This is a genomic window from Flavobacterium kochi, assembly GCF_048286715.1.
Classification (GTDB): Bacteria; Bacteroidota; Bacteroidia; order Flavobacteriales; family Flavobacteriaceae; genus Flavobacterium.
Map to the genome: position 1 here is coordinate 1 of NZ_JBLVPW010000021.1, position 57,671 is coordinate 57,671.

Consider the following 57,671-nt stretch of genomic DNA (forward strand, 5'->3'; position numbering starts at 1 on the left):
CTATCTTTTTTAAAACCCATGGAGATTTAACTCCTAACAAAACTCCCAATCCGTCTAATTCCATGCCCTAAAATTAGGTCATTTTTTGACTTTCCACTAATTTAGGCGAAGAACCAAAAAATTATAACTTTCCTATTTATCGGATCATTTTCAATTGCATTAAGTCAAAATCAAAAACTCCCTGCATTGAAGATAAATCATATAAGCATTGATGCGGATCAATTTTTAGGATACGATCAATTTGGCTATTATTACACCCTTAAGGACAATGTTTTTTCTAAAATAAAAGACAACAAAACTTTAGAGTATAAAAACATTTCTTTGGGCAAAATCACGAAAGTAGATTTACTAAATCCTTTAAAAATTGTTTTGTTTTACGAAAATTTCAATACCGTTATCTTACTGGACAATCAGCTGAACGAAACTCAAAAAATAAATTTTTCAGAAAACACCATTCCAATAGTTGCAAATGCTATCGGAATAGCTGCTCAAAACCAATTGTGGATTTACAATAGTTTGAATCAGCAAATTGGACTGTACGACTATTTAAAAAATAACTTCAAAAACATTTCAACTTCATTTCCGGAAAGCATTATCTATTATCAGTCTGATTTTAATACTTTTTACTGGATCGATGAAAAAAACACTTGGTACTCCTGCACTATTTTTGGAAAAATAACAAAGAAGAGAAAAATCTCCGATTTTGATTCGATAGCAATTATCAACGCGAATCAATTTATCATTTCTAAGAACAATGTCCTGATTCTTGAAGATGCCGAAAAGGGTCAAAAATTTGAAATTGAAATTTTAGAAAAAACGTTTAAAAAATTCTGTTACAAAGGCCAAATTTTATCTATTTTTACATCAGAAGGAATTACAAATTATAAAATCATAATACCGTAATGCACATAGCAGTAGCAGGAAACATTGGATCAGGAAAAACAACTTTGACGCAACTATTGGCAAAACACTTTAAATGGGAACCTCATTTTGAAGATGTAGTGGACAATCCTTATTTAGATGATTTCTATCATCAAATGGAGCGTTGGTCATTTAATTTACAAATTTATTTCTTGAACAGTCGTTTTCGTCAAGTGATGCAAATTCGTGAAAGCGGTAAGAAAATTATTCAAGACAGAACAATTTATGAGGATGCCCATATTTTTGCTCCCAATCTTTATTCGATGGGTTTAATGACGAATCGTGATTTTCAGAATTATTCTACCCTTTTTGAATTAATGGAATCATTGGTAAAACCACCTGATTTATTGATTTATTTAAGAAGTTCTATCCCAAATTTAGTAGGACAAATTCATAAGCGTGGACGGGAATATGAAAACTCTATTTCAATCGACTATTTAAGCCGTTTGAATGAACGCTACGAAGCTTGGGTTCATACGTATAGTAAAGGAAAATTATTAATTATTGATGTTGATAATATTAACTTTGTTGACAATCCAGAAGATTTAGGAAACATTTTTAATCGCATAGATGCCGAGTTGCATGGATTGTTTTAAAGTAGAATAAAAAAAGGCCTCGCAAATTTATGGAACTCCATTATTGCGATCTTCAGTATCAAATGGGGCAATGGAATACTTCGGAAGATCTTGGTATCTGCATTAAATGAGGCAATGGCATATTTAAGAAAATCAATACCTATAGTACCATAAATAAAATGCCCTGCAATTATTGCAGGGCATTTACTATTTCAACAACAAAATCTTTTATTTCAAAGCATCAATTTTTGCCTGAACTTCTTCATCAGTTCCTTCAAAATTGTGGATAGCTACGGTACCGTTTATGGTTGTTTTAATCGTAGCTTTTACTTTTCCGTCCACACTTGTTTTTTGAATTGAAATTTCTTTCGAAACTACCTGGGTCGATTGTGCTGCAGCATTTCTATATTTACACGTTTTATTTGTACATCCTTTAGCGATACATTCGGCTGCAGACATTGAAGTACACCTTTCGGAAGCAGCACAACAAGAAGCTATATCCGAAATGGTATGACTTCCATTACCTAAAATTGGTGCAATTACAAGACCAATCAGACAGGTTAATTTGATCAAAATATTCATCGACGGCCCTGAAGTATCTTTAAAAGGATCTCCAACAGTATCTCCGGTCACAGCGGCTTTATGCGCATCAGAACCTTTGTATGTCATTTCACCATTAATCATAACTCCCGCTTCAAAAGATTTCTTGGCATTATCCCAGGCACCACCCGCATTGTTTTGAAAAACTGCCCAAAGCACACCCGATACGGTAACTCCTGCCATATAACCGCCCAACATTTCAGCGATTAACTGGTTATTGTCGCCATAAACTAATTTACCTAGTAAAACAATTGCTATTGGAAAACCAATAGTCAAAATTCCTGGCAACATCATTTCGCGTAACGCTGCTTTGGTTGAAATATCAACACATTTAGCATATTCCGGTTTTCCGGTTCCTTCCATAATTCCTGGAATTTCTCTAAACTGACGACGCACCTCGTATACCATATCCATCGCCGCTTTTCCAACAGAATTCATTGCTAAGGCAGAAAAAACAACAGGTATCATTCCTCCGACAAACAGCATCGCTAAAACAGGCGCTTTAAAAATATTAATGCCGTCTATTCCTGTAAAAGTTACATAGGCAGCAAATAAAGCTAATGAAGTCAATGCAGCCGAAGCAATTGCAAAACCTTTTCCTGTTGCAGCTGTAGTATTTCCTACAGAATCCAAAATATCTGTTCTTGTACGAACTTCTTTTGGCAATTCACTCATTTCAGCAATCCCCCCTGCGTTATCCGATATTGGTCCAAAAGCATCGATTGCCAACTGCATAGCCGTTGTTGCCATCATAGCTGAAGCCGCTAATGCCACACCGTAAAATCCTGCAAAAGCATAAGAAGTCCAAATAGCAGCGGCAAATAATAAAACGGTTGGAAATGTAGAAATCATTCCGGTCGCCAAACCAGCAATTACATTTGTTCCGGCTCCAGTACTTGATTTTTGTACAATAGCCATTACTGGTTTTGTTCCTAATCCGGTGTAATACTCCGTTACTGATGAAATCACGGCACCAACTATTAATCCTACAATCGTTGCATAGAAAACCCTCATCGATGAAATATCCTGTATTCCTTCTCCAAAAAATTCCATTTTCATGGTTGTAGGCAACATATACTGAACTAAAAAGAAACAAGCAATTGCCGTTAAAGCTATTGAAACCCAGTTTCCAATGTTTAATGCTTTTTGCACTTGTTTTTCTTTGGCATTCTGATCTGTAATTTTAACCAGTGTCGTTCCGATGATAGAAAATAATATTCCAAAACCAGCAATAGCCATTGGCAATAAAATAGGTCCAATTCCACCGAAAGCATCTTCAATTTTCCCGCCCATGTCTTTTATAACATAATTCCCTAGCACCATAGCAGCCAAAACTGTCGCTACATAAGAACCAAATAAATCGGCACCCATTCCGGCAACATCACCCACATTATCTCCGACATTATCGGCAATTGTAGCAGGATTACGGGGATCATCTTCTGGAATTCCAGCCTCTACTTTACCAACTAAATCAGCACCCACATCGGCAGCTTTTGTGTAAATTCCACCGCCAACACGAGCAAACAAAGCGATAGACTCCGCTCCAAGAGAAAATCCTGCCAACGTCTCTAAAACTTTGGTCATGTCTTCAGAAGAAGTCCATACGCCATTCATAAAGAAATGGAAAAAGAAAATAAAGAAAGAAGTTAAGCCCAAAACGGCTAAACCGGCAACACCTAATCCCATTACTGTTCCGCCACCGAAAGAAACCTTTAAGGCTTGAGGCAAACTGCTACGGGCGGCTTGCGTTGTCCTAACATTGGTTTTTGTTGCAATTTTCATCCCCATGTTTCCAGCCAGGGCTGAGAAAAATGCTCCGAAAACAAAAGCAACTACTATTAATATATGTGTTGTCGGAACGACAAATGAAACTCCGGCTAAAACGATGCTTGCTCCAACAACGAAGAAAGCCAACAACCTATATTCTGCTTTAAGGAAAGCTAGTGCACCTTCGTAAATATAATCTGAAATCTCTTTCATCTTACCATCCCCGGCGTCTTGCTTTAATACCCAAGCTCTTTTAACCCACATGAACAGTAGTCCTACAATTGCCATAACTATTGGCAAGTAAATCATTATTGTATTCATAAATTCTCTTTGGTTTTTGGTTACTATTAGTAATGTTACGAAACGAATTTAAACAAAAAAGCAATACTCCTAACGGAATATTGCTTTTTTTGTAAAAATTATAGGCGAAAATTATTTAATACTAAATAATCCTTCTGGTTTATTCTCAATTTGATTAAAACGCTCCGTACATTCTTTGATAATGGCAAACGCTTCATTTACATCTCCCCAACCTTCTACATCAACTTGCTTGTTTTCAAGATCTTTGTAAACCTGGAAAAAATGTTCAATTTCTTTTAGCAAGTGTGGATTAATGTCAGATAAGTTTTCTAATGAGTTCCAAATTGGATCTGAAACTGGTACACAGATTACTTTTTCATCCGGTCCTTTATCATCTGCCATATGGAAAACACCGATCGGCTTTACTTCCATCACGCATCCAGGAAAAGTAGGTTCGTTTACTAAAACCAAAACATCTAATGGATCTCCGTCCAACGCTAATGTTTCAGGGATAAATCCGTAATCTGCCGGATACATCATTGACGAGAATAACATTCTGTCAAAACGCATTCTTTTTATTTCGAAATCATATTCGTATTTATTTCTACTTCCTCTTGGTATTTCGATTAAGACATCGAAAGTTGTTAATTTGTCTGCAGTCATTTTAGTTTTTCTTTTCTATATTTATGGGTGCAAAAATAAGTAAAGAATCCCTTTCAACAATAAAAAATTCAGGTTATCTGTTGATTAAATTTTAACCAGCAGCACTTTAGTAAACCACTGTCCTATTTCTTTTATTCAAATAATGATGCCACAAAAGATAGGTGGCAACGGAACGATACGGACTCCATTTTACAGTATGAACTTCCATTGCTTCTTTATCATGAATATCCAGTAATTCTTTTATGGTATTTACTACTGCAATATCGCCCAATGGCAGTAAATCTTGTGCTTGAAGACAAAACATTAAATAGATATCGATGGTCCAGTTCCCTATTCCTTTGATCTTGATGAGTTCTTCCCGAACTTGCTGAGCAGTTTTGGCTGGTAAACTTTCCAAATCAATATCCTTATTCAGTATTGCAGCTGACAATGCTTTGATATAGGAAGTTTTTTGACGGCTTACACCTAAATTCCTAAATTCTTCATCCGATAAACTAAGGAGCGCATTAGGCTCAACATTCTTTTCTTTGGCTTTTAACTTTAAAAAAGTTGCTTTGGCCGAATCGATCGATACTTGTTGCTCTAAAATTAATAACACCAAAGTCTCAAATCCTTGCGGTCTCTTAGGAATAACAGGCATTCCATATTGTTCAATGATTGCTTTGAAAATGGCATCTTTTTCTAAAAGATATTCAATGGCTTGTTGCATAATCAGTTTTTTTAGCAGCTGGTAACGACATCCTTTTTACAGGCGATTTTTCTTCGCCTTAAAAATAGCGTACAGTTCGAAATAGCCTATATCCTTACTATTATCAAAATAAAAATCAAACCCATTCTGTTAAAAAAAGAATCCAAAAGATCCTTTTATGGAAAAATTTTTGCTGTCCGGTGTATCTAAATAACTGCCTCTCCAAGCAAAATCAATACGGAACACTTTGAAAATATTCCCAATACCCGCATGGTATTCCCAATATACATTCTCCGGCGCATTATACGTTAAACCAGAAGCATTAATCGCTCTGTTAGCGTCTGAGATCGTTCCATATACTCCTTTTACCCCAATGATTTCTCTCCAATTGAGTTTTCTCATAAATGGGATTCTGGAAAACAGTCTCCCCTGAAAATTATGATTCCATTGTAATGTAGTATACTGATCCGATATAAACTCATAATAATTGAGGTTGCTAAAGGTGTTTTCGTTAGAGAAAAAGGTCTGATTCCCTGGGATCACGCTCATCAGTCCCAAAGGAATTGTGCCAAAGGTTTTCCCTACTTCGAGAATAATATTCGAACGCCCTAAAGGCCCTATTATTATAGGTTGTTTGTAATACAATTGAATCTTTTCGTATTTAAAATCGCTGTTCAGCAAGCCTTTAAATCCGTGGCTGTAGTTGACAAAAATTTCAGTAAAAGGACTGTCTACAAGATCTCTTTCTACGGCAAAACCAATGGTCTTTCTTTTAGGGGTGTAATCTACCCGAAGATTGAATTCCGATTGTTTCACATCGCTTTTAGTAATGGTCTGAGCCGCGTCAGTATAATAATCCAAACTAAATGTGGGCGAGGCAGAGGCTAATGTACGATACGAAAATCCCGTTTGAAAGGTTAGGTTTTTAACCGGTTCTATTTCTAAACCAAGGGTGCTTAAATTGATGTTCGTCAGTTTGCCATTATTCCCTGAAGAAAAAATCGTTGACGAAGCATTACTTCTACCCAAAACATCCGTTGACGCGGTTAGACTCGAACCTATCTGTTCCACATCACGTCTATTTCCTCCAGATAAAATCAGTCGGTTTTTCTTATCTACCATCCATTTCCCGGAAAACCCGTACTTAAATTTATCATCCTTAAATCCATACGCAGTATAGGCTTGTAATCGCCAGGTATCCGCAGTGCCAAAGTATGTTCTTGCGCCACTGCGCAACCGCACACCCTCTACCTCATTGTATCCGAATGTTGAAAAAATTGGGCCATAATCAATATGACCAAATTGGACATAACCACTGGCAAGTACCATCACCGAACTGGTTATTTGTTTGAATTTTTTAACGGTCTTCAAGGTGTCAAGCATTTTATAAACGCCTAACTCATCTCTGCTCAAATTTTCGAAACGGTTTTCATGCCAAAATTCATCTGATTTATCGTAAACCGATTTATCAACATAATTGACCTCCTCTTTATAAAACGACGCAGGTTTCTCTTTATTGAATTCATGGTTTCTGTAGAAAGAGGTTCTCTTGCCATAAAGTCCTTTTGATTTCTCTTTTTTGTTTAAAGCAAAATCCGACATCATATAGTCCCGAGTCAAAAGAAAAACAGAATCATTGATTACCTCGAATTCCTGTTCTAAATAAATATCTTTTATCCAGTTGATGTTAGCACTTTTTGTAACGGCCATGTTGATTTTTTTGATAGCAAATGTGGAATCATTTACCCAAAAATCACCCTTGAAAGTCAGTTCGTTTTTACGGCGGGGATAAAACACTATATTGTAACACCATTTTTTATCAATAACTGCGCTGTCCCTCAACACATAATTATAAACGTCAATTCCGGTAGTGGACAACGGACTGGTAAAACTTTTATCAAAAAAAGTAAGGTGATTTTCATAGACATTATAATCAGAATACAAATCTTTCACAAAAGACAAAATTTGTTGATTCCCTTCAAAACCGGAGGTCTTATTGGCTTTCATTTTCTCTTTTACCTTCTTTAGTTTATTATCTCCATACACATCATATAAAGATTCATTTATAAAAATAGGCAAATACGTTTTTCCAGTAATCTTTGAAGTATCGACCTGATTAAAAATAAATTCCATCCCCTTAAACAGTTTACTTTTCATAAAAGCACTGTCAATGGTATTCATATCAAACTCTACCTTCTCATACTTTTCCATTTGGTATTGAGCAAATAAATTCAAGCCATTTTTACGCTTGTGTTCCCAAATTTTTCTAAGAATATCAAGCGCCGGATTTTTCTTTTTAGAAGTTTTACCGGCAAAAATCACTACTTCCTTAAGACTTTCAGCTTCGTTTAATTGAATTTTAAAATTGTAATTCACCGCTTTATTTAAAGTAATTTCCTTCTCAGAAAATCCTACCGCCGATAGTACTAAAGTGGTATAGGTTTTGGCAGATTCAATATAAAAACGTCCATCCTCATTCGAAACTACTCCTTCATTCGAATCTTTAAAAACAACATTAGCAAAAGGAATTGGCTGGCCGGTTTTGTCTACCACAATTCCGCTGACTTTTGTTTGTGCAAAAAGGGCATTGACGGCAGCAACCAAAAAAAATAAGATAAATAAGAAACGCTTTTTCATAATCATTCAAAAAAAAACTTCATCAAATAAGTAATTGATGAAGTTTCAAATATAGGTATTTAGAAATCTAGATTGTCTGAAATTAAGTCTATTGACTGTTAAAGTTTATCTAAAAATAAAATTCTTAAAAAAATCTATTTTTTATACAATACTTTTTTTACTGCTTTTACAACATCGCCTGCATTTGGCAACCACTCTTTAAGCAATACCGGAGAGTAAGGAGCAGGAGTATCAGCCGTAGTGATACGTTGAATAGGCGCATCAAGAAAATCGAAAGCACGTTCCTGAACTAAATAAGTAATCTCAGAAGAAACACTTGCAAAAGGCCAAGCTTCCTCAAGAATCACCAACCTGTTTGTTTTTCTTACTGAAGTCAAAATTGTTTCGAAATCCAAAGGACGAACCGTTCTTAAATCGATAATCTCACATGAAACTCCTTCTTTGGCCAGCTCATCAGCAGCGATATAAGCTTCTTTGATGATTTTTCCAAAAGACACGATAGTTACATCCGTTCCTTCACGTTTGATATCAGCAACACCAATTGGAATAGTATATTCACCATCTGGAACTTCCCCTTTATCACCATACATTTGCTCCGATTCCATGAAAATAACAGGATCATTGTCACGAATAGCTGATTTCAACAATCCTTTAGCATCGTAAACATTGGATGGAACTACTACTTTAAGACCTGGAGTGTTGGCAAACCAGTTCTCAAGTGCTTGTGAGTGTGTCGCTCCTAATTGTCCTGCCGAAGCGGTTGGTCCACGAAAAACGATAGGCACATTGAATTGTCCTCCAGTCATTTGACGCATTTTGGCAGCGTTATTTATTATTTGGTCAATTCCTACCAAACAGAAATTGAAAGTCATGTATTCAACAATCGGTCTACATCCATTCATTGCGGAACCTACTGCAATACCTGTAAAACCAAGTTCAGCAATAGGAGTATCAATTACTCTTTTTTCACCAAATTCAGCAAGCATTCCTTTAGATGCTTTGTATGCACCGTTATATTCTGCAACTTCTTCACCCATTAAGTATATGGACTCATCGCGACGCATTTCTTCGCTCATCGCTTCGCAAATGGCCTCTCTAAATTGTATAGTTCTCATAGTTGTATGTTGTATGTGTAATTTTCGAAAGGCAAAAATAAATATTTTAAACCACTTAAAAGCATAAATCACTTTAAAATAATCGGGAGCTATTTCCCACGCTATGCTATATCTTGCAGTGATTAAAAGAATCACAGCAAGTATACCACTGCCATCAAAGGCTTCGCAATCGATATAATAACAAGAATTGGCGCATTTCAAACCACTTCCCCCCTAAATAAGCACATTAAAAGGCAAGTCGAAAGCAACAATTTGGTTTCTTTTTGTTGGATTTTTTTCATTAATTCATTCAAATGCATAAACAATCAATTGCTTATCAAAAAAAATATCCGTTTTTATTACGAAATAACGAAAACGTAATAGTATTAAAAAACATTATGCATGCATAGTAAATTATTCAAATTATTATTCTAATTTTGTGCAACAAATTTCGAATAATAAAATCAATACTTATGAAAATATTAGTTTGCATCAGTCACGTTCCTGATACTACTTCAAAGATTAACTTCGTCAATGGTGATTCTGAATTTGACACTAACGGTGTACAATATGTAATCAATCCAAATGATGAATTTGGTTTAACACGTGCGATTTGGTTTCAAGAACAGCAAGGCGCAACAGTTACTGTTGTCAATGTTGGAGGACCAGAAACGGAACCTACTTTAAGAAAAGCATTAGCAATAGGAGCAAATGAAGCCATTCGCGTTAACGCAACCCCTACAGATGGTTTTTTTGTTGCCAAACAACTTGCCGAGGTAATTAAAAACGGTGCATTCGATATTATCATCGCCGGAAAAGAATCGCTTGATTATAATGGCGGAATGGTTCCCGGAATGATTGCCGGCATTTTAGGTTACAACTTTGTCAACTCTTGTACAGGCATTACTGTTGACGGAACTAATGTAAAAGCAGTTCGTGAGATTGATGGCGGAAAAGAAACAGTGAGCACTACTTTACCCTTAATCATTGGCGGACAAAAAGGATTGGTTGAAGAAAAAGATTTGCGTATTCCTAACATGAGAGGAATTATGACTGCAAGATCTAAAGTTTTAACCGTACTTGAACCCGTTGAAGCTCCGGTAAATACTAAAGCGGTGAAATTTGAAAAACCAGCGCCAAAATCAGCAGTGAAATTAATTTCTCCAGATAATTTAGATGAATTAATCAATTTATTACACAACGAAGCGAAAGTAATATAATTATAAATTTTTAAATCGGGAATTACCGTTTACTATTACATTTATAATTCAATATTTAAAACAACAGAAAATATGTCAATATTAATATACGCAGAATACGCAGAAGGAAAATTCAAGAAAGTAGCTTTTGAATTAGCTTCTTATGCAAAAAAAGTGGCCGAATCATTAGGAACAACTGTTACAGCAGTAACCATAAATGCCGGAGATGTATCGGAACTATCAAAATACGGAGTAAACAAAGTATTAAAGGTAAACAACGATAAATTATCAGGTTTTACTGCAAAAGCGTATGCCGACGCAATCAAGCAAGGAGCCCAAAAAGAAAGTGCCAAATTGATTTTACTTTCTTCAACCACGGACAGCATTTACCTTTCATCACTTGTAGCAGTAGCTCTGGAAGCTGGATATGTGTCAAATGTGGTTGGATTACCCGTAAGCACAGCTCCTTTTCAGGTAAAAAGAAATGCTTTCTCCAACAAAGCTTTCAATATTACTGAAATTGCTACTGATGTAAAAGTGCTTGGCCTTGCTAAAAACTCTTATGGTGTTTTTGAAAATCCTTCCTCTTTAACCGAAGAAGATTTCAATCCAACAATTGGAGATAATGATTTTGGTGTAAAAGTAGAATCAGTAGAAAAAGGATCCGGAAAAGTTTCTATTGCCGATGCTGATATTGTAGTATCTGGTGGACGTGGCTTAAAAGGACCAGAAAACTGGGGAATGATTGAAGAATTGGCCTCAGTACTTGGAGCCGCAACAGCCTGTTCAAAACCAGTTTCAGATTTAGGCTGGAGACCCCATGGAGAACACGTAGGACAAACAGGAAAGCCAGTTGCTACCAACTTGTATATTGCAATAGGAATTTCAGGAGCAATTCAACACATCGCGGGAATCAACTCTTCTAAGGTAAAAGTAGTTATCAATAGCGACCCGGAAGCGCCATTCTTCAAAGTTGCCGATTACGGAATTGTAGGAGATGCTTTTGAAATTGTACCAAAATTAATTGAAAAATTGAAAGTTTTTAAAGCACACCAGTCTTAATTCAATAAATCTCTTCAAATTGCTGCCAAAAAAAATAAGATATTTGTATCTTTGCTTTTGGCAGCATTTTTTTTTGAATAAAAAAGCGCACCTAATTTTTTTATTAAAAAAATAAGTACATCGTACTTTCCCATTTTAACAACTATGAGCTTAGTTAAATTATCCATAAAGGGAATTTCATACAGTCAAACCCAAAACGGAGCGTATGCTCTGATTTTGAATGAAGTTGACGGAGAACGAAAATTACCTATCGTCATAGGTGCTTTTGAAGCCCAGTCTATTGCAATCGCTTTAGAAAAAGAAATCAAACCACCGCGTCCTTTGACACATGATTTATTCAAAAATTTTGCTGAGCGTTTTGACATCGTTGTTAAACAAGTCATTATTCACAAACTGGTAGATGGTGTTTTTTATTCCAGCATCATTTGCGAAAGAGATAAAATTGAAGAAATAATAGACGCCAGAACATCCGACGCTATTGCTTTGGCATTACGATTCAATGCCCCAATCTATACTTATAAAAATATCCTCGATAAAGCGGGAATCTATTTGAAAGCAAATCCATTGGAAGCCAATAAAGATTCACAAGAAATGGATGATGTCCTTTCTAATCCCGATACTTTTGGCCGTGAAGAAGAAACGAATCAATCCGGACATATTTATTCCAAACACAGTTTACAGGAGTTGAATGAGTTACTGGATCAGGCTGTAGCACATGAAGACTACGAAAAAGCAGCGAAGATTAGAGACGAAATTTCAAAAAGAGAAGCATAAATCGGTTTTAGGCTTTAGGTTTTAGGTACTGTTCAGCACCATTAAAATCCCAATAAATGAAGTGCCCTAACCTAAAACAAGATTTTTAACTGTCCCAAACCCATTACCCCACACCTAATATCTTACGAATGAAGCAATATTTAGATTTAGTACAACACGTGATGGAAAACGGTTGTCAAAAAGGAGATCGAACAGGAACAGGAACTAAAAGTGTGTTCGGTTATCAAATGCGTTTTGATTTAAGTGAAGGTTTCCCAATGGTTACCACTAAAAAATTACATCTAAAATCTATTATTTATGAATTGCTTTGGTTCCTGAAAGGCGACACAAATATCAAGTACCTTCAAGAAAACGGAGTGAAAATTTGGGATGCCTGGGCAGACGCCAATGGCGATTTGGGTCCAGTTTACGGCCATCAATGGCGCAATTGGAACAGTGAAGAAATAGATCAAATTGCCGAACTTATCACGGAATTAAAAACCAACCCGAACAGCCGCAGAATGCTTGTTTCAGCTTGGAATCCTTCCGTACTTCCAGACACAAAAAAATCTTTTGCCGAAAATGTAGCCAACAATAAAGCGGCTTTGCCTCCCTGTCACGCCTTTTTTCAATTTTATGTTTCCGATGGCAAATTATCCTGTCAGTTATACCAACGAAGCGCCGATATTTTCTTGGGCGTTCCATTTAACATTGCTTCCTACGCACTGCTGACCCTGATGATTGCGCAAGTCTGCGAATTAGAAGCAGGCGAATTTATTCACACTTTTGGTGATGCACATATTTACAACAACCACTTTGAACAACTGGAACTACAATTGTCGCGTAAGCCAAAGCCATTACCAAAAATGATATTGAATCCGGAGATTAAAAATATTTTCGATTTTAATTTTGAAGATTTCACACTTGAAGGTTATGAACCACATCCCCCCATAAAAGGAAGCGTTGCAGTTTAAAACAACAACTGTTTGAATCCAATCCTGATAAAACAAAATAAAAATCCGCTTCACAGCGGATTTTCATATTTGATTAGATCGATAAAACACTATTCTCAGCACCGGCGAAATCATTCCATACAAATGAATCAGCTTCTGGCTCATTAACGAACTCTCCATCTATTACATATTTAAACTGATAAGACGCGTCTTTGTTTAAGTCGTAAGTTGCTTTGAAAGTTCCATTTTTTAATTTACTTAAAGCGCCTTCCGCTAAATTCCAATTATTAAAATCACCAACCACTGATGCTGATGTAGCTTGCTTCGCTTCTACTGAAAATGTAACTTTACAAACTGGTTTTGTTTTTACAAATTGTTTCTTAATTGACATAACTATTTCATTTTTAGAATTATGAGACAAAGAAAATAAATTCAAATGAACTTTCAACAAAGCAGATGAAGTTTTAGCAGAATGACGCAAACAATGTTAAATTTTAAATGAATTCCCAAATATCCTAGCATTAAATTTTATATCCTAAACAAGAAAACGTTTTCTTACTAAATAATAACCAGCCAAAATAGTGCCTTTACAAAATAAAATTTATCTTTATAAACAAAATACAACCTATGGAAAAACATCAACACGAACAATATGAGTATGCTAGGAGACGAATCAAGCAAAAAAAAAGACTGTATTTTCATTTTGTCTTACTTCTCTTAGGTAGTTTCTTTTTATTTATATCTAATAAATTTTTTGGAATTGACGCAGAATCGGATTGGTATATTTGGGGAATTACAATATGGCTTTTTATTTTCATCCTGCACTTTATAAAAGTATATATTACGGACCGTTTCATGAATAAAGATTGGGAAAGAGAACAAATAGACCGACTGGTTACGCTTCAACAAAAAAAAATTGACCAATTGGAAACAAAAATTAACGAAGAATCCTCTATATAAAAATCAAGAGAACAATGATAATAATGATTGCGGCTGTTGCCGAAAATAATGCGCTTGGGGAAAATAATAAATTAGTCTGGCATCTTCCAAATGATTTCAAAAGATTTAAAACACTTACTTCGGGACATCATATTATAATGGGCAGGAAAACTTTTGAGAGCTTTCCAAAACCATTACCTAATCGAACTCATATTGTAATATCCAGACAAAAAGACTACCAACCCGAAGGCTGTATCGTCGTAGACAGTATGGAGAAGGCGTTAGCAATTTGCCCAGAAGACGAAACCTCTTATATTATTGGGGGAGGAGAAATTTACAATCTGGGGCTTCCTTTTACGGATAGGATGGAAATTACCAGAGTGCACCATAATTTTGAAGCGGACGCTTTTTTTCCTGAAATCAATCTTGAAGAATGGGAAATTACAACAGCTGAATTTAATCCAAAAGACGAAAAGCATCTATACGACTATACGTATCAAACTTTTTCCAGAAAATAAAAAACATCCCGAATGGGATGTTTTTTTTTAACAATGATAAGGAGAATGAACTATTCCTGAAACAGTATTTGATAACTCAAAATAAAAATTACAAATACTAACAATACTCCAGATATGAAGATAATAATATTTGATGTTTTCTGAGAGTACATTTCAAAAAAGCCTTTAATACCAAATACCACGAAGGTACTAAAGACAAAGAAAATCAAAATTTCCAAAAACAAATTTAATCCTAAGAACGTATTTTGCGCTTTAATTATAGCACTATTTTGTAAAATAGCACTTTCAAAACTGCTCACAAGAACAAATGATATAGTTAACGCAAGAAACAACCATTTGATTTGGGTCATTAAATCCCTATTGATCATTGATAAATATTTTAAAATATTACAGCGTAAAATTGAACAATAAAATCATTCGTTGCAATACCCACTTTTAGTGATATTTACGACTGTAGGCAATTAATTTACAATTACATCCAAAGAACGAAAAATCAATACTTTTTCGGAGCAGAAGAAAGTTTATTCTAATGCTTGAAACTGATTTTTAGTTTGTATAGTTTGTATTATATTTGTGGAAATTATAAAAATGTCGAAAAACATAACACCCTATAAAAATTCAACTTTAGGCAAAAAAGAACAAGTTGCAAAAATGTTTGACACCATATCTGGAAATTACGACAATCTTAATCGCGTTATTTCTTTTGGCATTGATATCAAATGGCGCAAAAAAGTTTTAAAAATTGTTGCCAAATCCAATCCCAAAATAATTCTTGATATTGCAACAGGAACCGGCGACTTAGCTATTTTAATGGCACAAACTAATGCTGAAAAAATTATTGGATTAGATATTTCTGCGGGAATGCTTGAAGTGGGCAAGAAAAAGATCGCCGCAAAAAACATGTCTAATACCATTGAACTGATTTTAGGTGACTCTGAAAACATGCCTTTTGAAGATGATTATTTTGATGCCATAACAGTTGCTTTTGGCGTTAGAAATTTTGAAACTCTCGAAAAAGGTTTAACAGAGATTTTAAGGGTTTTAAAACCAAACGGTGTCTTTGTAATCTTAGAAACCTCAGTACCGGATAAAACCCCTTACAAACAAGGATATACTTTTTACAGTAAAAACATACTGCCACTTATTGGGAAATTATTTTCTAAAGACAATGTAGCTTACGGCTATTTATCTGAATCATCCGCTGCATTTCCATATGGTGAAGTTTTGAACAATATTTTGAGAAAAATTGGGTTTATAGATGTTATAGCAATGCCACAAACATTTGGCGTAGCCACCATTTACTCAGCTTCTAAAAAATAAGATGAAAAAAACAATTGTTTTAGTTTTACTAACTTTCAATCTGAACGGATTCGCACAGTTTAACAAAAACATGTTCAGCAAGGATCCTATAATTAACCTGGAAAATTTTCAAAATAAAAGACTCTATTTTGGATATTTTTTAGGGTTCAATTCTTATGATTTTAAAATTGACTATAAAACCGTCGGGCCTGATATTCAAGTAAAGAAAACAACAGGCTTTAATGTAGGAATTGTTGGTGATTTAAAACTTCATGAATACATCAGTTTGCGATTTGAACCCGGTTTATATTATACTAAAAGGGATTTATATTATCCTGGTTTTACAGCGAAAAATGATGCGCTTAGAGAAGTCAACAGCACCTATATCCATTTTCCGCTGCTCATAAAATTCTTGTCGCTTAGAACCGGAAATATTCGTCCCTATATTGTTGGAGGACTGTCTACAACTTTAAATTTATCGAGTAATTCAAAATCAGTAGACGATAATTCAGCGCAACGTTTTAGAATGAAACCCTGGACAACAAACTATGAAATGGGTCTGGGAATCGATTTTTTTTCACCTTATTTTATATTTTCCCCATCTATAAGAGGTGTTTTTGGACTTAAAGACGAACTTATTAGGGATAAAGATCCAAATAGTCCCTGGACCGGAAATATAGAATCAATAAAATCCAGAGCTGTTTTTATCAATTTTACATTTCATTAAAACCCGTCATTCTTTCCTTTTTATTGAGAATTTCTCCTAAATTCACTAAGAATAATTGCCGTCGCTGTAGCTACATTCAAACTTTCTGTCTTTTGAATTTCTCCAAAACGAGGTATGGTGAGTCTGCTTTTAACCCGCTTTTCAATTGCTGCTGAAATTCCATTGGCTTCATTTCCCATAATGATGACTCCCTGCCGGGGCAAAGTGGTTTTATAGATATTTTCCCCGTCCAGAAAGGTTCCAAAAACAGGTAATTTCGTTTGCGCTATAAAAGCGTCCAAATCTTCGTAACTCACATTTACCCTTGCGATCGAACCCATTGTAGCCTGAACTACTTTTGGATTATAAATATCAACCGTTTCCTTAGAACACACTAATTGATGAATTCCAAACCAATCGCACAAGCGCAATATCGTTCCCAAATTTCCCGGATCCCGAATGCTATCAAGGGCGAGAATCAATCCAGACTCAATCCTTTTTTTCTCCGCTGGCATTTTAAAAACTGCCAAGCAGGAATTTGGTGACGCAAGAGCACTTATTTTTTTCAAATCACTCTCCTCTATACTCGTTTTTTTTGCACTTGAAACTTCTTCAAAATCATTTTGCGTCGTATACAAATGTTCCAGTTCAAAATTTGACTGCAATAATTCCTGAATTACTTTTACCCCTTCAGCGAAAAATAATTTATTGGTGAATCTATATTTTTTTTGCTGTAAACTCGTTATAAGTTTTATTTGGTTTTTACTAACCATAAAATAATGTACTTTTGAATTAAATATTTTAAAACACTTGAAAAACATTTCCACAAAAATAGCAGCATTTATTCTAATTGCAATATTAATATGTGCATGTAACGCTGAAAAAAGAGTTCCGGAAGGCAAACTTTTGCTTACTAAAAACGAAGTTTTAGTAAATAACAAGAGCACAAAAGAAGAAATTGTTTTCAATCAATTGTATCAAAAACCAAACAGCACCTTACTATTGGGGTTTCGTTTGCGCTTAAATTTATACAATTTGGCGAATCTCAATCCAGACTCCACATACCAGGCCAAGTTCACAAATAATCCACAAAAATATAAAAGACAATCAAATTGGCTGTCCGCCAAACAAGTTGACCGGCTTGGAAAATCGTTCTTATACCATGGAATTCATGATTTTCTAAAAAAAACGGGTGAAGCGCCAGTAATTATTGACCAGACAAAAACTGACAAATCAATATTGCGACTGAAGTACTATTACTTTAATAACGGTTATTTTAATGTTAAAGCTACCTACGCTATTGACACTTTAAAAACTAAAAGAGCCAAAATTAAATATGCCATCACTACACAAGAGCCTTATTTATTGGATTCATTACGGGCAACCATTCTGACTCCGGCACTTGACTCCCTGTATGAAATAAACAAGTCTAAAACGCTGATTAAGTCCGGAAATCAATACAAAACAGCCGATTTTGAAGATGAAAAAAACAGAATTACCACCAACTTTAGAAACAATGGTGCGTATTACTTTCAGCCTAACTACATCACTTTTGATTTAGACACCATTAAAAAAGTAAATAAGGCAAACGTAAATTTAATCATCAATAATTATTCTTATCAACAACAGGACTCCAGTAAAACAGAGCCTTTCAAGTTATATAAAATAAGTGATGTAAATATTTATACTGATTATTTACCAAATGGTAACGATCAAAAAATAACAGATAGTATTTCTTATAATAATTTCAATTTGTATGGTCGCGAAAAAATAAAATACAGAGCACGTGCCATCACAAATGCTATTTTTATTACAAAAGGGACCTTATTTGCAGATTACAAAACGGTGTTAACAACCCGATATTTGAATAATCTGAAAATTTTCAATTATCCATCCATTCAATACGAAGTGGACAAAAGAGATACGACTGCTCAATCACTAATTGCAAAAGTATATTTAACCCCAAGAAAAATATATAGTTTTGGGACCACCTTGGATGTTACCCATTCCAATATTCAGGACGTTGGTATTGGACTGAGTGTTTCAGAAACGATTAGAAACGTGTTTAAAGGTGTCGAAACATTAGAAATTGCTGCTCGTGGAAATATAGGATCCTCAAAAGACCTGGCAAATCCAAATAATAATTTCTTTAATGTTTCAGAATACGGACTGGATTTAAAATTAAGTTTCCCAAGAATCTTTTTCCCTTTTGGAACTGAAAAAATCATCCCTAAAAGCATGATTCCTTCCACTCTTATTACTGCCGGTTTCGCAAAGCAAAGAAATATTGGTCTGGACAAAGAGAATTTTACAGGAGCCTTATCCTACAACTGGACCCCAAAAAGAAACAATACCGCTCGCTTTGATCTTTTCAACGCACAATTTGTACGCAATCTAAATCCACAAAATTATTTCAATGTATACAGATCCTCCTATACCGCTTTAAACGAGCTGGCTCAAAAACCGAGTTATGGCGTTGATCCCACCTATTTTGATGACAAAAGTAATTTAATTATTGAAAATGGAACGAATAGTTTTATCAATGACGTTTTAGGCCCAAACCCCAGTGTTGTTCCAAACCCCGGCGATTATGCGTCCATAAAAAGCATTGAAGAACGAAGAGTCAGACTGACAGAGAATGATTTTATTCTGGGTACAAGTTATAGTTTTTCTAAAACTACCAAAACAGATGTACTGGACAACAACTTTTATCTCTTCAGAACGAAGATTGAATCTGCCGGAACATTATTATCATTACTTGCCAAAGCAGCAAGTTTACCTAAAAATTCGGATGCCAATTATGAAATATTCAATTTGGAATATTCCGAATATTTAAAAACGGAATTCGACTATATCAAACACTGGGATTTAACAAAAGAAAAAGTGTTTGCTATCAGAACCTTCTTTGGCATAGCCATTCCTTTTGGTAATTCTGACAACGTTCCGTTTTCGAGAAGTTATTTTTCTGGCGGTTCTAATGATAACAGAGCATGGCAACCCTACAGTTTAGGTCCGGGAAGCAGCGGCGCTTCAAATGATTTTAACGAAGCTAATATGAAAATTGCCGTTAGTGGTGAATTTAGATTTAAAGTATTAGGCAGTTTAAAAGGCGCTCTTTTTGTAGATACCGGAAACATCTGGAATGTGCTTGATAATGTGACCGATGAAAAATCCACTTTCAAAAATTTAAATGATTTAAAAGACATTGCGGTAGGCTCTGGATTTGGGTTGCGATACGATTTAAGTTTCTTTGTAATTCGATTTGATTTAGGCTTTAAAACCTACAATCCAGCCAACGAAACTAACAAGCGATGGTTCCGTGAATACAATTTTGGACACTCTGTTTTAAATTTTGGAATAAATTATCCGTTCTAATGCTAATTAATTCTTATTTTTGCAAACTAAAAACTAAAAAATAACTAAAAAGAATTACAATGGCACACAACATAAAACCAGGCGTAGCTACAGGAGATCAGGTTCAGGAAATTTTTAACTATGCTAAAGAAAAAGGATTTGCATTACCGGCTGTAAACGTTACGGGATCAAATACCATCAATGGTGTTCTTGAAACCGCAGCAAAATTAAACGCGCCAGTTATCATTCAATTTTCTAATGGTGGAGCGCAATTCAATGCAGGAAAAGGACTTTCGAATGCAGGTGAAAAAGCAGCTATCGCTGGTGGAATTGCAGGAGCATTACACATTCACACTTTGGCAGAAGCATACGGTGCAACTGTAATTTTACATACTGACCATTGTGCAAAAAAATTATTACCTTGGATTGACGGTTTATTAGACGCTTCAGAAAAACATTTTGCTGAAACAGGAAAACCATTATTCTCTTCTCATATGATTGATTTATCTGAAGAGCCTATCGAAGAAAACATCGAAATTTGCAAAGAATACTTAGCAAGAATGAGTAAAATGGGAATGACATTGGAAATCGAACTTGGAATCACCGGTGGTGAAGAAGATGGTGTTGATAACTCTGATGTTGATAGCTCAAAATTATACACACAACCTGAAGAAGTAGCATACGCTTACGAAGAACTTTCAAAAGTAAGTCCTAGATTTACAATTGCAGCTGCTTTTGGTAACGTTCATGGTGTTTACAAACCAGGAAATGTGAAATTGACTCCAAAAATCTTAAAAAATTCTCAAGATTTTGTACAAAACAAATTCAATACAGGACCAAATCCGGTAGATTTCGTTTTTCATGGTGGTTCAGGTTCTACATTGGAAGAAATCAGAGAAGGTATCAGCTACGGTGTAATAAAAATGAATATTGATACCGATTTGCAATTTGCATTTACGGAAGGTATTCGTGATTATATGGTTAAAAATATTGATTATTTGAAAACCCAAATTGGAAACCCGGAAGGTGCTGATGCTCCAAACAAAAAATATTACGATCCAAGAAAATGGTTACGCGAAAGTGAAGTTACGTTCAACACAAGACTTGAGCAGGCATTTGCTGACCTAAACAATGTGAATACACTATAATAAAATTAAGTTTAAAGTTTTCAAATCCCGATGTAGCCATCGGGATTTGAAAACTAAACCGGAAACTACAGGAACGGATTACTGAACACTGAATACTAGAAAAATGGCTTGGTTTAAAAGAAAAGAAAAAGGGATTACTACTGCTACCGAAGACAAGATGGATATCCCAAAAGGGCTTTGGTACAAATCTCCAACTGGAAAAATTATTGATGCCGATGAACTAGCTCGTAACTTATTTGTAAGTCCCGAAGATGGTTTTCATGTTAGAATTGGAAGCGCAGAATATTTCCAAATCTTATTTGACAACAATGAATTTGTTGAATTAGATAAAAATATGACCTCTAAAGATCCTTTGCATTTTGTTGACACAAAAAAATATGCAGACCGACTAAAAGATGTTATGGAAAAAACCAAACTTAAGGACGCAGTGCGTACCGGAGTTGGTAAATCCAAAGGAAAAGACGTAGTGATCTGCTGTATGGATTTTGCCTTTATCGGAGGTTCTATGGGAGCTGTAGTGGGAGAGAAAATCGCGAGAGGAATCGATCATGCAATTCAAAACAAGCTGCCTTTTGTGATGATTTCTAAATCCGGAGGAGCAAGAATGATGGAAGCGGCTTATTCTTTGATGCAGCTCGCAAAAACATCCGTTAAACTGGCTCAACTTGCCGAAGCAAAACTGCCTTACATTTCGTTATGTACAGATCCGACAACCGGAGGAACAACCGCTTCCTATGCAATGCTCGGAGACATTAACATTTCTGAACCAGGCGCTTTAATCGGATTTGCAGGACCAAGAGTAGTACGAGACACTACAGGTAAAGATTTACCGGAAGGTTTTCAAACTGCTGAATTTCTTCTTGAACATGGTTTCTTAGATTTTATAACACCAAGAAAAGAATTGAAAGACAAGATTAACTTGTATATTGATTTGATTCAAAACAACAATATCAGATAAATGAAAATCCCGGGCAATCGGGATTTTTTATGCAATTTAGATTCTTATTTTAAATATTCCACAAACTAAAAAAACGGCTTTCAAAATTATTTGAAAGCCGTTTTTTATTCTGTTTTCCGCATTATAGTCTGATTAAACGTTACATTCCCGTCCTGATGGCCTCAACAGGATCCAGTTTTGAAGCGGCAATAGCAGGTAAAATTCCTGCAATCAAACCAATCACGGCAGCCAGACTGGTCCCTAAGATAATATTACCCATCCCAAGAACAAATTCAAAATCTAATGCTTTTGTTAAAGCCACTGAAATCAACCAAACTAATAAAAGTCCAATTATCCCCCCAATTACAGAAAGTATGATCGCTTCAAATAGAAACTGAAACAATATAAATTTATTTTTGGCTCCCAATGATTTCTGAATCCCTATTAAATGCGTACGCTCTTTTACAGAAACAAACATAATGTTAGCAATACCAAAACCACCTACAAGAAGAGAAAATCCGCTGATAATCCATCCGACAAGATTCATTTGACCTATAATACCATCAATAAAATCAGTGAACCCAGAAAATACATTAATAAAAAAATTGTCAATTTCTCCTGCTTTCAACCCTCTGTAACTTCTTAATTTCTGAGATATTTCACTTTTATAAGCTTCCATATCAATCCCGCTTTCGGGCTTAAAAACAATTACATTTGTGAGCGCGGTATTGTTGTCACCATACAATTGACGTATAAAATTTACCGGAATAAACGCAGAAGTATCATCACTATCACCAAACAGTCCGGCTCCTTGTTTTTTCAAAACACCGATAACGGTAAAGCGCTTTCCGTACAACCGAACGTTTTTCCCGACAGGCTCACTATTTTCAAATAATGATTTTGCAATTTCATTTCCCAAAACAATTACGGTAGCACCAGAATTAGCCTCCGATTCATTATAAAACCTTCCCTTATCAAATTCCAGCCCCTGAATATCTATAAATTCATAAGAAACCGGAACAATATTAACATCACTTACTGTTTTTGAATCCTGTTTTATGGACTCTCTTTTGGTAAAAATTTGATATCCCATTTGGTCTGTGTTAGTCATAACCCCTTTCATGTACGTATATTCATCATACTTAACATTGGGAAACTGTTCTCTTTTCCACTGTGGAATATCGGAAGGACCGAAAGAAAATTTCATTAAATAAATAGTATTTTTATCGAGACTGCTTAGGTCTTTAGTAATCTTTCTGTCTAAAGAATCTACAGCGGCAAGTACTGCTATTATTGAAAAAATACCGATAGTAACACCTAATAAAGAAAGCAAAGTCCTTAATTTATTGTTTCGCAACGCATTCATTGCAAAACCAAAACTTTCTTTTAATAATCGAAGATAAACTAACATAAAATCGTTTTTGCGTTAAAGTAAATTTTTAAAAAATTTAATTTATAAACCTTTTAAAAATGCACCTATCAATAGGTCTGTTTTTTTAAGATAATGTTACATAAATTCATTGAATTTTATAATCAAAAAAAAACTATTTTTGCACTTTATAATTATAACTACACAATGAACACAACAAAAACTATTCAATCTGCATTAATTTCGGTATTCTCAAAAGAAGGTCTTGAACCAATTGTAAGAAAACTGCACGAACAAAATGTTACACTTTACTCTACTGGAGGAACCGAAGATTTTATAAAAAATTTAGGAATCCCTGTAGTTCCAGTTGAAGACGTAACTTCGTATCCATCCATTCTTGGCGGAAGAGTAAAAACATTACATCCAAAAGTTTTTGGAGGAATCTTAAATCGTCAGGATAATGAGAGTGATGTGCAACAAATGCAAGAGTTCAATATCCCGCAAATTGATTTAGTGATAGTTGATTTATACCCATTTGAAAAAACAGTTGCTTCAGGAGCAAGTGAATCAGAGATTATTGAAAAGATTGACATTGGTGGTATTTCTTTGATTCGTGCTGCGGCAAAAAACTTTAAAGACACTGTAATTGTGGCTTCGGTCGATCAATACAGCTTGCTTTTAGATTTGATTACAGATCAAAACGGAGCTACTACTCTTGCAAACAGAAAACTATTGGCCACAAAGGCTTTTCATGTTTCATCGCATTACGATACGGCAATTTTCAATTATTTCAATACAGACGAAACCGTTTACAAACAAAGCATCGCTTACGGTCAAGTTTTGAGATATGGCGAAAATCCACATCAAAAAGGATTCTTCTTCGGTGATTTTGACGCAATGTTCAAAAAAGTTCACGGAAAAGAATTATCGTATAACAACTTATTAGACGTAGATGCGGCGGTGAATTTAATTAATGAATTCAAAAATGACGGCCCTACTTTTGCAATATTAAAACACAACAATGCCTGTGGTTTAGCAACCAGAAAAAACATCAATGAAGCCTATTTAGCTGCATTAGCCTGCGACCCAACTTCAGCTTTTGGAGGTGTTTTGATTGCTAACACAAAAATCGATGTTGCAACGGCAATAGAAATAAATAAATTATTTTGTGAAGTGGTTATCGCTCCGGAATATGACACAGAGGCCACAACTATTTTACAAGAAAAGAAAAACAGAATTATATTAGTTCAAAACGAAGTAGCTTTACCGCAAAAACAAGTAAGAACTTGTTTAAACGGAATTTTAGTTCAAGAAAGAAATAGTATAACCGACAATAAAGAAGACTTAAGAACCGTTACTATTACAGCACCAACCGAACAAGAAATTCAGGATTTAATATTTGCTTCCAAAATTTGTAAAAACACAAAATCAAATACGATTGTTTTTGCAAAAAACGGTACACTTATTGCTTCAGGCACAGGGCAAACATCAAGAGTTGACGCCTTATTGCAAGCGATTGAAAAAGCAAAAACTTTTGGATTTGATTTACATGGAGCGTCTATGGCAAGCGATGCTTTTTTCCCTTTTCCTGATTGTGTGGAAATAGCCAAAAAAGCAGGAATAACAGCTGTAATTCAACCAGGAGGATCAATAAAAGACGAATTGAGTATTAATTATTGTAATGAAAATAAAGTTGCAATGGTATTTACAGGAACTCGTCATTTTAAACATTAATTTGCTTAACTTTGCCTGTCACAAATTTATAACTTCTTAACCCTTAAAAAACTTATGGGATTTTTTGATTTCATGACCGAGGATATCGCGATAGACCTTGGTACCGCTAATACGTTAATCATTCATAATGATAAAGTCGTAATTGACAGTCCTTCAATAGTTGCTCGTGATAGAGTTTCAGGCAAAATCATTGCTGTTGGTAAAGAAGCCAACATGATGCAGGGTAAAACACATGAAAACATTAAGACGATAAGACCATTGAAAGATGGTGTAATTGCTGATTTTGATGCCTCTGAAAAAATGATCAGTATGTTTATAAAAAGCATACCGGCATTAAAGAAAAGAATGTTTACTCCCGCATTAAGAATGGTTGTCTGTATTCCTTCCGGCATTACCGAAGTAGAGATGAGAGCGGTTAAAGAATCCTGTGAGAGAGTAAATGGAAAAGAAGTCTATTTGATACACGAACCTATGGCAGCAGCTATTGGTATTGGAATTGACATCATGCAACCTAAAGGAAACATGATCGTTGATATCGGTGGTGGAACAACTGAAATTGCTGTAATTGCATTGGGCGGAATTGTCTGTGACAAATCGGTAAAAATTGCAGGAGATGTATTTACAAATGATATTGTATATTATATGCGTACCCAACACAATCTTTTCGTTGGAGAGAGTACTGCAGAGAAAATAAAGATTCAAATTGGAGCCGCAATCGAAGATTTGGAAACTCCTCCGGAAGACATGTCAGTTCAAGGAAGGGATTTACTTACCGGTAAACCAAAACAAGTAGAAGTATCATACCGTGAAATTGCAAAAGCATTAGACAAATCTATTCAAAGAATAGAAGATGCGGTAATGGAAACCTTATCCCAAACGCCTCCGGAATTAGCAGCTGATATTTACAATACAGGAATTTATCTTGCAGGCGGCGGCTCTATGTTAAGAGGTCTTGATAAAAGAATCTCACAAAAAACAGATCTTCCTGTTTATATCGCTGAAGATCCGTTAAGAGCAGTCGTTAGAGGAACTGGTATGGCACTGAAAAACCTTGCGAAATTTAAAAGTATCTTGATAAAATAAGGTTTTAATGCACAATTTAAATAATTCTATAGAACGCAAACTTCGGTTTGGTTTTTGCAAGTAGAAATTTAAGACAGAACCTGAAACAAAATAAAATAGTACATGCAGCAAATATTTAATTTTATATTTAAAAACAGTAATAGATTACTGTTTTTGCTGCTTTTGGGCATCTCACTGGTGCTCACCATTCAATCTCATTCTTTTCATAGAAGTAAAATAATCAGCTCCGCCAACTTTTTAAGCGGCGGAGTCTATGAAAAAATTAATTCTGTAAATGAGTATTTGAATTTAAAGACTCAAAATGATGCGCTAGCACTAGAAAATGCGGAATTAAAAAGCCTTCTCTTTAATCGTAAAGACACAACCGCCGTACAAAAATTAGATAGTTTAAAAGGCGTAAAAGCGGAAGACATCATAGTTTCAAAAGTGATTCACAATTCATACAATGTCTATGAGAATTACCTAACATTGAATTCAGGAGAATTACAAGGTGTAAAACCGGATATGGGTGTAATCAATAGTTTGGGAATCGTTGGAATTGTTGACAATACTTCTCCCCACTATGCTACGGTAATTAGTATTTTAAATAAGAAATCACAAATTAACGCAAAAATTAAAAAATCAAATCACTTTGGTTCATTGGTTTGGAATGGGAAAAGCACTGGTTTCGTTCAATTGATAGATGTTCCAAGATTAGCAGCTATTCGAAAAGGCGACACTATTGTAACGGGTGGACAATCTGTCATATTTCCTGAAAATATTAATATAGGAACGATCTCTAAAATTTATATTTCCAAAGAAACCAATTATTATACATTAGACGTAAAACTTTTCAATGACATGACTAATTTAGGTCATGTTTACATCATAAAAAGTAAAAATCGGGATGAGCTTATTAATTTAGAAAAAGGAAAAAAAGATGAATAGCACTTTGTTAGTCAATATTTTCCGTTTTGTTCTGCTATTGACAGTTCAAATTATCATATTCAATAACATGAATTTTTTGGGTTACATCAGTCCGTTCCCCTATGTGCTATTTATAATACTGTACCCTGTAAACGGTAATAAATCCGGATTATTGATCGCTAGTTTCTTACTGGGCCTTATTATGGATATGTTCAGTAATTCTGGAGGAATACACACTACAGCATGTATCATTCTGGCTTATTTTAGACCCTATATTTTTAAATTTTCATTTGGGTTGAGCTACGAATACCAAACTGTTAAATTAAATGATGTTTTAACCCCGGAGCGATTCTCGTTTATATTAATGTCGGTTGTAATTCATCACTTTGTATTATTCGTACTGGAAGCATTCCAATTTAGCTTTATCTTGGATATCCTACTTCGAACATTATTAAGTACGGTATTTACAATCCTAATTTGCATTATAATAATATATCTTATTAAGCCAAACAAAAGATGAGAAAATTATTGCTGCCTTCTTTAATCATTGTTGCAGCATCCTTGCTAGTAATACGAATATTCTATTTACAAATCATAGATGATTCGTTCAAACTGAAATCAGACAATAATGCTATAAAAATAAAATATGACTATCCTGAAAGGGGTTATATTTACGATCGAAATGGAAAATTATTAGTGGCCAATCAGGCTTCCTATGATATCATGGTGATACCAAGAGATGTAAAAGACGTAGACACTTCAGAATTTTGCCTTTTATTAGATATCACAAAAGAGGACTTTATAAAAAGAATGGCAAAAGCCAGGGTTTACAGTCCAAGACTCCCATCGGTTTTTTTACCGCAATTGAACAAAAGTGAATTTGCCGCTTTTCAGGAAAAAATTAGAAAATACGAAGGATTCTATTTTCAAAAACGTTCCCTACGGGATTACGAAGTGGATTTTGGCGCCAATGTTTTTGGATTTATCACTCAGGTTAACGAAAAATTGGTTGCAAAAAACCCGTATTACAACAGCGGCGATTTAATTGGAAGACAAGGGGTTGAAGAGAGCTATGAAGATATTTTACGAGGAATAAAAGGAGTAAAATATTTTCAAAAAGACAAATACAATAGAGAAATCGGATCCTACAAAGAAGGAAAATACGATACTATTGCGGTTCAGGGAGAAGATATAAACCTTACTATTGATGCAGAGCTTCAAAAGTATGGCGAAGAATTAATGATTAACAAAAGAGGAGGGATAGTTGCTATTGAACCTAAAACCGGCGAAATATTAGCGCTGGTTACCGCTCCGTCTTATGACCCCGGAATACTTGTAGGCAGACAGCGTTCCAAAAACTACACCTTATTGTATCATGATTCCATTGCAAAACCGCTTTACGACAGAGGATTATTAGCTGAATATCCTCCGGGATCTCCATTTAAAATCCTAACTGGACTAGTTGCACTTCAGGAAGGTGTCGTAAATGAACAGACTACTTTTATGTGTCACCACGGTTTTAGTTATGCAAGAGGACGATTCATGAAATGCCACGGTTTTGGGCCACATCAGTTGCATAATGGTATTTACAATTCCTGTAACACTTACTTCGCAAGTGCGTACATGTTAACGATAAACAAATATGCCAAGCCGGCTTATGCGGTTGATGTCTGGAGCAATCACATAAAAAGTTTTGGATTAGGACAATTTATGGGATATGATTTACCAACTGGTAAAAGAGGAAATATTCCGGATTCAAAAACGTACAAAAAAATCTATCCAAATGGAGGCTGGCGCAGTACTACAATCGTATCTAACGCAATAGGACAGGGAGAAGTTTTAATGACTCCGATACAGCTAGCCAATATGATGGCTACCGTTGCAAATGAAGGGTATTATTACACGCCTCATATCATTAAAAAAATTGAAGGACATACCATTGATAAAAAATTTACCACCAAACATGTTACCACAATAGACAAAAGGTATTACAAACCAATGATCAGTGGTCTGTTTGACGTGTATAATTTAGGTACGGCGAGCTCACTGCGTGTCGAAGGGATCGATATTTGTGGTAAGACAGGAACCGCCGAAAATTTCGCGAAAATAAATGGCAAAAGAGAACAACTAAAAGATCATTCCATTTTTGTCGCTTTTGCACCAAAAGACAATCCAAAGATTGCCATAGCAATTCTAGTGGAAAATGGTGGTTTTGGAGCAACAATAGCAGGTCCTATTGCCAGCTTAATGATTGAGAAATACCTCAGAAAAAAAATCACAAGAACGGATTTAGAAACTCGAATACTCAATACCAGTTTGCAGGGACAATATGCTAAATTAGGAGGCCTTTCTGAAATTGTAAAATTACAATTGAGAAAAAGTGATTCTATTTTGAAAAGTAAAACAGTTGTTATCCCACCAGTGATACCAATAGACACAACTAAAGAAAATTAATACACTATATATTTCAAATGAAAAACCAAAGCGTAACGAACAATCTTGATTGGATATGCATCATTATCTATTGTTTATTGGTAATAATGGGTTGGTTAAATATATATTCATCTTCCCTATCCTCTATGGAGGGAACTTCTGATAAACAACTAATTTTCATCATATTAACCATTCCGTTAATTTTTATTGTACTGTATGTAGATGGGAAATTTTACGAAAAATATGCCAGTATCATTTTTGGTATTTCGCTATTATCGTTGGCAGGACTATTTGTGTTTGGGAAAACAATCGCCGGTCAACGTTGTTGGTACGGTATCGGAAGTTTTACACTTCAGCCTTCCGAATTCGCTAAAGCAGCTACCGCATTGGCATTGGCCAAATATTTAAGTGATACCCAAATTAATTTAAAGGATGTTAACCGTCAAATACAGGCACTAGCCATTGTCTTTTTACCCATCCTCCTCATATTACCACAGCCGGACCCGGGAAGTGCTTTAATTTACAGTATATTCATCATCGTTTTATACCGCGAAGGGCTGCCGTCATGGTATGTTTGGACCGGCTTCATAACCATTCTTTTATTTGTTTTAACCTTAGTATTGCAGCCACAATATGTAATATTAATCGCCCTGGCTGTACTGGTTATTGTTCATTTCAAATCAAGATTATCAGATAGAAACCTACTGTTAAGCGGCATTCTCTTTGTTTTAATGTCTGGATTCGTTCTGTCTGTAAATTACGTATTTGAAAATGTTTTCAAACAGCATCACCGCGACCGCTTTAATATTTTATTAGGGAAATCAGTCGACATGAAAGGAATTGGTTATAATACAAACCAATCGGAAATTGCCATTGGATCAGGTGGCTGGTTTGGAAAAGGATTTCTTGAAGGAACACAAACCAAAGGAGGTTTCGTTCCGGAACAACACACTGATTATATTTTTACGACAGTAGGTGAAGAATGGGGATTTATAGGCTCTTTAGTGGTTATCGGTCTTTTTGTGGGCTTATTTTTAAGATTAATATACCTGGCCGAAAGACAAAAAACAAAATTCAGTAGAGTATATGGCTATTGTGTTGCAGGAATTCTGTTCATTCACTTCTTTGTAAACATCGCAATGGTTGCAGGTATATTTCCAACAATTGGAGTGCCGCTGCCTTTCTTTTCTTACGGTGGATCCGGACTTTGGGGCTTCACAATCTTACTTTTTATATTTATAAAAATGGATGCCAATAAAGTGAATGAATGGTAAATCAAGCAGATTTACTACTTAACAAGCTGCTACTCCTTTCTGGTCTATTTCACCCAGTTTTTATAATTGCTATTTTTTTCTAACTGATCTTCTATCCTATCCTCCAATTTAGGAAAGAAATCTATTCCCGTTAATTTTTCGACACGATCAACCGAAACTACAAAATCGTATAATAGCTTATTACTTTCTGCATTAGGAACTAAAAAAGCAATCATTTTAAATTTCCCTTCAGAGGTATCCAATAACACTTTGTAAAAATATTTCGGAACAGAAACCCCTTCTTTTCCTATTGTTTTCAATGAGGGCTCCAAAACGCCCCCCGTAATTACATAGATTCCATTGTATTTGACTGCCCAATAACGAACTTTTTGCTCTAATCTGTTCCAGACTCCACTATTAAAATCATGCAATTGAGGTGAAATATTGGAGGTGAAAAACGTATCGTTATAGGCATTAAAAGCAAACTCCATATCCCCGGCAGGACAGAGATGTCCTTTATCATAACCTGAATTTTTATAATTTCTCCAATCCGCAGAACCCGTTTTCACTTTTGGATCTTCAATAAAAAAAGGACGCTTAAAATTGTTATTTTTCAAGTAACTTTCCTTTAGTTCATAGGCAACCCATTCCGCTTGTTCATATTTTTCATTATACGACAAAGTGTAGTACTCGTGTTTCACAATTTGATTTGCTGCAGAGCACGGTAAAAAATCAAAAGTTTGAACTGTGTCACCATACCCCCCTGCAGCCTCAGAATGGCTTTGATTCCCCTCTAAACCATATTGACTACTCTCAATCTGGTTCCCTACAGCATCAATAACGGCTGCATTCTTTTTACAAGAAGAAAAAAGCAATAAACCAAACAGAATAATAACTGAATTCAAGCACGTATTATTTTCCATTGCTACTTACTATTTAGATTGATAGTATTCCTTTTTATTAAAAACATAATAAATTAAAAACGCTCCAAAAATTCATTTTTGAATTTCTGGAGCGTCATACTTCCATACTTATGCCATGCCATTCATTAAAAAAAGACTACGACCTTGCCAATTTCCCTTTTTTCAATTTAGCAGGAATAGAAGTGCTTTTTTTCACGATTGTCTTAGCTTGCAAATCATCTAATACATTTAACGCTTCTTCAACATAGATATCTTTAGACAAGGCTTCATGCCAACGGTCTCTTTTTTCTTTTAAAGCCACATCTTTATTCACCTCGTCAACTTCATATGGAAGTGACATGAATTTAAGTGTGTTTTTATATTCAGAAAGCGGTTTGAATTTTTTTGCTTTTTCTTCAATTTCACTTTGAGCGATTTTGAATTTATCAATATTCAAGCTATAGGTATTATCTTCACTTCTACTGTCAATCCATTTAGCATTTTCCTCAATCAATTGAAATTGTGAACTTTGCAAAATTCTATTTTTACTATTTACAATAGCCTGATTGAAATTAGCATTTTTATTCCAGACCGTATATTCAGCCGGATCGATTTTATCCCATGGCATAGCATTGTCTACATCACGTTCTCCCATTTTTAAATAAGCATATCGGTCTGGCATCACAATATCACTGCTCACTCCTTCAAGTTGAGTAGATCCCCCGTTGATTCTGTAGAATTTTTGTGTAGTGGTTTTTATGGCACCTAAGTCTCCCACGGCACTATTACGTACAAATTGATTCAAATCGATCACATTTTGTACCGTTCCTTTCCCATAAGTCTGTTTACTACCAATGATAATCCCTCTTTTATAATCTTGAATCGCAGCTGCCAGAATCTCGGAAGCAGAAGCTGAAAAACTATTAACCATGATTACCAATGGACCATCCCATTCAATTTTTTTATCTTTATCAAACAATACTTCTTTCTTTCTTCCAGCTGATTTGATTTGTACTATTGGTCCTTGCTCAATAAACAATCCTGCTATATCCACTACTGTTGATAAGGAACCTCCACCATCATCACGAACATCCAGCACAATACCATTTACACCTGCGCTTTTCAAACGCTCCACTTCCTTAGCAATATCTTTTCCTGCATCTCTACCATCTTGATTTTCAAAGTCGATATAGAATTTCGGGAGATAAATAACACCATATTTCAATCCGTTTTTATCAACAATACTTGATTTAGCGTAGGTTTCTTCAATTTCAACAATATCTCTGATTATTGAAATAACTTTAATTGTTCCATCAACTTTTTTCACTGTAAGACGAACTTCAGTACCTTTTGGTCCTTTAATTTTCTTAACGACATCATCCAAGCGCATTCCCACAACATCAACGGCCTCCGCATTTCCTTGCGCAACTTTCATAATCAAATCTCCTGCTTCCAATTGTTTTCCTCTCCAGGCCGGACCTCCCGAGATAAGTTCTGAAATTTCAGTGAAATCATTTTTCTTTTGCAGACGAGCTCCAATTCCTTCTAATTTTCCGCTGATACTTACATCAAAACGTTCTTTTTCTTCAGGTGCAAAATAATTCGTATGGGGATCAAAACGTGCTGTAATAGAATTGATGTATACTGAAAACCAATCATTTCTATCTAAATCCTGCATGAAACCAAAATATTCATCCAATGATTTCAACGCATTTTCTCTTGTCTCTTTCTCTAACTCAGCAAAAGTCTTTGGTTTACCATTATCATTGGTTTTATCATTTTTAGTATCTGAACTGATAGGATCAACTTTGAACTTCTCTTCTTCTTTCAAAGGGTCCGAACTATTTTTCGCCTCTTTTTCCACAATACCTTTACTCTTATTTTCCTGCATTTTTAAACGATCCGTAAGCGAAGAAAGCGTTGACAATTTGATCTGCTTACGCCATTTATCGGTAAGTTCCTTAACATCTTTTGGATAAGGTGCTTTTTCATAGTCTGTATTAAAACTCTCATCAGTATTGTAATCAAAAGGCTGACTCAAAACCGATTTGTAAATCTTTTTACTTTCCTCCATTCTTTTCATCAGACGATCGTATGTAAGATCAAAAAACGACAGATCTTTGTTTAATAATTCATCGTCTAACTGGGTTTCAAACTTCGAAAATTCATCGATATCTGACTGTAGAAAAAAACGTTTGGAAGGATCCAAAGCCTGAATATAATCTTTATAAATTCCTTTAGAAAAGGTATCATCTATCACTGCAGGATTATAATGTCCTTTTTGGATTACAAATGTTAATAGCTCCAATAGTAATTTATCTTTATCGGGGTCGGCTTCTTTTGATGCATTAATTTTAAAAGCAAAGAGTGTTGCTGAAAGACAAACAACAACAAGAAGTATTTTATAATTTCTTTTCATAAAGTCAATAATAGTATTCATCAATTTTTAATCTAAATTACGGTAAAAACTATGCCAACAATAATAAGGGCCGCATAATTTTTTGTTAAAGGTATAAAATTGTTTTTTTCATTTGAGTTAAATATGCCAAGTTGACAAATTTTATTTTCTTTGTTTATTAAATACGGTTTTGTGTGACTACATTTGCTATTTAGATATTTAATTAAAAATCCTTTCTTGAAAACAAAAAATGACAAAACATTCCAAACCTTTAATATTAGTTACAAATGATGATGGCATTTCTGCTCCCGGACTTAGGGCATTAATCGCTGTTATGTCTGAAATAGGAGAAGTCATTGTCGTGGCCCCTGACGCGCCACAAAGCGCTACCGGTCATGGCATTACGATAAACGACACACTATATTTAAATAAAATTTCAAAAGAAAATGATGCCATCACAGAATACAGCTGTAGCGGAACTCCTGTAGATTGTGTAAAATTTGCAGTTAGCGAAATTCTCAAAAGAAAACCAGATTTGTGCGTTTCAGGAGTGAATCACGGTTCCAATTCTTCTATAAATGTAATCTACTCCGGAACTATGAGTGCTGCTATTGAAGCGGGTATAGAAGGCATTCAGGCTATCGGATTTTCTTTATTGGATTATGATTGGAATGCCAATTTTGAAGACATAAAGTCGTTCATTCGAAAAATAACATTGGAAGTTCTTGAAAACAAACTGCCCGAAGGAGTTGTTTTGAATGTTAATTTCCCCAAATTGAAAGAAAAAGACATTAAAGGAATCAAAATTTGCCGTCAGGCCAAAGCGATTTGGATGGAAAAATTCGACAAACGTAAAACCCCGCAAGGACGGGATTATTATTGGCTTACCGGTGAATTTATAAACCAGGACCATGGCGAAGACACTGATGAATGGGCATTGAAAAATGGGTACATTTCAGTTGTTCCGGTACAATTTGATTTGACTGCGCATCATGCCGCACAACAACTTAATACTTGGAATTGGCATGAATAAAATAGATTTATTAACTGGATTTGTCATCGGAATTTTAGCTTCACTTTTAGGCAGTTACCTTTTCATAACTTTCTTCACTGATTTTGCCTTTGTCGATGGAATGTACACCATGAAATCAGAAGGTAAACTAGGAAAAATAATCACTCTTGGGTCCATCCTTGATTTGGTCGCTTTTGGCATTCTGCTCAAATTGAATAAGGATCTCATGGCGCGTGGCGTAATTTTAGCCGTTATTATAATGACACTTGCGTCTTTATTTATTTAAAAACGCAAAAGTCATACCTTTGCCACCTATAGTAACAGAAGGGTCTCAATGTATTGCTAATACCAAAAAATTGAAATACTCCAAAACATAAAAACATGAAATACTACATTATAGCAGGAGAAGCTTCAGGGGATTTACACGGCTCTAATTTGATGAAAGCACTTTACAAAGAAGATCCCAATGCTGATATTCGGTTTTGGGGTGGTGATTTGATGCAAAATAGCGGCGGGACTTTGGTGAAACACTATCGCGAGTTGGCTTTCATGGGATTTATTGAAGTAATTTTCAACTTAAAAACTATTTTGAACAACATCAAAATATGTAAAAAAGATATTTTAAAATTCCAACCGGATGTACTGGTATTTATCGATTATCCCGGTTTTAATTTACGAATTGCAAAATGGGCAAAAGAATTGGGCTTCAAAACTCATTACTATATTTCGCCCCAAATTTGGGCATGGAAAGAAAGCCGAATTACAGCTATCAAACGAGATGTGGACAAAATGTATGTGATTTTACCTTTCGAGAAAAATTTTTATGAGGACAAACATCAGTTCCCTGTTGAATTTGTGGGCCATCCATTAATTGACGCGATCCATAATCAAATCCCAATTGACGCTGCCGTTTTTAGAAAAGAAAATAAATTAGAAGACAAACCGATTATAGCTGTCCTGCCCGGTAGCCGAAAACAAGAAATCACTAAAATGCTGTCGGTAATGCTGAGTGTTGTCAATGATTTTCCTGAATATCAGTTTGTCATTGCAGGCGCTCCAAGTCAGGAATATTCATTCTATGAGAATTTTATATCCAATCAAAATATAAAATTCATATCAAATAAAACCTATGCTTTATTGCAAAACGCAATGGCCGCGTTAGTTACCTCGGGCACTGCAACGCTAGAAACAGCACTTTTTAAAGTTCCGGAAGTAGTTTGCTATAAAGGGAGCTGGGCCTCTTACCAAATTGCGAAACGAATCATTACACTAAAATATATTTCATTGGTGAATTTGATTATGGATGAAGAAGTGGTCACCGAATTAATTCAGGAAGACTGTACAACGAGACGCATACGCGAAGAATTGAAAAAAATTCTGGAATCCAAGCATCGCAAACAACTTTTAGAGAAATATAACGTTCTAGAAGCAAAACTTGGCGGAATTGGTGCTAGCGAAAAAACGGCAAAATTGATTGTGGCTGATTTGCGATGATTCCAATTCTTTTTAAAATCTTTAAAAACAAACCTTTTGAAACATCTGATTTCCCTTTTATTAATTCTTATTCTTTTTGCTTCATGTAAATCAACTTCAGTAATTGTTCCTTCTAAAAAAACCGAAGTAAACACAGACAAAACAAAACATCTAATAGAGCAATTAATTCATTCGGCTTCTGAAAATATTGGTGTAAAATACAAAAGCGGAGGCACTACAAAAGCAGGTTTTGACTGTTCAGGATTAATATATTTCGTCTTTAATTCTTATAATATTCAACTCCCACGATCCTCTTTCGAACAGTCAAAATTGGGATTAATTATTGATTGCGATCGGGACAATATTAAAAAAGGAGATTTAATATTTTTTAAAACCAATAGAAAATCACAAATTAATCACGTTGGAATGATAGTAGAAGTTTCTGACGATGATGTAAAGTTCATCCATTCCTCTTCTTCAAGAGGTGTAATAATTTCCTCAACAAAAGAGCCATACTATCAAAATTGCTTTGCTCAAATAAATAGAATTCTCCGATAAACAATCCGTTCATTCTTTGGAACCAAAAAAGGAAATCCTTTACGGCATTTTTTTTCAATGAAAAAAAAAAAAAAAAAAAAAAATAGGGTTTTAAATCGGTTAGCGTTGATCCAAAAAATGTAAAACCTGTTATTTCGTTTTCACATCAGCCCTTAAAATAAATTCAGAGCGTTTATTTGAAACCATACACCCAAAATGGTTGTCGCTGACACATCAAATATAAAAAAGCACAAAACCACTGGAAAGTGACTGGCAACAAACAAAAAAAATCCCTTTTCACGCAACTGGTGAAAAGGGATTCTATCCGTTAAATGAGCATTATTTTTTTTTCAGAATTCCATCTGCCACAGCTAACCAAGCGGCAGGACCACCAGCAACATAACCTGTATTTCCTAATCCTTCAAAATTTACTTTCCCATCTTTATTGGTGCCATTGGCAAAATAAATCGTCGGAAAACCCTGAATACCAAAAGCCTGTTGCAACTCGTTATTTTGTGCTTTAATTTCAGGTGTCTGTGCAGTTCTTCTTGGGTAATCCAATTCAACCAAAACCACATTATCCTTTGCCCAAGCAGCAAATTCTGGTGTTTTCAATACTTCTTTTTGTAATCGAATACACCATCCACACCAATCACTCCCTGTAAAAAACAGCAATAATGGTTTTTTGGTTTCATTAGAAACTTCCATTGCCTTTTTAACATTGGTCTCCCATACTAATTCTTGCGCTTCAGCAGCATACGAAGCAGCAAACAGCAATGCTGCTACTATTATCTTCTTCATCTTTTTATATTTTTGTGTAGTTAATAATCAAAAATAGTGCCTTAAATCTACCTGACACCGTGCATTAATTTCTTAATTACAGGAGTCATTACAACAGAGAACAAAGCTACAACAATTGAAATTATTGTCAGCATCCAAAAGAAATAACTCAAGCCATGTTCGTTGGCGATTTTATCAATATTCTCACCAAACATACCTGCTCCTTTCATCCCAATTGCTACTGCAAGGTACCAAACTCCGAACATAAATGCAATCATTCTTGCCGGAACTAATTTACTAACATAAGACAACCCCACCGGCGAGATACACAATTCTGCCATAGTATGAAAAAGATACACTAAAATAAGCCAAATCATGCTAACTGAAGCTGTTTTTGCTCCTGCCTCGATACCACTTGCACCGCAAGCAACACAAGCCATCCCAACGGCTAATAATCCCATTCCAATTCCATATTTTAAATTTGCCGAAGGATTGTATTTGCTTTCCCACCATTTTGAAAACAATGGAGCAAGTGAAATGATAAACAACGAATTTAATGTTGAGAACCAAGTAGCAGGAACTTCCGTTAATGACTTTGTTACTTTATCAATTTTTAGCGATTCCAAAGTGGAGTCCGATAAAGATAAATATCCTGCAGTATAATAATCTTTGGTCAACATCCAAATTGCAATTGCCCATATTATAATGAAACTTATACTCAAAATAATATTGGCCACCGCATAGTATTTGAATGTCTGTTTAAATAACAAATACAATACCCAGGTAATAATCGCTAATGGCATTATCGTAATCAATGAATTAACCACTAAAAAGACTACGCTCCAATTCCCAACTAAAATCCGATCCGTGTAATCATTGGCAAAAATGGTTAAACTGTTTGGTGACTGTTCGAAAATGGCCCAAAAGAAGATCGTTAGAAAGGCAAAAAATGTTACCGCGATTAATTTTTCTTTAGTAATCTTTGAATATTGCGTAAATCTGTAAATCAGCAATATAATAAATAAAAATAACGCCGAAACGATCGCAATTGCGTTTCCATTTTCACCAAGAAAAGAAAAAATATTTATTTTTCCTCCAGAAATTTTTGACGCGGGATCATTTAAAATCCATAACAATCCTAAAATTGATGATAAGGCAATAATTCCAAGCTGCCACGGCGTAAAGGGATTTCTTTTATCACTATCCAGCGCCTCGGCTTTCGCTTTACTCTCTTTACTGGGTTTTAAACCAATATCGCCAAAAATATTTTGAGACAACCAAAATTGTAACATTCCAAAGAACATAAAAATTCCGGCAAGACCAAAACCATAGCTCCATCCTACTTTTTCCCCTAAATATCCACAAAGCAATATTCCAAAGAAAGCACCGGCATTGACACCCATATAAAATAAAGTGTAAGCGCCATCTTTCTTCTCAGGACGATCTTTATACATTTCAGATATAATAGAAGTCATATTAGGCTTAAAAAATCCGTTTCCAAAAACCAATAAAACCAATCCTAAATAAATAGAAAATTCTGTTTCAGCCGCCATAGAAGCATGACCCAATGTCATTAAAATCGCTCCGACAACAACTGCCCATCTAAAACCGATGACTTTATCTGCAAAATAACCTCCTAACATCGTTGACAAATAAACCAGACCAACGTAAGAACCAAATAAGGCAGAAGCATTTTCTCGGGTCCATTCCCAACCACCATCAGTAAAGGAGGTAGTTAAGAACAATATTAATAAAGAGCGCATACCGTAGAATGAAAATCGCTCCCACATCTCGGTGAAGAACAAGACGAATAATCCTGCCGGATGTCCTAGGACAGTACTTTTAAAAAATTGATCTGTAGTATTTTCACTCATAATATTAATTAATTATTTAATTCTTTGTCTACTCCGTGCATTAATTTTTTGATTATTGGTGAAAGCGCTAAAAGCACAACTCCGAAAGCAAGTCCAGTATAAAATAAATATTCAAAAAGTTTTAAGTAACTCTGTTTTGCTAAATTTAAATCAGGCGCTGTTCCGTTCGAAGTATCTACAGAGGCAATATTGGCTAAAATTGAAGCAATAAATTCAGAACTGGCGGTTGCCAAAAACCAAACTCCCATCATGAATCCAACAATTTTTACCGGAGATAACTTAGTAACGGCAGAAAGTCCAACTGGTGACAGGCATAATTCCCCACAAGTATGTAAAAAATAGGTCAGGATTAACCAAACCATGCCTACCTTTCCTAAACCTGATAAACTAATCCCTAAAACCAAAGAACCAAAACCTAAACCTACAAACAATAAAGCTATCGAAAATTTCACCGCTGTATTTGGATTATATGTACCGAGTTTCACCCATAACCAAGCAAAAACCGGAGCTAATAAAATAATAAACAAAGCGTTAAAACTTAAAAATTGCCCCGCAGATATTGTATGCCCAAAGATGGTTCGATCTAAAATTCTATCCGCAAATAAATTTAATGACGTATATGCCTGCTCAAATAATGCCCAGAAAATTACTGTAAAAACGATTAAAATTGTCAATGCAATTAGTTGCTCTCTTGCCTTTCTATCCAATTGCGTTATGCTGTAATATATAATATAAACAAAGGAAAATGCACCAGCTATCATCAGGGAATAAGAAACTACTTCATGTCGTTGCACCATTTGCCAAAAAATTAAAGCAGATGAAACACTAATTATATATATTAACCATTCGTTTTTTAAACCAAAAGATTTTTTTTCTAAGAATTCCGGCGTTTTTGACTCTCCTTTTCCCATCAATAATTTTCTTCCGGAGATGAAAGTCAATAATCCAAAAGACATCCCTATACCAGCCGCTCCAAATCCGTAACTCCAACCGTAAGTTTCGCCAAGCCACACACAAATTATGGTAGCTAAAAAAGATCCTAAGTTGATCCCCATATAAAATAATGTAAATCCAGAATCTCTTCTTTTATCCCCTACCTGATACAACTCCCCAACTAATGAAGAAATATTCGCTTTAAGAAAGCCAACTCCCACAATAATTAATGACAAAGAAAAATAAAATATTTGCAATGCGGTATTGTCCCTTGTAATTTCTCCCGTGACCGATTGTGTCGCGGCATTACCTTCATAAGCCATTCCTAAATGACCCAGAACCAACATTATTCCTCCGAAGACTATGGCTTTTCTAAAACCCAAATACTTGTCTGCAATAAAACCGCCTATAACTGGCACCGCATATACCAGGGCCGCATAACTTCCTATTAATAAATTTCCGCTGGTATCCGAAAAAAGATGATATCTTGTTAGATAGAAAATCAATAGTGCTTTCATTCCATAAAACGAAAAGCGCTCCCACATTTCTGTAAAAAACAATATAAAAAGTGCCCTTGGATGTCCAAAAAAATCTTTTTTATTCGATAAGTCGTTTGTCATAAAGTTGTGTTATAAATTTTCTTTGATAAAGTTAGTCTTTTTATTGTACAATTAAATTCTGGTTTTTATTTTGAAAATATAAAAATCAAATGGTCTCTTTACTTGGAGCACTTGTATTTCCCAAATTTTCTTTTATAAAATTTGTCATTTTAGTATACAATTGAATTCTAGTTTTACCCCCTGAAATCCCATGGGTTTTATCAGGATATATCTGAGAGTCAAATTGTTTATTGGCTTGAATTAATGCTTCCATCATTTGCATCGAATTTTGAACATGTACATTATCATCGCCGGAACCATGTATCAACAGCAATTTTCCTTTTAATTTATCCACATGATTTATTGGAGAATTTTCATCGTAACCAGTTGCATTTTCCTGAGGTGTCTGCATGTAACGCTCCGTATAGATACTATCGTAGAATCTCCAATTCGTTACAGGAGCAACAGCAATGGCCATTGTAAAAACATCATTGCCCTTCAAAATACAATTAGAAGCCATAAATCCTCCAAAACTCCATCCCCAAATTCCAATTCTGGATTTATCCACAAAAGAGTAATTTCCGATAACCTTAGCTGCGCCTATTTGGTCTTCTACCTCATATTTTCCTAACTCTTTTTGAGTCACCTTCTTAAAATCGGCTCCTTTATAACCTGTTCCGCGACCGTCAACACAAGCGACAATATAACCTTGCTGCGCTAACATCATAGCCCAATAATCATTGGAAGCGTTCCATTGATTGGCTCCTGACTGTGAACCAGGCCCAGAATACTGAACCATCAAAACTGGATATTTCTTGCTTGCGTCAAAATCTTTTGGCTTCATGATCCAGGCATTCAGTTCATTCCCTTTTTCCGTTTTTAAAACGAAGAATTCTTTGGCCGGTAAATTATACCCTTTTAATTTTGAAGCTAATGCTTCATTATTCTCAATAACCTTTACCTGTTTTCCTGTTTTAGCTTCATTCAAAGTATAGGTCGTAGGTTGTGTCGCGCTTGAAAACGTATTAATGTAATATTGAAAATTTGGGCTAAAAGTTGCTGCACTTGTTCCCACATTTTTAGACAGACGAACGGTGTTTTTTCCATCAAGACCTATTCTGTACACATCTCTATTAATCGATCCATTCGCTACCGATTGGTAAAAAACAGTATTGGTTTCCTCATCCAAACCATAGTAAGAAGTCACCTCCCAATTTCCTTTGGTCACTTGATTTTTTAATTTTCCCGTTTTGTCATATAGATAAATATGATTGAATCCGTCTTTTTCACTACTCCAAATAAAACTATTGTCTTTCAAAAAGGTCAAATTATCCGTCACATCCACATAGGCTTTATCTTTTTCGTTCAATACCACTTTTGTAGCCCCTGAATTCCCATCGATAAATAACAAATCTAGATTGTCTTGATGCCTATTCAATACCTGCGCAGATAAAATAGTGGCATCGTTGGTCCACTTCATTCGGGCAATGTAAAAATCATTGTAGTTCCCAAGATCTATATTTTTAGTTGTATTGGTACTGGCATTATAAATATGAAGTGAAACTAAAGAATTCTTTTCTCCTGCTTTTGGATACTTGAATGTTTCAATGGTAGGATATAAATCCTTTCCAAACATAGACATGGAAAATTCCGGAACCTGACTTTCGTCAAAACGAATGTACGCAACTTTCTTACTGTCGGAACTCCAATCGAATGCTCTTACAAAAGCAAATTCTTCTTCATAAACCCAATCCGTAATTCCATTGATAATGTTATTTTTCTTACCGTCAGTAGTAATAGGAATCGATTTCTTTGAAGCCAAATCATAGACATAAAGATTATTCTCCTTGGCGTAGGCTATCTTTTTTCCATCTGGAGAAAATGTAGGCTCCTGAACCTGAAAATCGAACAACTTAGTTAATTGTTTCGTTCCAATATTGTATAAATAATAATCCGCTGTAAAAGAATGACGAAAAATTTTCTTGGTGTTACAGGCTAACAAAATCATTTTTTCAGAAGCATCAAAAGCATAACGATCAATCAGGGGTAATTCTTTATGATCTTTTGTATCGATTAAAACAGCAACTTTTTTCAACGTTGCAAAATCATACAAATCAATTTGCGTATTTCTTGAAGTAGGGTCAGAGTTCAATACAGTGTATTGATTGGTATTTTTCATGGACTGTAATTCATCCATTCCTTTAGCGGTAAAAGCACCAGTAAAGATCTCATTAATCGTGATTTTTTGTTGACCAAAAACAGTAAAACACAAGAATAAAAGTAAGGCTGTAATTTTGTTTGAATTCATGATATTGATTTAAATATAAAAACCGTCAATTTTAGTGAAAAATTTACAATAATTTCACATTTGATGTGTTAAATGTTAAAAACAATATTAAACACACCTGTTTTTTGAGGATAATAGGATAGCAAACAAAACAGTGAAAAGCGTATCTTTGCCACTACACATACTATAATCTATTGAGAATGAATAACGCCGTAGCCGGATTTTCTAAATTATCCAAAGAAGAAAAAATAAATTGGATTGCCAAAAAATACTTTTCAACTCCCTCTGAAGCAATAGCATTACTTAAAAACTATTGGAATACAGATGAAAAAATACAGAAATTACACGATGAATTCATTGAAAATACGATAACCAACTTCTACATTCCGCTTGGTGTCGCTCCAAATTTTCTAATTAATAACAAATACAGTGCCATTCCAATGGCTATTGAAGAAAGCTCCGTGGTTGCAGCTGCCTCAAAAACAGCAAAATTCTGGTCCACCCGAGGCGGATTTAAAGTCACTGTCATCAACACCGAAAAAATCGGTCAGGTACATTTCATTTTCAAAGGTGATGATGTTTCAAAGCTAGAATTATTCTTTATTCAGACCAAAGCAAAGTTTTTTTCAGAAACAGAATCCATTACCAAAAACATGCAAAAACGTGGCGGTGGGATTATTGATATTGTACTCAAAGACAAAACTGATTTATTACCGAATTACTTTCAGCTTCATGCTACATTTGAAACCAAAGACAGCATGGGTGCAAATTTCATCAATTCGTGTTTAGAACAATTTGCCAAAACATTAAGAGAAGAAGCATTGGTATACGAATTATTCTCTGTAACGGAGAAAAACATCCAAATAATAATGAGCATTCTCTCGAATTATGTTCCTAATTGTCTGGTAAGAGCGGAGGTTTCGTGCCCTGTTGAAGCCTTAAAAGAAAAACACATTTCTAATCCGCAAGAATTTGCGGAACGTTTCGTTCAGGCTGTTCAAATTGCAGAAGTGGAACCGTACCGGGCTGTGACACACAATAAAGGAATTATGAACGGAATCGATGCCGTTGTATTGGCAACAGGTAATGATTTCCGTGCAGTGGAAGCTGGAATTCACGCCTATGCAGCACGAAACGGAAAATACTCCAGTCTGTCACATGCCAAAATAGAAAATGCAATATTCACTTTTTGGTTAGAAATACCATTGGCTTTGGGTACCGTTGGGGGGCTGACCTCTTTGCATCCTTTAGTGAAATTGTCATTAGAAATGCTTGAAAACCCCTCCGCCAGGGAATTAATGCAAATTGTTGCAGTAGCAGGCTTAGCACAAAATTTTGCCGCTCTGCGCTCCTTAACCACTACTGGAATTCAGGAAGGACATATGAAAATGCATTTAAATAATATCATCAATCAGTTGGAAGCCAATGATGACGAACGGATTTTGATACATAAATATTTTAAGAAAAACACTATTTCACATAGTGCGGTTGTTGACTTTATTGAAAATTTAAGAAAATAATATAGTATAACCCGGAACGCAGTCGAAGTGAGAAGCTATTCCCGACTATAGGCTACACTCTTTTTTCGGTAAAAAAACCTTGAAAGGGTTTCCACTTTTATCGGGCTAAAAAAAACAGATGAAACAAACATTTTACAGCAACGGAAAACTTTTAATCACAGGAGAATATCTTGTTTTAGATGGCGCAAAAGCTTTTGCATTACCAACAAAATTGGGACAAAACCTGACTATAGAAAAAGGAACCAAAAAAGAAATCATTTGGAGAAGCTACGATGCGGACAAAAGCATTTGGTTTGAAGACAGCATTTCATTTTCTGAAATTTCAAATGAAAGAAATTCAGAGAGTGAATCACTTAAAGCTACACTTACAGCTATTTTACATGAAGCATTCGTATTAAACCCTGATTTCATCACGCACTCAGAAGGATATACAATAACTACTGAACTTGGTTTTCCAAAAAGCTGGGGCTTAGGCACCTCGTCCACTTTGATAAACAACATTGCACAGTGGCTGCAAATCGACGCCTACACGCTGCTTAAAAACAGTTTTGGAGGCAGCGGTTATGATATTGCCTGTGCTCAAAACGACACTCCAATTTTGTATCATTTAGAACAAGGAAAACCTGTCGTTGAAAAAGTAATTTTCAGACCATCATTTACAGAAAACATCTATTTTGTATATCTTAATAAAAAACAAAGTAGCAAGAATGCAATCGCTTCCTACAACATCAATAAAAAAAACAATCTGGCCAAAACCATTGTTTTAAATGACAAAACAACTTTTGAAGTTTTAAAAGCAACTACCCTTAAATCATTTGCTTTAGCGATAGAAAAACACGAAGCTGAAATGAGTATTATTCTGGAAATGCAAACCGTTAAAGAATCTTTATTTCCAGATTTTAATGGCGTAATCAAAAGTCTTGGCGCTTGGGGAGGCGATTTTGTTATGGCGATTGCCCCCGAAAATCCAAACAAATATTTTGCTTCAAAAGGATTTGAAACAATTATTCCTTATAACGAAATGATTTTATCTTAATGATAGGATTAGAGATTAGAGATTAGATTTTTATCTTAAATCTGATTACCCTTTCAACCAAAAAATACACTAAAAAACAAAATCCCGACACATTCAGCATGTATCGGGATTTATTATTTTGAAAAATTAATTACTATAAGATATTAGTAATTGAATTGTTTTCTGTTGTCTTCAATTTTAGCGTTCCCTTTCAATGCAGGAATAACTCTATTTACATCTGAAGCACTTTGTGATTTTAATTTGGCTACGTAAGCGTCATGACTTTTCAGCGTTGGCGCTTTTACTGTACGTATGTTTTTCACAACATATACACCTGTATTTCCTTCAATTGGAGCTGACAATTTATTAGGTGACAATGCAAATGCATTTCCAACAACTTTAGGCTCTTGACCCGCGCCAACTAACATTGGATTTTCCATTGTAACATCAGCAGCCTGTTGTACAGTTGAACCGGTAGCTTTTGCAATAGCTTCCAGAGAAGTTCCTGTCATTTTAGCTTTAATCAATTCCGCTTTTTTCTTGTTTTTAAGAATTGGCTCTACATAAGGTCTGGCTAAAGCGATTGACACTAAACCTGACTTATCGATACTTTTAACTCTTGCAATAACATGACCTAAATTAGCCACTTCAAATCTTTTTACAGCACCAACTTTAGCATCATCTTCAAATGCCCATCTCACTATTGTTCTTTGGTTTCCTAAAGGTCCAAAAGTTTCATCCATTGCTTTTACAGTTACCGGAGCAGCTACTGTAAGCTTCATGTCTTTCGCCACTTTTGCAAAATCCTTACCGGCGGCATCCATTTCGAATTTAGTTGCCTGTGTAAAAATTTTATCTGAAGTTGCTTCTGAAGCTTCGATTTTTTGAGCTACAGTAGCCAAACGAATTCCGTCTTGTTTGTCTGTAATTTTGATAATGTGAAATCCGAAAGGCGTTTCAACCAATCCTACTTTACCAATTGGATTACTGAAAACGAAATCGTTAAATGGCTTTACCATTTGGTTTGGACCGAAATAGCCTAAATCACCACCTTGTTGTGCTGATGCATCATCAGAATTTGTGAAAGCCAGCATCAGGAAACTATCTGGATTTGCATTAACTTGAGCCAATATTGCTTCTGCTTTTGCTTTAGCCTGTTCCTTGTTTCTTTTTTCTTTTTGATTAGGGACTTGTGTTCCTTCATAACTAATTAAAATGTGACTTGCTTTTGCATTTACACCTAATTTTTTACCCATAGATTTTGAAATACAATAGTATTTTCCAAACATATAAGGCCCATATACTTCCCCTGGAGCAAGATTAAACAATCTGTCCGCATCAACTGCAGGTAAATCTTTCTTAGCAATATAAGTGGAATCGTAAGGAATGTCAGAATTTGAATTTACAAACTCGATCGTATTTGCAGCAGCTTTAAATCCTGGCAAAGTATCATTTTTACCTGTAGCCTGGTTGTAAACTACACTTCCGGATAACAATCCGTTAATTTTAGATTTAACTTCATTTTCATCAGCAGCTGAAGCTTTGTCTTCAATCAAAACATACTCTACTTCACGAGATTCGTCTGCTTTGTATTTTTTTTCGTTTTTCTTCATGAAATCTACAATCTCAGTGTCAGTAACTTTAACGTCACTGTCTTTAACTGTAGAGTACAAACCTGCAACGTAAGCAAAATTTACTTTGTCTGCTTCCATTTCATATTTCAACTTTCCTTCACTTTCAGTAGTATAAACCGCTGCCTTTATCAAAGTATTGTAAATTTGATATTTTGCATTCAACTCAGCATCTTTTTCTCTGTCTTTCAAGTATTGTGCCTGAGCAGGATTTGATTTAAAATATTCTTTGAATTTTGCAATATCAAACATACCTGCTGCATTCAAAAATAATGGGTTTTTACCAATGTTTTCGTCTGCTTTTAAAACTTCCAGTAAGTGTTTTTCACCTACTCTTAATCCTAATTTATCAAATTCTGAAGTCAGTAAAGCTATAGAAACCTCCTGATCCCAAACCCTGTTAGCCGCAGCCGTAGAAGTAATTCCTTCTTGACTTTTCTCAACATTGCTAACTTTGATTCTAAAATCTTCAAAAGAGATATCTTTTCCATCAATGCTTCCTACATCTTTAGTGTTTTGGCCAAGGCCCCCTTTACCGATAAGATCTTGTATAATAAATGCAAATAATGCGATAGCAATAGCTGCTATTAATAAGGCGGAACGTTGTCTAATTTTTGCTAAAACTGCCATTTTTATTGTTGTTAATTTTTATATTCAGTTTGCGAAAATACAATTATCTAATTAATAATTATAGTAGTAGCGTTTTATTTTACAAGAAATTTCAATTTTCTAAAAAAAATCAGTCTCTTAGCGACATTTTAACTAATTCTATTTTCTTGTTTGTGGCTTCTTCTATTATAAAATGAAAGGTTCCTATGGTAATTATGGCTCCTTTTTGAGGAATTTCTTTAGTATGATCTACTATAAAACCACCAAGAGTTCCGTAAGAATCACTTTCCGGAATCTGAAATTTATAGGTCTGATTTAAATACTCCACATCCAGTCGGGTTGAAAAAACATAAGTATCGCCTCCAAGTTCATTTTCAATTAGCTCTTCTTCCGAATCATGCTCATCTTCTATTTCACCAAAAAGTTCTTCCACAATATCTTCTATTGTAATAATCCCAGAAGTTCCGCCATATTCGTCCAAAACAACTGCTACACTTTTTCTTTTTTTGGTCAGCAAATTCATTGCATCTTTAATGTAAATTGTTTCAGGAACAAATTCGACAGAAATCACAATTTCTTTAATGCTATTCGGCTTTTTAAACAAATCGAATGAATGCACATATCCTGTAATATCATCAAGCGAATTTTCATAGACAACAATTTTAGAATAACCTGTTTCAATAAATAACTTATTCAACTCCTCAATCGAATCATGCAAATCAATTGCTGCAATTTCAGTCCTCGGACTCATTACATCCCTCGCTTTTACACCCGAAAATTCCAAAGCATTTTGAAATATCTGTATTTCAGAATCAACCTCTTCATTATCTTCAACGGTACTCATTTGTTCCGTAATATAATTTCCAAGCTCCACTTTACTGAAATAAAGCTGTACTTGATCGCCTTCCGTTTTAAAGAATTTTTTCAAAACAAAATCAGAAACCCAGATAAAAAAAGTAGAGATAAAATAAAACAAAACGTAAAAAACATATGCAGGAACAGCAAAAAACTTTATTAATGTATTCGCGTAAATCTGAAAGAACACTTTAGGCAAGAACTCTGCAGTAATCAAAACAACTAGTGTAGAAAGCAGCGTCTGAAGAAACAAATCCAATAAACTTGAAAAATGAAACCCTAAAGTTTCAATCCAGTTCATTAATAATTCGCCCATAAAAAAACCATAAATAACTAATGCTATATTGTTTCCAATAAGCATGGCCGCAATAAATTTAGAAGGTTTTTCAGTAAGCTTTGTAAGTATTTTAGAAATGAAATTATCTTGCTTTTTTTCTATTTCAAGATAAATTTTGTTGGAAGAAATGAAAGCGATCTCCATTCCAGAGAAAAAGGCACATAGTATTAGACACAGTATTATAATACTAATTTCCATGTGCTAGGATTTTTTATTTCGGTCTTCAAATTTTTTAGCGAATTTCAATCGGAAAAAAAACATAAAAATTGCCAATCCTGCTATAATGAAACTTAACCAGGGAGTTGCGTCAGCTGCGCTTAATTTCGTAACTCCATCATAAATGAAGTACGCTCCAAAAATAAGATAAATATAAGGGGTGTATTTTAAGTAGCTCATACTATAGTTTTATAAAAATTATTCGGCTGTTTGAATTTCACCGGTTATTCTTTGCGAATTAATTACTTTAAAATCTTTACTGAAATCAATTCCCTGACCGTTTGACGTTCCTTTAATATCAGTAAATTTAAACTTTTTTTCCGTAAAAAACCATTCATTTTTTTGATCGTAATACAGCTGTTCCGTTTCCATGGTCTGACCATTTTCCGACTTGATTTTCACCTTTCCCTGCAAATCAATAATACCGGTCCCTTTGTAAGAAACGGCATAATTTGAGGTTATAAAGGTTTTTTTTGCTTTGTTATCGTACAGCGTAACATCAATTCCTTTTGGAAATTCTGTAAACGGAAAATCCACACTCGAGAAATCTAACATTTTAGGGCTTACTAAAATCGCTTTAATCAATCCTGAATCAGTATATTTTAAATTCACATTATCAGCATCACCACTGGGAACAAACTCAGAAAAGTTTATTTTTTGTACCTCTTTAAAATTACTTTCACACCCAAAAAACAGTGTCACAGCTAAAACTGTGACAACTGGGATAATCTTATTTTTTTTTAGTGAAAGCATACGATATACTTGAAAAAGTAGTGTGATTATAAGACTAGTTTCTTTTAATCGAATTTTCTTTTAACAAACCATTTGTCATTAAGTGAAAAGCTTACACTAAAGTTAGCATAATTTTCCTGAACCAAATTTGCATTTGTAGTTCCCTTTTTTCCTAATTCGAAACCTAAATTTACATTAGAGAAACTTCCAGTTATAGGAAGTCCTACCCCTAAAGTTAATCCCATATCATTTATAGATTCAGAATTGATCATTAGACCTGTTTTTTCATATTTAAGACCCCCTCTATACACAATTCTTTTTGCATAATTTGAAAACGAATTGTAATTAGGGATATAATACCCCCCCAAACTAACGCTACCATATCTTCCGTAACCAACATTACTAGCTTTGTTATAACTATTTTCCTGGCCTGAATTTTTTTGATACGAAATTTTTCCACCGACAAGCCATTTTTTTGCTTCACCAATTCCTGCACCAAATGATATTTTGCTAGGTAATTTTACATCTGTTTCTGTTTTTTGATTCCCAAGAGCATCTACTACAACTACATTAAATTCTGAGTTATATAGTACAGTAGCAATGTTTCTTGTATTTTGAGAAGTTAAAGTTCCTTCAACAGTATAATTTAAACTAGAGTAAACCGTTAATTTTTTATTTATTTTAGTTTGGTACATCGCTCCAATATTAAAATTCACACCAGATAAATCTGCCGTATTCAATTCGCGTGTCCCTACTGGAACATTCGTTAGAAATTCCAGACTATTGGTTTCAATTTTACCAAAATTATAATGCACATCAGCGCCAATACTAAAATTAGGAGCTATCTTATAACCTGCTCCCAAAAAAACTTTATTCAAACCACCACTTCCGTTTAAGCGTCTGTTCGTTGCTCCGTCTTCTGAAGACAATGACTCAATTTTATATCCTACAGAAGAATAAGGAATCAATCCAAATCCCACTCCCAATTTACCTAAAGGCAAACCAACAGCCAAATAATCTAACGTTGTTCGACGCGTACTTGCTGATCCTGAATTACTTTTCAAGTTTTTTGTACCATAAGTACCTCCCAAAGAAAAAGTAGTTAATTTTAGATTTGAATAACTGGCTGGATTTTCTAAATTGAGGTGAACACTGTCCTGCTCAACTCCTACACCTGCCATAGAACGATTTTCTTGTGTTCCTTTGAATCTTATGTCGCCAATTCCATAAAAAGAATAAGGTGATGAAGTTCCTTCTTGAGCAAAGGATATAAGTGAAAAAAGCAAACATGCGCTTATTAGAAATTTTTTAATCATTTTTGATTTTATATTGAAATGTTTGGTTCAAACTTTCTAAAAGAAAATTTGAATTGGCAAATATGGTATTTTTTAATCGTTTAGCCAAAAAATCTGTGTCTCCACCCGTTAAAATTATTATAAAATTTGAATACCGTGCGCTATATTCATCGATGAAACCGTCAATCTCATAGACTAATCCATTCGCTACACCGGAATGAATCGCCTCAGCAGTTGATTTTCCAATCAGATCCTTTGGATCTTCTAAGGTTAACAAAGGTAATTTTGCAGTGTAATTATGCAATGATTCATACCGCAATCGCAACCCTGGCGCAATTGCTCCACCAAGATAATTATTGCTTTCATCTATGAAATCGAACGTAACACAAGTCCCTGCATCGATTACTAATCTATTCTGATTTGGAAATTGAAGCGTTGCCCCTGCGGCAAGAACCATCCTGTCGATTCCTAAAGTTTTAGGTGTAGCATAGCAGTTTACAAAGGGAAAAGGATCTTCATGAGATATAAAATGAATTTTTAAATCATTTTCAAACCCCAAAAACGATTGTTTTTCTACATCTCCGACCGATGAAACGACCAAATCAGCAACTTTTTTATATTTTTTTAAAATATTTTGAATTTTTTTTTGGAGTTCATTTTCAACAAAGACAAAATTCTCCATGAGTATATTACCCTCAAAGACAGCGGCTTTAATTCTGGTATTTCCGACATCAACAGCTAGAATCATATTTTATTTTTTGATGTTGCGAAGATACGAATTGATTTTTTTTTAAAATTGTTTTGGATAAACTAAAAATCATCCTATATTTGCACCCGCAATAGCGCGGTACCTTAGCTCAGATGGTAGAGCAATGGACTGAAAATCCATGTGTCCCTGGTTCGATCCCTGGAGGTACCACTCACAACCCCTAATTTCATTATGATTTTAGGGGTTTTTTGTTTTTAGCGTGCTTGACAGGGTGCTTTTAAAACATATTTCTTACTTCCTTAATCCAATTTAATCTCTTTGAATTCAAATTGGTTTTAAATTCGCCAACAACATTAAAGTTAAAAAGTGTTAAACATTAAGTTTAAACAATCCAATAGCATTTATATATTTTCGACAGCAAAGTTTTTTATTTTAGTTGATCGACTTTTTATGCTCATATAAAAGTCCTTGCATTCGTTTGTTTGTAAATGAATTTAATCTTAGGATTTCTTTCTCATTTAAAAAAAGGCGGGGGATCCTCAAAAAACCGATTTTACTCCTGAACCTATGGGGAGAGACTAACTGGAAAGGTACTTGAATTTAATTTTTTCAAGAAACTATATTTTTGAAATTGCTACAGTATCAGATTAAGTTTTCTAACTTTGGGAATAGAATAGAAATATAGTGAACCAAAATTTACATATTGTGTCTAGTTTATGCAAAAAGAAATATAACAATCTAATCTAACTGTAGGCTAATGATTTTTGATGGAATATGAATAAAGAAAAAACAGTTCTTGATTTTGCAATTTTTACCCTTATGGAGGTCGAAGAATTATGTGATTATATCACTTGTTTTTTTGGACAAAAAGATAAACACGACCCTTTTTCTAATGAAAAACTTCTGGAATATGAAGACTATATAAAGCGAGGTATTGATACAAATGAAATAATTATAACCCCAAATTATAATGCTGAATTAAAATCAATTTCTGATTTGCTTAATAGCGAAGAAATAAATAATTTATTGAACTATCTGAATGACAACTTCACAGAGGGCTATCCAGATGGAGACGGTTCGGGTGCGCCTACAGATTTAGAATTTAAAACATCTGATTTACACGCTCTATTTCATAAGTATCTTGAATTGAGGAATTACAATCAAAATGTTTTTATTAGTTACTACAAACAAATGATTGACATTATTGAGTTTACCTCTAAAAAATTCATCGAGACAGAAAAGCAAAAAATAATCAATATAGAGAATACTAAAGATTTATTAAATCTCGATTTATCAAAAGAACATATAGAGAACAAAAAAAGTGAGTATAAAAGAAAACTTTTTAACAGTATAGAAAATAATAATTTCCAGTTCAAAGGGTTTTCCGACGAGAAAGGGCTTTATTTTGATTTTAATAAATCATTAATCAGTTATTTAGAATTTCTAGGCAAAGACGATTGTTCAAAAATTGTTTATTCTGTTGATATTCCAGAAGTTAATAATTCACTAGATTATTTGCTGTACCAGTTTTTAGAAAATAGACTGTTTAATAATAAAGATATCGACAATAACAACTCTAATCAATATGACAAAGGGTTGTTAGAAGATTTAAAACAATTGAAAGATAAATATAAGAAATTGGTAACTTATCTAAGTCAGAAAGGATTTACTGAACCAGAGATAGATAATATTTTAAATATTCTTTCTAGTAATAAATATGACAATTTACATAAGCGAAACATTTCAGATATTAAACAAATTGAGTTTTATAATTTTTGCTATTTATTTTACATATTAGATTACTTCACAGAGATTGAAAAAATTGATTTTTATAAATTAAATAATTTTGATTATATTTTAAATTTTAATGCGGAAAAAATCTTAAAACACAGTAGAACTGATTACCAAAAATATTATAAAGGAATTGACTCGCATACTAAAAGGATTAAAAAGCTATATGAAAAAATTGAAAAAGACCTTCAAATTAATAAAGGCAGATTAAAGTCAATTCAATAATTTTTTCTTTATATAAAATCCCTTTATTTTCCCTTTATCCCTTTTCTGACCTTTGTAAAACAAATTTTAAAAGATTACAAATGACTGAAAAAAGCGTACAATTAATTCAAATGAATATTTCTGAACTTACAGAAATTATTTCAAACTGTGTAAAAGCAGAGCTTCAAAAAATCAACAACGTTATTCAACTAAACCCACAAGTTGAATCAGATGAACTCCTATCAAGGAAGCAGACTAGCGAACTACTAGGCGTGTCTTACACGACATTATTTAATTGGAACAATGATAAGACTTTACCCGCGCAAAAAATGGGTAATAGGGTCTATTATCAAAGGTCTATTATTATGGATAAGTTAAGCCATACAGCTTAGTATTTAATCTTCCCTTACTGGCCAGGTCTGCCATGAAAAATCAATTAACCAACATTACAAGGCAACTGTATTTTTCTATATGGTTAGGAATTCTTTTGCCTTGTTTTAACCAAAGAAACAATGACAAATTCATATACAAATACCAACGGAAATCAAATTAGATATTCCAACCCATTTAATATTCAAGACTATGCACATCCTTTTTCAATCGATAAAATCGAATTGCCAACTTATCAGATTACCCAGTATGAAGCAGTAAACAAGTCGGAAGTACAAAAAACGGTTTCAATTGATACTATTTTAGACGCTATCAAAAACGGAAATAAATATCTGCCAACTATCGAGAAAGCACGGAAAATAGGCAAAGGAAACAAAGGGTATGATTCTATAAAAAAAAATCAGCTACCTACATTCCGATTTAATTTCCTGTTTCAAGATTCCGTAAAAAATACAAATATTATAGCTCCAACAGGTTTACTATATCTTGATGCCGACAACATAGAAACTATTCCTGACAATGACTATGTTTTTGCAAAATGGAAATCGTTATCAAATTTAGGATTCGGGATTTTAGTAAAAATAGACAATTTAACTCAAATGAATTTCAGGGATGCCTATAATCAACTATCTGAAGTTATTGGAATAACAACCGATTCTGGAGCAAGAAAGGCTACGCAACAGACGGTACTGAGTTATGATAGTGAATTGTATTACAATTGTAATTCTACAGTATATAAATATAAAGAAATAAAAAAGGTATCATTAGGTAATACATTAAAGAAAGAAAAGAAAGGTATACTACCAAATGATACCCTAATTGAAAATACCAAATACGATGCTGTACGATTCAACAATATAAGTGATTATTTTACGGGCGAAAATGCAGAAACTCCATATTTGGTTTTTGGTGGAGATAAAACAAAAATTTGCCAACCTTTTATTCCAAATACGATAAAAGAAGGTGCAAGAAACAGTACAATGTTTACGGTTTTGTCCAATTATTCTACGTTAAATCGCGCATGCGGCAAAGGACTATTGGAAATTATCAGCAATCAATTGAACGACAAAATGCATCCAAAATTATCAGAATTTGAAGTTAATAAAATTATAGAAAATGTATTGAAAAAAAGAGCGGACGGAGAACTCGAAATGTATCTGAATAAAGAAAGGAGAATATTATTTAATCCGAATATAGCCTTAACACGCCAAGAAAAACAACAAATTACAGGGAGAGAAATCGGAAAGATTAGAAAAGACGCTACGAGATTGAAAATTTACTTGATACTAGAAAGTTGGGATTTTGAAAAAGATGGAAAAATAACTCAAAGAAAGGTTTCCATAGAGGCGGGACTTAGTATTCTAACAATAAAAAGATACTGGCATGAGTTTAAAGATTATATTGACGGTTTGCATAGCTGATTTAGGGGGCTTGCAGAGGCGTTTCCATCTGTAAACACTCTCCGTCGTTTTTTTGATTTTATGTCCTTGAAGCGGCTAAAACAAGGAGGACAGTTCTTTGGAAGAAGACTAAGAGATTCACTACCAATCAGAACGTGATTTCGATAGAAACTTACTCACACGCCTATCGGATTGTTCCTTTATAGATAGCTATGAAAACATAATAATCACAGGCTGTACAGGTACCGGAAAGAGCTATTTAGCGACAGCATTAGGACAACAATCTTATAAAAGGATACAAAGTTTTGTATTACAAACTTGGAAAACTTTTTCACAAACTAATGAAGGCAAAAGGAGATGGAACCTACATCAAAGAGCTTAATAAAATAGAAAGTCATGACTTATTAATACTCGATGATTTTGGATTACAAGCAATATATCAAGAAAACCAAATGATCCTGATGGATCTAATAGAAGACAGAAATTAGAGGAAATTAACTATTTTCTGTTCACAAATTCCGGTAAAAAATTGGTATGATTTAATCCCGGAAAAAATGGTTGACGCGTTTTTAGATCGAATTATACACTCTGCAATACGCTTTGAATTGAAAGGACAATCCATGAGAAAAAAAATGAAAAAACAGTAAAAAAATATATCTAATTTTAACAACAGAAAACATCACAAAAAAAAGGTACATTTTGTACTGGAATCAGTGGCACACTTTCACTGGAATAGGTACCTATATACGAGTTATATGCCATTGTAAGCGAAACTAAATACAAAAATGAAAACAATATCAAAAAAAACAATTGCAAAAGAAATTATTTACTTTTTTTCATTAGTTGTCATAGTATTAATATTTTGGGCAATTATATTGATACGGAATTTTTATTCGGGAAAAAACATTAATACAATTGCAAATGAGATTTCAGTTATTCAATTACAAATCGATAAAAATAAAAATATAAATGATTTCTTTTTAGAACCAGATAAAAAGAAAATTTTATTTGATGGATTAAGCGAAATGCACAACAACGGTTCTTCTGATGACGAAATACATCGTTACATAGATGATTTTGAAAGTTTATTTTCTTTAGAAAAAATTAATCTAATTAAAAAAACGAAAATCTTTCAAAAGAAAAAAAGTATATTACTTGACAAATTAAATTATTCGAAAAAATATTTTTTGAATGAAAATGAAAAAAAGTCTAATATTCTTATCTTTAGTGCTATACTTTTTGGTTTGCTTTATCCAATTAGATTAATTTATAGATTACTGA

Annotated in this window: 49 protein-coding genes, 1 tRNA gene and 1 pseudogene (1 of these 51 running past the window's edge); 31 read left to right on the top strand and 20 right to left on the bottom strand. The window is 34.4% G+C overall.

Annotation, left to right across the window (positions count from 1 at the left end):
* Positions 1-186: 186 nt before the first annotated feature.
* Complete coding sequence (locus ACNQGH_RS16895; protein WP_417957187.1) at positions 187-903, top strand: hypothetical protein; 717 nt, start codon at positions 187-189, stop codon at positions 901-903.
* On the top strand, positions 903-1,517 hold the full coding sequence (locus ACNQGH_RS16900; protein WP_417957188.1) for a deoxynucleoside kinase: 615 nt from the start codon (positions 903-905) through the stop codon (positions 1,515-1,517). The genes ACNQGH_RS16895 and ACNQGH_RS16900 overlap by 1 nt, the downstream gene beginning before the upstream one ends.
* 207 nt (positions 1,518-1,724) lie before the next feature.
* Here ACNQGH_RS16900 and ACNQGH_RS16905 read toward each other — a convergent pair whose 3' ends face one another.
* The 5 genes from ACNQGH_RS16905 to ACNQGH_RS16925 form a co-directional block, all read right to left on the bottom strand.
* Complete coding sequence (locus tag ACNQGH_RS16905; protein WP_417957189.1) at positions 1,725-4,184, bottom strand: sodium-translocating pyrophosphatase; 2,460 nt, start codon at positions 4,182-4,184, stop codon at positions 1,725-1,727.
* Positions 4,185-4,295: 111 nt separating this feature from the next.
* Positions 4,296-4,826, bottom strand: a complete 531-nt coding sequence (locus ACNQGH_RS16910) for an inorganic diphosphatase (protein WP_039110802.1) — start codon at positions 4,824-4,826, stop codon at positions 4,296-4,298.
* Between the two features lie 106 nt (positions 4,827-4,932).
* Complete coding sequence (locus ACNQGH_RS16915; RefSeq protein ID WP_417957190.1) at positions 4,933-5,535, bottom strand: DNA-3-methyladenine glycosylase family protein; 603 nt, start codon at positions 5,533-5,535, stop codon at positions 4,933-4,935.
* A 129-nt stretch (positions 5,536-5,664) separates the two neighbouring features.
* Positions 5,665-8,151 (bottom strand): DUF5686 and carboxypeptidase-like regulatory domain-containing protein, encoded by a 2,487-nt coding sequence (locus tag ACNQGH_RS16920; RefSeq protein ID WP_417957191.1) that lies wholly within the window; start codon positions 8,149-8,151, stop codon positions 5,665-5,667.
* Between the two features lie 134 nt (positions 8,152-8,285).
* A complete protein-coding gene (locus ACNQGH_RS16925; protein WP_417957192.1) occupies positions 8,286-9,266 on the bottom strand; it encodes a pyruvate dehydrogenase complex E1 component subunit beta in 981 nt (326 codons plus the stop codon).
* Positions 9,267-9,718: 452 nt separating this feature from the next.
* Between ACNQGH_RS16925 and ACNQGH_RS16930 the strand changes: the two genes are divergently transcribed.
* The 4 genes from ACNQGH_RS16930 (at position 9,719) to ACNQGH_RS16945 (ending at position 13,233) form a co-directional block, all read left to right on the top strand.
* Positions 9,719-10,465, top strand: a complete 747-nt coding sequence (locus ACNQGH_RS16930) for an electron transfer flavoprotein subunit beta/FixA family protein (RefSeq protein WP_417957193.1) — start codon at positions 9,719-9,721, stop codon at positions 10,463-10,465.
* 72 nt (positions 10,466-10,537) lie between these two features.
* Positions 10,538-11,506, top strand: coding sequence for an electron transfer flavoprotein subunit alpha/FixB family protein (locus ACNQGH_RS16935; protein ID WP_417957194.1), 969 nt, complete (start codon positions 10,538-10,540; stop codon positions 11,504-11,506).
* A gap of 144 nt (positions 11,507-11,650) precedes the next feature.
* Positions 11,651-12,280: a bifunctional nuclease domain-containing protein gene (locus ACNQGH_RS16940; RefSeq protein WP_417957195.1), complete on the top strand. Its 630-nt coding sequence runs from the start codon at positions 11,651-11,653 to the stop codon at positions 12,278-12,280.
* 128 nt (positions 12,281-12,408) lie between these two features.
* On the top strand, positions 12,409-13,233 hold the full coding sequence (locus tag ACNQGH_RS16945; protein ID WP_417957196.1) for a thymidylate synthase: 825 nt from the start codon (positions 12,409-12,411) through the stop codon (positions 13,231-13,233).
* Positions 13,234-13,306: 73 nt separating this feature from the next.
* On the opposite strand, the gene ACNQGH_RS16950 is transcribed toward ACNQGH_RS16945, so the two are convergent.
* Positions 13,307-13,603, bottom strand: coding sequence for an isoamylase early set domain-containing protein (locus ACNQGH_RS16950; protein ID WP_417957197.1), 297 nt, complete (start codon positions 13,601-13,603; stop codon positions 13,307-13,309).
* Between the two features lie 236 nt (positions 13,604-13,839).
* Between ACNQGH_RS16950 and ACNQGH_RS16955 the strand changes: the two genes are divergently transcribed.
* The 4 genes from ACNQGH_RS16955 to porT all read left to right on the top strand — a co-directional run bounded on the left by ACNQGH_RS16955 (position 13,840) and on the right by porT (position 16,695).
* Entirely contained in the window at positions 13,840-14,172 is a 333-nt protein-coding gene (locus ACNQGH_RS16955) for a 2TM domain-containing protein (RefSeq protein ID WP_417957198.1), read from the top strand.
* A gap of 14 nt (positions 14,173-14,186) precedes the next feature.
* Entirely contained in the window at positions 14,187-14,669 is a 483-nt protein-coding gene (locus tag ACNQGH_RS16960) for a dihydrofolate reductase (RefSeq protein ID WP_417957199.1), read from the top strand.
* A 588-nt stretch (positions 14,670-15,257) separates the two neighbouring features.
* Positions 15,258-15,989 carry a bifunctional demethylmenaquinone methyltransferase/2-methoxy-6-polyprenyl-1,4-benzoquinol methylase UbiE gene (gene ubiE / locus ACNQGH_RS16965; RefSeq protein ID WP_417957200.1) on the top strand — a complete coding sequence of 244 codons (732 nt, stop codon included), beginning with the start codon at positions 15,258-15,260 and terminating at the stop codon, positions 15,987-15,989.
* A 1-nt stretch (position 15,990) separates the two neighbouring features.
* On the top strand, positions 15,991-16,695 hold the full coding sequence (porT, locus tag ACNQGH_RS16970) for a type IX secretion/gliding motility protein PorT/SprT (RefSeq protein ID WP_417957201.1): 705 nt from the start codon (positions 15,991-15,993) through the stop codon (positions 16,693-16,695).
* Positions 16,696-16,715: 20 nt separating this feature from the next.
* On the opposite strand, the gene ACNQGH_RS16975 is transcribed toward porT, so the two are convergent.
* Complete coding sequence (locus tag ACNQGH_RS16975) at positions 16,716-17,447, bottom strand: TrmH family RNA methyltransferase (protein ID WP_417957202.1); 732 nt, start codon at positions 17,445-17,447, stop codon at positions 16,716-16,718.
* A gap of 37 nt (positions 17,448-17,484) precedes the next feature.
* On the opposite strand from ACNQGH_RS16975, the gene tamL reads away from it, so the two are divergent.
* From tamL to accD, 3 genes are all read left to right on the top strand, one after another.
* Positions 17,485-20,049, top strand: a complete 2,565-nt coding sequence (gene tamL / locus ACNQGH_RS16980; protein ID WP_417957203.1) for a translocation and assembly module lipoprotein TamL — start codon at positions 17,485-17,487, stop codon at positions 20,047-20,049.
* 59 nt (positions 20,050-20,108) lie between these two features.
* Positions 20,109-21,176, top strand: a complete 1,068-nt coding sequence (fbaA, locus tag ACNQGH_RS16985) for a class II fructose-bisphosphate aldolase (protein ID WP_417957204.1) — start codon at positions 20,109-20,111, stop codon at positions 21,174-21,176.
* Between the two features lie 103 nt (positions 21,177-21,279).
* Entirely contained in the window at positions 21,280-22,134 is an 855-nt protein-coding gene (gene accD, locus ACNQGH_RS16990) for an acetyl-CoA carboxylase, carboxyltransferase subunit beta (RefSeq protein ID WP_416854355.1), read from the top strand.
* 139 nt (positions 22,135-22,273) lie between these two features.
* Here accD and ACNQGH_RS16995 read toward each other — a convergent pair whose 3' ends face one another.
* Complete coding sequence (locus ACNQGH_RS16995; protein WP_417957205.1) at positions 22,274-23,524, bottom strand: ABC transporter permease; 1,251 nt, start codon at positions 23,522-23,524, stop codon at positions 22,274-22,276.
* Between the two features lie 165 nt (positions 23,525-23,689).
* Between ACNQGH_RS16995 and purH the strand changes: the two genes are divergently transcribed.
* The 6 genes from purH to rodA all read left to right on the top strand — a co-directional run bounded on the left by purH (position 23,690) and on the right by rodA (position 30,912).
* Positions 23,690-25,216: a bifunctional phosphoribosylaminoimidazolecarboxamide formyltransferase/IMP cyclohydrolase gene (gene purH, locus ACNQGH_RS17000; protein ID WP_417957206.1), complete on the top strand. Its 1,527-nt coding sequence runs from the start codon at positions 23,690-23,692 to the stop codon at positions 25,214-25,216.
* A 54-nt stretch (positions 25,217-25,270) separates the two neighbouring features.
* A complete protein-coding gene (locus tag ACNQGH_RS17005) occupies positions 25,271-26,299 on the top strand; it encodes a rod shape-determining protein (protein WP_416848891.1) in 1,029 nt (342 codons plus the stop codon).
* 102 nt (positions 26,300-26,401) lie between these two features.
* Positions 26,402-27,226 (top strand): rod shape-determining protein MreC, encoded by an 825-nt coding sequence (gene mreC / locus ACNQGH_RS17010; RefSeq protein ID WP_417957207.1) that lies wholly within the window; start codon positions 26,402-26,404, stop codon positions 27,224-27,226.
* Entirely contained in the window at positions 27,219-27,725 is a 507-nt protein-coding gene (locus ACNQGH_RS17015) for a rod shape-determining protein MreD (RefSeq protein ID WP_417957208.1), read from the top strand. The genes mreC and ACNQGH_RS17015 overlap by 8 nt, the downstream gene beginning before the upstream one ends.
* Positions 27,722-29,659 (top strand): penicillin-binding protein 2, encoded by a 1,938-nt coding sequence (gene mrdA, locus ACNQGH_RS17020; RefSeq protein WP_417957209.1) that lies wholly within the window; start codon positions 27,722-27,724, stop codon positions 29,657-29,659. The genes ACNQGH_RS17015 and mrdA overlap by 4 nt, the downstream gene beginning before the upstream one ends.
* Positions 29,660-29,676: 17 nt before the next feature.
* On the top strand, positions 29,677-30,912 hold the full coding sequence (rodA, locus tag ACNQGH_RS17025; RefSeq protein ID WP_417957210.1) for a rod shape-determining protein RodA: 1,236 nt from the start codon (positions 29,677-29,679) through the stop codon (positions 30,910-30,912).
* A gap of 44 nt (positions 30,913-30,956) precedes the next feature.
* Here the strand turns inward: rodA and ACNQGH_RS17030 are convergent, their stop codons facing one another.
* Together ACNQGH_RS17030 and ACNQGH_RS17035 are read right to left on the bottom strand one after the other, a co-directional pair.
* Positions 30,957-31,814, bottom strand: coding sequence for a DNA/RNA non-specific endonuclease (locus ACNQGH_RS17030; RefSeq protein ID WP_417957211.1), 858 nt, complete (start codon positions 31,812-31,814; stop codon positions 30,957-30,959).
* A 136-nt stretch (positions 31,815-31,950) separates the two neighbouring features.
* A complete protein-coding gene (locus tag ACNQGH_RS17035; protein ID WP_417957213.1) occupies positions 31,951-34,233 on the bottom strand; it encodes a carboxy terminal-processing peptidase in 2,283 nt (760 codons plus the stop codon).
* Positions 34,234-34,441: 208 nt separating this feature from the next.
* On the opposite strand from ACNQGH_RS17035, the gene surE reads away from it, so the two are divergent.
* From surE to ACNQGH_RS17055, 4 genes are all read left to right on the top strand, one after another.
* The gene (gene surE / locus ACNQGH_RS17040; protein ID WP_417957214.1) at positions 34,442-35,224 is read left to right on the top strand and encodes a 5'/3'-nucleotidase SurE; all 783 of its coding nucleotides are present in this window, start codon (positions 34,442-34,444) and stop codon (positions 35,222-35,224) included.
* A complete protein-coding gene (locus ACNQGH_RS17045; protein WP_417957215.1) occupies positions 35,217-35,489 on the top strand; it encodes a hypothetical protein in 273 nt (90 codons plus the stop codon). The genes surE and ACNQGH_RS17045 overlap by 8 nt, the downstream gene beginning before the upstream one ends.
* A gap of 95 nt (positions 35,490-35,584) precedes the next feature.
* Positions 35,585-36,697: a lipid-A-disaccharide synthase gene (gene lpxB, locus ACNQGH_RS17050; RefSeq protein WP_417957216.1), complete on the top strand. Its 1,113-nt coding sequence runs from the start codon at positions 35,585-35,587 to the stop codon at positions 36,695-36,697.
* 36 nt (positions 36,698-36,733) lie between these two features.
* Entirely contained in the window at positions 36,734-37,234 is a 501-nt protein-coding gene (locus ACNQGH_RS17055; protein ID WP_417957218.1) for a C40 family peptidase, read from the top strand.
* Positions 37,235-37,552: 318 nt separating this feature from the next.
* On the opposite strand, the gene ACNQGH_RS17060 is transcribed toward ACNQGH_RS17055, so the two are convergent.
* From ACNQGH_RS17060 to ACNQGH_RS17075, 4 genes are all read right to left on the bottom strand, one after another.
* On the bottom strand, positions 37,553-38,014 hold the full coding sequence (locus tag ACNQGH_RS17060) for a thioredoxin family protein (RefSeq protein ID WP_417957219.1): 462 nt from the start codon (positions 38,012-38,014) through the stop codon (positions 37,553-37,555).
* A 47-nt stretch (positions 38,015-38,061) separates the two neighbouring features.
* Positions 38,062-39,867: a peptide MFS transporter gene (locus tag ACNQGH_RS17065; protein ID WP_417957220.1), complete on the bottom strand. Its 1,806-nt coding sequence runs from the start codon at positions 39,865-39,867 to the stop codon at positions 38,062-38,064.
* Between the two features lie 8 nt (positions 39,868-39,875).
* Positions 39,876-41,420 carry a peptide MFS transporter gene (locus tag ACNQGH_RS17070; RefSeq protein WP_417957221.1) on the bottom strand — a complete coding sequence of 515 codons (1,545 nt, stop codon included), beginning with the start codon at positions 41,418-41,420 and terminating at the stop codon, positions 39,876-39,878.
* 85 nt (positions 41,421-41,505) lie between these two features.
* Positions 41,506-43,707, bottom strand: coding sequence for a S9 family peptidase (locus ACNQGH_RS17075; RefSeq protein ID WP_417957222.1), 2,202 nt, complete (start codon positions 43,705-43,707; stop codon positions 41,506-41,508).
* 179 nt (positions 43,708-43,886) lie between these two features.
* Here ACNQGH_RS17075 and ACNQGH_RS17080 point away from each other — a divergent pair, with 179 nt between their 5' ends.
* Together ACNQGH_RS17080 and ACNQGH_RS17085 are read left to right on the top strand one after the other, a co-directional pair.
* On the top strand, positions 43,887-45,206 hold the full coding sequence (locus ACNQGH_RS17080) for a hydroxymethylglutaryl-CoA reductase, degradative (protein ID WP_417957223.1): 1,320 nt from the start codon (positions 43,887-43,889) through the stop codon (positions 45,204-45,206).
* Positions 45,207-45,324: 118 nt separating this feature from the next.
* On the top strand, positions 45,325-46,242 hold the full coding sequence (locus tag ACNQGH_RS17085; RefSeq protein ID WP_417957224.1) for a GYDIA family GHMP kinase: 918 nt from the start codon (positions 45,325-45,327) through the stop codon (positions 46,240-46,242).
* A gap of 143 nt (positions 46,243-46,385) precedes the next feature.
* On the opposite strand, the gene ACNQGH_RS17090 is transcribed toward ACNQGH_RS17085, so the two are convergent.
* The 6 genes from ACNQGH_RS17090 to ACNQGH_RS17115 all read right to left on the bottom strand — a co-directional run bounded on the left by ACNQGH_RS17090 (position 46,386) and on the right by ACNQGH_RS17115 (position 52,644).
* The gene (locus ACNQGH_RS17090) at positions 46,386-48,482 is read right to left on the bottom strand and encodes a peptidylprolyl isomerase (protein WP_417957225.1); all 2,097 of its coding nucleotides are present in this window, start codon (positions 48,480-48,482) and stop codon (positions 46,386-46,388) included.
* Between the two features lie 109 nt (positions 48,483-48,591).
* On the bottom strand, positions 48,592-49,851 hold the full coding sequence (locus ACNQGH_RS17095; protein ID WP_417957226.1) for a hemolysin family protein: 1,260 nt from the start codon (positions 49,849-49,851) through the stop codon (positions 48,592-48,594).
* A 3-nt stretch (positions 49,852-49,854) separates the two neighbouring features.
* Positions 49,855-50,049, bottom strand: coding sequence for a hypothetical protein (locus ACNQGH_RS17100; RefSeq protein ID WP_417957227.1), 195 nt, complete (start codon positions 50,047-50,049; stop codon positions 49,855-49,857).
* Between the two features lie 18 nt (positions 50,050-50,067).
* Positions 50,068-50,622, bottom strand: coding sequence for an LPS export ABC transporter periplasmic protein LptC (gene lptC / locus ACNQGH_RS17105; protein WP_417957228.1), 555 nt, complete (start codon positions 50,620-50,622; stop codon positions 50,068-50,070).
* Positions 50,623-50,666: 44 nt separating this feature from the next.
* On the bottom strand, positions 50,667-51,917 hold the full coding sequence (locus ACNQGH_RS17110; protein ID WP_417957229.1) for a BamG family beta-barrel-assembly machinery protein: 1,251 nt from the start codon (positions 51,915-51,917) through the stop codon (positions 50,667-50,669).
* The gene (locus ACNQGH_RS17115; protein WP_417957230.1) at positions 51,910-52,644 is read right to left on the bottom strand and encodes a type III pantothenate kinase; all 735 of its coding nucleotides are present in this window, start codon (positions 52,642-52,644) and stop codon (positions 51,910-51,912) included. Before ACNQGH_RS17115 ends, ACNQGH_RS17110 begins: the two co-directional genes overlap by 8 nt.
* Before the next feature lie 98 nt (positions 52,645-52,742).
* Between ACNQGH_RS17115 and ACNQGH_RS17120 the strand changes: the two genes are divergently transcribed.
* The 6 genes and pseudogenes from ACNQGH_RS17120 to ACNQGH_RS17145 form a co-directional block, all read left to right on the top strand.
* Positions 52,743-52,815, top strand: a tRNA-Phe gene (locus tag ACNQGH_RS17120).
* Positions 52,816-53,379: 564 nt separating this feature from the next.
* Positions 53,380-54,621, top strand: coding sequence for a hypothetical protein (locus ACNQGH_RS17125; protein ID WP_417957231.1), 1,242 nt, complete (start codon positions 53,380-53,382; stop codon positions 54,619-54,621).
* Positions 54,622-54,701: 80 nt separating this feature from the next.
* Complete coding sequence (locus ACNQGH_RS17130; RefSeq protein WP_417957232.1) at positions 54,702-54,992, top strand: helix-turn-helix transcriptional regulator; 291 nt, start codon at positions 54,702-54,704, stop codon at positions 54,990-54,992.
* A gap of 120 nt (positions 54,993-55,112) precedes the next feature.
* A complete protein-coding gene (locus tag ACNQGH_RS17135) occupies positions 55,113-56,411 on the top strand; it encodes a hypothetical protein (protein ID WP_417957233.1) in 1,299 nt (432 codons plus the stop codon).
* Between the two features lie 115 nt (positions 56,412-56,526).
* Positions 56,527-57,037 (top strand): annotated as a pseudogene (locus ACNQGH_RS17140) (ATP-binding protein).
* A 138-nt stretch (positions 57,038-57,175) separates the two neighbouring features.
* Positions 57,176-57,671: the 5' portion of a hypothetical protein gene (locus tag ACNQGH_RS17145; protein ID WP_417957234.1), read on the top strand. The gene runs 35 nt beyond the window's last position; the window shows 496 of its 531 coding nt (coding positions 1-496); it begins with the start codon at positions 57,176-57,178; the stop codon falls past the right edge of the window.

What these genes read in the sequence shown, in the direction of transcription:
- lpxB (WP_417957216.1), top strand. Translation starts at nt 35,585, where the DNA reads ATGAAATACTACATTATAGCAGGAGAAGCTTCAGGGGATTTACACGGC.
- ACNQGH_RS16955 (WP_417957198.1), top strand. Translation starts at nt 13,840, where the DNA reads ATGGAAAAACATCAACACGAACAATATGAGTATGCTAGGAGACGAATC.
- ACNQGH_RS17080 (WP_417957223.1), top strand. Translation starts at nt 43,887, where the DNA reads ATGAATAACGCCGTAGCCGGATTTTCTAAATTATCCAAAGAAGAAAAA.
- ACNQGH_RS16915 (WP_417957190.1), bottom strand. Translation starts at nt 5,535, where the DNA reads ATGCAACAAGCCATTGAATATCTTTTAGAAAAAGATGCCATTTTCAAA.
- ACNQGH_RS17060 (WP_417957219.1), bottom strand. Translation starts at nt 38,014, where the DNA reads ATGAAGAAGATAATAGTAGCAGCATTGCTGTTTGCTGCTTCGTATGCT.
- ACNQGH_RS17070 (WP_417957221.1), bottom strand. Translation starts at nt 41,420, where the DNA reads ATGACAAACGACTTATCGAATAAAAAAGATTTTTTTGGACATCCAAGG.
- ACNQGH_RS17045 (WP_417957215.1), top strand. Translation starts at nt 35,217, where the DNA reads ATGAATAAAATAGATTTATTAACTGGATTTGTCATCGGAATTTTAGCT.
- ACNQGH_RS17115 (WP_417957230.1), bottom strand. Translation starts at nt 52,644, where the DNA reads ATGATTCTAGCTGTTGATGTCGGAAATACCAGAATTAAAGCCGCTGTC.
- ACNQGH_RS17085 (WP_417957224.1), top strand. Translation starts at nt 45,325, where the DNA reads ATGAAACAAACATTTTACAGCAACGGAAAACTTTTAATCACAGGAGAA.
- ACNQGH_RS17100 (WP_417957227.1), bottom strand. Translation starts at nt 50,049, where the DNA reads ATGAGCTACTTAAAATACACCCCTTATATTTATCTTATTTTTGGAGCG.
- surE (WP_417957214.1), top strand. Translation starts at nt 34,442, where the DNA reads ATGACAAAACATTCCAAACCTTTAATATTAGTTACAAATGATGATGGC.
- ACNQGH_RS16950 (WP_417957197.1), bottom strand. Translation starts at nt 13,603, where the DNA reads ATGTCAATTAAGAAACAATTTGTAAAAACAAAACCAGTTTGTAAAGTT.
- ACNQGH_RS16925 (WP_417957192.1), bottom strand. Translation starts at nt 9,266, where the DNA reads ATGAGAACTATACAATTTAGAGAGGCCATTTGCGAAGCGATGAGCGAA.
- porT (WP_417957201.1), top strand. Translation starts at nt 15,991, where the DNA reads ATGAAAAAAACAATTGTTTTAGTTTTACTAACTTTCAATCTGAACGGA.
- fbaA (WP_417957204.1), top strand. Translation starts at nt 20,109, where the DNA reads ATGGCACACAACATAAAACCAGGCGTAGCTACAGGAGATCAGGTTCAG.
- ACNQGH_RS17015 (WP_417957208.1), top strand. Translation starts at nt 27,219, where the DNA reads ATGAATAGCACTTTGTTAGTCAATATTTTCCGTTTTGTTCTGCTATTG.
- accD (WP_416854355.1), top strand. Translation starts at nt 21,280, where the DNA reads ATGGCTTGGTTTAAAAGAAAAGAAAAAGGGATTACTACTGCTACCGAA.
- ACNQGH_RS17075 (WP_417957222.1), bottom strand. Translation starts at nt 43,707, where the DNA reads ATGAATTCAAACAAAATTACAGCCTTACTTTTATTCTTGTGTTTTACT.
- ACNQGH_RS17035 (WP_417957213.1), bottom strand. Translation starts at nt 34,233, where the DNA reads ATGAATACTATTATTGACTTTATGAAAAGAAATTATAAAATACTTCTT.
- ACNQGH_RS17130 (WP_417957232.1), top strand. Translation starts at nt 54,702, where the DNA reads ATGACTGAAAAAAGCGTACAATTAATTCAAATGAATATTTCTGAACTT.
- ubiE (WP_417957200.1), top strand. Translation starts at nt 15,258, where the DNA reads ATGTCGAAAAACATAACACCCTATAAAAATTCAACTTTAGGCAAAAAA.
- ACNQGH_RS16940 (WP_417957195.1), top strand. Translation starts at nt 11,651, where the DNA reads ATGAGCTTAGTTAAATTATCCATAAAGGGAATTTCATACAGTCAAACC.
- purH (WP_417957206.1), top strand. Translation starts at nt 23,690, where the DNA reads ATGAACACAACAAAAACTATTCAATCTGCATTAATTTCGGTATTCTCA.
- ACNQGH_RS17110 (WP_417957229.1), bottom strand. Translation starts at nt 51,917, where the DNA reads ATGATTAAAAAATTTCTAATAAGCGCATGTTTGCTTTTTTCACTTATA.
- ACNQGH_RS16905 (WP_417957189.1), bottom strand. Translation starts at nt 4,184, where the DNA reads ATGAATACAATAATGATTTACTTGCCAATAGTTATGGCAATTGTAGGA.
- rodA (WP_417957210.1), top strand. Translation starts at nt 29,677, where the DNA reads ATGAAAAACCAAAGCGTAACGAACAATCTTGATTGGATATGCATCATT.
- ACNQGH_RS17005 (WP_416848891.1), top strand. Translation starts at nt 25,271, where the DNA reads ATGGGATTTTTTGATTTCATGACCGAGGATATCGCGATAGACCTTGGT.
- ACNQGH_RS16935 (WP_417957194.1), top strand. Translation starts at nt 10,538, where the DNA reads ATGTCAATATTAATATACGCAGAATACGCAGAAGGAAAATTCAAGAAA.
- ACNQGH_RS16975 (WP_417957202.1), bottom strand. Translation starts at nt 17,447, where the DNA reads ATGGTTAGTAAAAACCAAATAAAACTTATAACGAGTTTACAGCAAAAA.
- ACNQGH_RS16945 (WP_417957196.1), top strand. Translation starts at nt 12,409, where the DNA reads ATGAAGCAATATTTAGATTTAGTACAACACGTGATGGAAAACGGTTGT.
- ACNQGH_RS17030 (WP_417957211.1), bottom strand. Translation starts at nt 31,814, where the DNA reads ATGGAAAATAATACGTGCTTGAATTCAGTTATTATTCTGTTTGGTTTA.
- ACNQGH_RS17090 (WP_417957225.1), bottom strand. Translation starts at nt 48,482, where the DNA reads ATGGCAGTTTTAGCAAAAATTAGACAACGTTCCGCCTTATTAATAGCA.
- ACNQGH_RS17095 (WP_417957226.1), bottom strand. Translation starts at nt 49,851, where the DNA reads ATGGAAATTAGTATTATAATACTGTGTCTAATACTATGTGCCTTTTTC.
- ACNQGH_RS16900 (WP_417957188.1), top strand. Translation starts at nt 903, where the DNA reads ATGCACATAGCAGTAGCAGGAAACATTGGATCAGGAAAAACAACTTTG.
- ACNQGH_RS16920 (WP_417957191.1), bottom strand. Translation starts at nt 8,151, where the DNA reads ATGAAAAAGCGTTTCTTATTTATCTTATTTTTTTTGGTTGCTGCCGTC.
- ACNQGH_RS17065 (WP_417957220.1), bottom strand. Translation starts at nt 39,867, where the DNA reads ATGAGTGAAAATACTACAGATCAATTTTTTAAAAGTACTGTCCTAGGA.
- lptC (WP_417957228.1), bottom strand. Translation starts at nt 50,622, where the DNA reads ATGCTTTCACTAAAAAAAAATAAGATTATCCCAGTTGTCACAGTTTTA.
- ACNQGH_RS16910 (WP_039110802.1), bottom strand. Translation starts at nt 4,826, where the DNA reads ATGACTGCAGACAAATTAACAACTTTCGATGTCTTAATCGAAATACCA.
- ACNQGH_RS17135 (WP_417957233.1), top strand. Translation starts at nt 55,113, where the DNA reads ATGACAAATTCATATACAAATACCAACGGAAATCAAATTAGATATTCC.
- mrdA (WP_417957209.1), top strand. Translation starts at nt 27,722, where the DNA reads ATGAGAAAATTATTGCTGCCTTCTTTAATCATTGTTGCAGCATCCTTG.
- ACNQGH_RS17125 (WP_417957231.1), top strand. Translation starts at nt 53,380, where the DNA reads ATGAATAAAGAAAAAACAGTTCTTGATTTTGCAATTTTTACCCTTATG.
- ACNQGH_RS16960 (WP_417957199.1), top strand. Translation starts at nt 14,187, where the DNA reads ATGATAATAATGATTGCGGCTGTTGCCGAAAATAATGCGCTTGGGGAA.
- ACNQGH_RS16995 (WP_417957205.1), bottom strand. Translation starts at nt 23,524, where the DNA reads ATGTTAGTTTATCTTCGATTATTAAAAGAAAGTTTTGGTTTTGCAATG.
- mreC (WP_417957207.1), top strand. Translation starts at nt 26,402, where the DNA reads ATGCAGCAAATATTTAATTTTATATTTAAAAACAGTAATAGATTACTG.
- ACNQGH_RS16930 (WP_417957193.1), top strand. Translation starts at nt 9,719, where the DNA reads ATGAAAATATTAGTTTGCATCAGTCACGTTCCTGATACTACTTCAAAG.